We start from the raw sequence: 53,912 nt of genomic DNA, 5'->3' as shown, positions 1-53,912 counted from the left end.
ACATAGCGGCCGCGACGAATCAGTTGCTCCTCGCGATCGCCATCGGTCCAGTTCAGGCCGAAGTTCTTGCGCACCAGATGCTGGTAGACGACGAGGAAGGAGCGGCCGACATCCTGCACGAAGCGGAAATCGGCTTCCCAGCCGCCCTTTTCCTGCGGCGACTGCAAATAGTCGAAGAAGATGCCGCCGACGCCGCGTGCCTCGTTGCGGTGGGGGAGATAAAAATACTCGTCGCACCAGGCCTTGTAGCGATCATAGTCGGCAATCGCCGCGTGCTTGCCGCAGGCAAACTGCATCGTCTTGTGGAAGGCGAGCGTGTCCGGGTCTTCCTGCGTGCGGCGCCGATCGAGCACGGGCGTCAGGTCTGCGCCGCCGCCGAACCACTGGCGCGAGGTCACGACCATGCGCGTGTTCATGTGCACGGCGGGTACGTTGGGGTTCCAGGGGTGCGCAATCAACGAGATGCCGCTTGCCCAGAAGCTGGGATCTTCCTCGGCGCCCGGCATCTGCTTGCGGAATTCGGGGGAGAATTCGCCGTGGACGGTGGAGGTATGGACGCCGACCTTTTCGAAGACGCGGCCATGCATCATCGACATGATGCCGCCACCGCCCTTGCCTTCCTCACGCTGCCATGGGGTCTTCTCGAAACGGCCCGGCGACCATGAGGCCTGCGGGCCGGTGAGGTCGTCCTCGATCTGCTCGAAGCCGGCGCAGATGCGGTCGCGCAGTTCCTCGAACCAGGCGCGCGCCCATTCCTTCTTGCCTTCGATGTCCGCAGGCAATCCCGCCGGTATTTCAGCTCGCTCCATAGGCACTCGTCTCCACTCACTGCCTTGCAGGCCTGCCATCTGGTGATTGGCGCCTGCGAAAATGACTCGTCTTTTCCCGCGCGATCCCTAATCTGTAATTGATCAGGGTCAAGGAGTTAGTCGTGCGTACCCCGACGAGACCGCCGCTCGATGGTCTGAAAAGAAGGCTCGACCAGAGCCGGGCCGAGCGTGAACGCACGCCGCGCGACGGCTTTTTGCGCGAGACTTTCGTGCTGCCCCGTCCGGATGCCCGCGCCAAGGCGCAGGAGTGGTTCGAACGCTGGCCGAAGCAGGCCTATTGGACAACGATCGAAAGCTGGTTCGAGCGACCGGGCGATGTCATCGAATTCACCATCCGGCGTCTGCCGACTTCCGACTAGACTGTGTTGAGATTCGGGCGGGCGGCGGCCAAGTTCAGAGCTTTCCGCATTCGCGGCTGGATTTTCGGTGTGATGCGGTCAGAAGCAGGCGCGGGCCGGGGCCATCTTCACTGAGATGGTCGTCGGCATTGTGCAGGGGGCAGCGGTCGATGGACATGCAGCCGCAGCCGATGCAGTTGGTCAGCCCGTTGCGCAGCTTCTGCAATTGAAGAATGCGCTGGTCGAGATCGGCCGCCCAGCCTTCCGAAAGCACCCGCCAGTCCTCTCGCGTCGGCGTCCTGCCGTCCGGCAGTGCGGCAAGGGCAGCGGCGATATCCGCCAGCGAAATGCCGACCTCTTGGGCGACCTTGATGACGGCCACCCGGCGCAGCACGTCCTGCCCGTAGCGCCGCTGATTGCCGCCTGTGCGATGGCTTTGGATCAAGCCCTTCGTCTCATAGAAATGAAGCGCTGAAACCGCGATGCCGCTGCGATGCGCCACCTCGCCGACCGATAATTCCCTGCCCATGTCCGACTTTCCGCTTGACCTCAACTAATGTTGAGGTTGTAGCAAGAGATCCTTCAGGATGCAAATCGAAGGATGAGATGATGTTCACACGGCTGAGAATCGGCGGGTCGGTCAGGGTCCGAGGACGCAAGATCGCAAGCTGGGCGATCGTGGCCGGGGTGGAAGATGTTTCAGCCGAGCTGCCGGATTGCTTCGCCCGCGGCCATCGAGGCACTGAGCGCGAGATTGAGGCTGCGTCCGCCGCCCTTCATCGGGATGAGGAGCCGCGCGTCGGCGGTCTCATGCACGTCTTCTGGTACGCCGGCCGACTCGCGGCCAAACAATATTACGTCGCCATCGGCGTAGCTAAACTGCGTGTAGGGCAGGGCGGCTTTGGTCGAGAACAGAACGAGCCGGCGAGCCTCGGCCTTTCGCCACGCTTCGAACGCCGCGAAATCGATATGGCGCGTCAGGGAGGCCATTTCGAGATAGTCCATGCCGGCCCGTCTCAGGTTGCGGTCCGAAAGGTCGAAGCCGGCCGGTTCGATGATGTCGACGGCGATGGCGAGGCAGGCGGCCATGCGCAGGATGGTGCCGGTGTTGCCGGCGATGTCGGGCTGGTAGAGGGCGATGCGGATGCCGTCGGCCAATATCTTCACTCGCTAATGTGTTGCGTGATCGCCACAGGCGCTGCAAGGTTGCGACAATTTGGCAGTTATGCGTGGTCTTGCGCGCCGAATGCGGTTATAGAGCCGTCATTGTCAACTCGAACCGACGGAGGCAGTCATGACTATTCATATGTTCTTGCTCCCGGCCCATGCCGCACGACGCTGACGGCGGTTTTCGGTTCGAAGCTTTCCTTTGACATTCTAAAGCACCAGTAACTCCATCTCCGCGTATTCGTGCGCGTGTCTTTGTTCCCGATCCACGGCCTTTGGGCGTGATGTCGGCCTGGGTTTGGCGCTTTAACTCTGACACTTCAAAGCTTCAGGACTCGATTCCCGCCGGAATTCTTTTCCGTTTTCAAAGGAATCCGACGATGTCTTTTTCATTCAAGGGGCGAAAATCCCCACCAGAACCAGCCCCTTTGTCGCGGCAGCCGAACGGTCGCGTGAGCCTGTCCGAGCGCAAGCTGTCGGCATGGGCGATGGTCATGGGCGTGCGCCTGCCGTCCGATTATCCGGAAAGCCGGATACGGCGTCGTGGCGGTCTGCCTGATGTCGACTTTTCGGGTGCAAGCCCCGATCCGGGCTACCGCTCGCCGTTGCAAAGGCTGAGCGATCGCATTGCTTCGGCATTGCGGTCTCTCAGGGACTGGCGGGCTCCTGCCACGACCGTGGCAGGAGCGGTCGCCGAAGATATCGGCGAATCGGCACGGACACCCTACATTGAGGAGGTCGGGCCTGCCCTTGGTGGCAAGCCCGATCAAGCCGGTGAGGAGGCGTCCGAATATGATAGCGGTGAATCGGTTCGCCGCGCTGCATGACGCAACGCTGTAACATGATCGCGGATTGATTCCGGGTCATGTTACAACTTGTTGTTTTTACGAATGATTTGCCCGAACGGCGCGCCGCTTTTCGGGAAAGGCACCAAACAGAGAATGAACGATGTTTCGCTGGTTTGAAAAAAGACTAGATCCGTTTCCCGCCGCGGAGCCGGTCGAGCCGCCAAAGACGCTGGTGGCCTTCTGCCTCCATTACACCAAGGGGTCGTGGCCCTTCATTGCCGTTTCGGCTATTCTGACGGCGCTGGTCGCACTGGCCGAAGTGTGGATGTTCGGCTTCCTCGGCTCGATCGTCGACTGGTTGTCGGCGCAGAATCGCGAGACCTTCCTCCAGACGGAGGGCTGGAAGCTGGCGGCCATGGCGTTCGTCGTGCTGTTTCTGCTGCCGGGCACAGTTTTCATCAATTCGATGGTCAACCAGCAGACGCTGATGGGCAACTACCCCATGCGCATCCGTTGGCAGGTGCACCGTTACCTGCTCAAGCAGTCGATGACCTTCTATCAGGACGAATTCGCCGGCCGCATCGCCACCAAGTTGATGCAGACCGCGCTCGCCGTGCGCGAATGCGTCATCAAACTGGTCGACGTGCTGAACTACGTCATCGTCTATTTTCTCGGCATGCTGTTTATTGTCGGTTCGGCCGACTGGCGGCTGGCCGCGCCGCTTGCCATCTGGCTCGTCTGCTATGTCATCCTGCTGCGCTACTTCATCCCGCGGCTCGGCAAGGTGGCGGAAGAGCAGGCGGATGCGCGCTCGATGATGACCGGGCGCGTCGTCGACAGCTACACCAACATCCAGACGGTAAAACTGTTTTCGCACAGCCGGCGTGAGGCATCGTTCGCGCGCGAAGGCATGTCGAGCTTCCTCGAGACGGTCTACCGCTCGATGCGGCTGGTCACCGGGCTTTATGGCGTTCTCTATGTCCTCAATTCGGTCCTGCTCACTGCCGTCACAGCGCTCTCCATCTGGCTGTGGCTCGGCGAGGCCGTGTCGATCGGCGCGGTGGCCGTCGTCATCGGACTGGTGCTGCGGCTGTGGGGCATGTCGCAGTGGATCATGTGGGAAGTGTCGGGCCTGTTCGAGAATATCGGCACGGTGCAAGACGGCATCGGCTCGATCTCGATGCCGCGCCTTGTCGAGGATAAGCCCGGTGCGAAGGAGATCGTCGTCAGCAAGGGCGAGATCGCGTTCGAGAACATCGGCTTCCACTATGGCAAGGGCAAAGGCATCATCGAGCATCTTTCGCTGACGATCAGGCCGGGCGAGAAGGTCGGACTGGTCGGGCGCTCGGGTGCCGGCAAGTCGACGCTGGTGAACCTTTTGCTGCGCTTCTACGATCTGGAAAGCGGACGCATCCTTGTCGATGGCCAGGATATCTCGGCAGTGGCGCAGGACTCGCTGCGCGCCGAGATCGGCATGGTCACGCAGGATACGTCGCTGCTGCATCGCTCGGTGCGCGACAATATCCTCTATGGCCGTCCCGACGCCGACGACGACATGATGGTGGAAGCGGCGCGGCGCGCCTCGGCTGCCGAATTCATCGCCGGGCTTTCCGATCCGAAGGGACGCAAGGGCTACGATGCCCATGTCGGCGAGCGTGGCGTGAAATTGTCGGGCGGCCAGAGGCAACGCATCGCCATTGCCCGCGTTATGCTGAAGGACGCGCCGATCCTCATACTCGACGAGGCGACGTCTGCGCTCGATTCCGAGGTCGAGGCGGCAATCCAGGAAAACCTTTACCGGTTGATGGAGGGCAAGACAGTGATCGCGATCGCACACCGGCTTTCCACCATCGCCGCGATGGACCGGCTCGTCGTCATGGATCAGGGCCGGGTCATCGAGGAAGGCTCGCATGACGAACTCGTCGCACGCGGCGGGCTTTATGCGCAGCTCTGGAATAGGCAATCCGGTGGCTTCCTGCCCAGTGACGAATCGGTTGAGAATGGACCCATAGGAAAGGGTCTCGCCGCCGAATGAGCATGCGCGCCGTCTACGAGGTGTTCGAAGGCTGGGTGAACCCGTTTCGGGAGCCCGGTAACCTTCGGCCACCCGAGACGGTGTGGGGCTTTATCTGGCACTATGTCGGCCAGGCAAAGCTCGCCTTCTTCGCCATGCTGGTCATCGGCGGCATCGCCCCGCTTGTCGAAGCGGGGCTTTTTTATTTCGTCGGGCATCTGGTCGATATTCTCGACCAGGCTTCCGGCAACAGGAGCTGGCAGGGGCTTTGGGATGCTGCCGGCATGCAGCTGCTGTTCATGCTTGTCACCGTCCTGGTGCTGCGGACGATCGTCGAGGCGCTGTCCGACCTGATCGATGAGCAGACCATCACGCCGGGCTTCTACAATCTCGTCCGCTGGCAGGCGCATCGCCACGTCTCGCGCCAGTCCTATGCCTTCTTCCAGAACGATTTCGCCGGCCGCATCGCCACCAAGGTCTGGCAGGCGGGGCAGGCGACGGGCGACCTGATGGAAAGCTTCATCGAGGTCGTGTGGTTCATGATCATCTACACGATCACAACGCTGGCGCTGGTGGCCAGCCTCGATCTCAGGATGGCCGGGCTGGTGCTGGTGTGGATTATCGCCTTCGGCTTCGTCGCGCGCCACTACCTGCCGTCGATCCGCAAGCATGCCGAGGCGACTGCCGAGGCCGGCTCGATGATCAATGGCCGGATCGTCGATTCCTATTCCAATGTGCTGACGCTGAAGCTGTTCGCCGCCGACGGCGACGACCGCTATATCCGCAACGGCTTCGACATTTATGTCGAGACCCAGCGGCCGTTTATGCGCAAGCTGACCGGCCTGCGCATCACCATGACCGCGCTGTCAGGCGTGATGATCACGGCGATTGCATGCTTTGCCGTGTTTCTCTGGGTCGAGGGCACGATCACAGTCGGCGCCGTCGCCTTCACGCTCAGCCTCGTGCTGCGGCTGAACATGCTGCTGCTGCGGCTGATGATGCAGCTCAATGGCATCCTGAGAAATCTCGGTGTTCTCGAAAACTCCAAGGCGCTGATCTCGCAGCCGCTCGGACTGATCGACAAGCCCGGTGCGAAGGAACTGGTGGTCAAGGGCGGCGAGATCCGCGCCGAGAATGTCGTCTTTCACTACGGCAAGGGCGGCGGCGTGCTCGACGGCATCGATCTTGTCGTCAAGCCGGGCGAGAAGGTCGGGCTGGTCGGGCCGTCCGGTGCAGGCAAGACCACGCTCGTCAACCTGATGCTGCGGCTCTACGACCTTGAAGGCGGCAGGATCCTGATCGACGGCCAGGATGTATCGACCGTGACGCAGGATTCGCTGCGGGCCAATATCGGCGTGGTCAGCCAGGATACCGCCCTGTTCCATCGCTCGCTGCGCGACAACATCAAGCTCGGCAAGCCGGACGCGACCGATGCCGAGATTATTTCAGCGGCGCGCAAGGCCGAGGCCCATAATTTCATCGGCAGGCTGCGCGACAACAAGGAGCGCGCCGGCTACGACGCCTATGTCGGCGAGCGCGGCGTAAAGCTGTCGGGCGGCCAGCGCCAGCGCATCGCCATTGCCCGTGTCTTCCTGAAAGACGCGCCTATATTGGTGCTGGATGAAGCGACGTCGGCGCTCGATTCGGATGTCGAGGCGGCGATCCAGGAAAATCTCCATGCGCTGATGCAGAACAAGACCGTCATCGCCATTGCGCACCGCCTTTCGACCATCGCAGCCCTCGACCGGCTGGTGGTGCTGGATGACGGGCGCATCGTCGAGCAGGGTACGCATGACGAACTCGTGGAGCAGGACGGCCTTTATGCGCGGCTGTGGAAGCGCCAGTCCGGCGGCTTCCTGTTCCACGAAGACCAGATCGAAGCGACGAGGCCGGCCGAATGAAAGAGGGCAGCTTCTCAGATCGGCAGTGGCGCAGGCTGGAAGGCTGGATCGATCCGTTCCAGGACACCGACCGCGAAGTGCTGCCGGCCAATGCGTGGCGCTTCATCCTTTACTTCGCCAGTCAGGCCAAGGGGCCGTTCATCCTGTTGCTGATTGTCGGCGGCCTCTCCGGCGCGGTCGACGCCGCGCTCTACTGGTCGGTGGGCTGGCTGATCGATCTTCTCGACAAGACCAGCCCGCAGGCATTGCTGGCCGATCACTGGCCGGAACTGGTGGCGCTCATGGCGCTGCTTCTGGTGGTGCGCAGCGTGGTGATGATCGGCGGCGCGATCGTCGAGCAGCAGATGGTCGTGCCAGGGTTTTTCTCGATGGTGCGCTGGCAGGCGTTCCGCCGCGTCATCGAGCAGCCCTATGATTTCTACCAGAACGACTTCGCCGGGCGCATCGCCACCAAGATCATGCAGGGCGGCGAGGCCGTTGGCGATTTCATCGTCAACGTGCTCCAGACCATGTGGGCATTCCTGACCTTCATGATCCTGACGACGACGATCCTGATCACGGTTGATCCGCTAATGGGCGTGGTTGTGACGGTCTGGTTCATCCTCTATGGCGCGATCGTCTACTTCCTGCTGCCCGAAATGCGCCGCGCCGGCCGCGCCGTGGCAGACGAACGCTCGATCTTCAACGGGCGGCTGGTCGATGCCTTCACCAACATCATGGCGGTAAAGCTGTTCGACAGCGGGCGTCGCGAACATGCCTATGTTCGCGACGGGCTGGAGCGGTTTCTGGTTGCGGTGGTGCGGCTGACGCGCTCGGTCACGCTGGTTCGCAGCGCGATCGCCATCCTCAACGGGTTCATGATGGGATCGGTGGCGGCGATCTGCATCTACAAATGGACCGGCGGAGGCATTTCCACCGGCGCCATCGCCGCCTCGCTCGGCCTTGTCTTCCGGCTGAACCAGATGTCGGGCTGGATCATGTTCAACATCAGCGGCCTTATCCGCAACTATGCCACCGTGCAGGATGCCACCCGCACGATCTCGGTACGGCCTGCGATACGTGATGCGGCCGACGCGGTCGTCATGCCGCGCGCCAAGGGCGATATCCGCTTCGAGAACGTCTCGTTCCATTACGGCAAGGGCGGCGGCGTCATAGAAAATCTGAACCTGCATGTCAGGCCGGGCGAGCGGGTGGCGCTAATCGGCCCGTCGGGGGCGGGCAAGACGACCATCGTCAACCTGGCGCTGCGGCTGTTCGATGTCGAGCAAGGCCGCATCCTTATCGACGGGCATGATTTACGCTCGGTGACGCAAGGGTCGCTGCGCGCGCAATTCGGCGTGGTCAGCCAGGAGGCGATGCTGATGCATCGCTCGATCCGCGACAATATCGGCTATGGCCGCGAAGGGGCGACGCAAGCCGAGATTGAGGAGGCAGCCGAGCGGGCGGCGGCGCATGAGTTCATCGTCGATGTGTCCGATCCCAAGGACAGGCGCGGCTACGATGCCCATGTCGGCGAGCGCGGCGTGAAGCTTTCGGGCGGCCAGCGCCAGCGCGTGGCGATCGCGCGCATGATGCTGAAGGATGCACCGATCCTCATTCTCGACGAGGCAACCTCGGCGCTCGATTCGGAAGTCGAGGCGGCGATCCAGGACAATCTCTACCGGATGATGGAGGGCAAGACCGTCATAGCCATCGCTCACCGCCTTTCCACCATCGCGGCATTGGACCGGCTGATCGTGCTGGATGATGGCAAGATCGTCGAGGAAGGCACGCATGAAGCGCTGATCGCCAGGGACGGGCTTTATGCGCAGCTCTGGAAGCGCCAGTCGGGCGGCTTCCTGGCCGATCGGCTCGCCGCGGAGTAGGCGTCATGTCGCTTCGCCAGCCCGGTAAGTATTCGCATCCATCGCAGGAAACCGGCTTCAACGTGCTGGAGCACGAGATGCTGGCGGAAATGGCCGTTTCGCTCGGCCGTGCCGGACAGCGTGCCGAGGAGGCGCTGGCGCAGCTGCGCGGCCATCAAGGCGATGCCGACGAGAGAACACGGTTGCTGAAAGCGACGGCTCGCGCCGTGCACGCCTATTTCATCCAGCGCGAACTTTGCGGCCTGCGCCGCCACGATGACGTGATCCGCGATCTCGCCATCCCGAAGGAAATTCTGGTCAGGCTCGGAGCGATGTGAGCGGGACTCATTCGAGTCGTTGCAGGAGAGGGGCTCAGACCTTGGCCCCAGTCTCATGCCACGGGTTGAAAAGCGGCGCGCTGGTCAGCTGGAAGTCGCTTGTGTTGCGCGTGACGATGATCAGGCCGTGCACCAGCGCCGTTGCCGCAATCAGCGAATCGCGCTCGGGTCGAGGATCGGGTACGTGCAAGGCTGCACAGCGCAAAGCAACCGTGGTGTCGACCGGAAGGATGCGGCCTTCAAATTGCGGCAAAATGGTTCCTGAAATCCAGTTGCGTAGCGATGCGCCTTGCAGCGCGTCTCGCCTCTCGACAAGAAGGGCGCCATATTCCAGTTCGAGCACGGTTATGGCCGAAAGGAAGAACTGCACCGGCGACATGGTGTCCGCCCACGCCAGAACCTGACGGTTTGCCCGTTCCCTGCGCCTGAGTTCGGAGATGACGTTGGTGTCGAGCAGGTACATCAGTCGAGATCGGCCGGCCTGAACAGGCCTTTGCCGATGGGTTGCGGATTGAAGTCGAAATCGCCGCCATCGGTCTGTGCAAGGGCTTCGGCCAGGCTCATCGTCTTGCCTGCAAGGCGCTCATAATCCTCGATCGTCAGCAGGACATGGGCCGGCCGGCCACGGTCGGTAATAAAGACCGGGCCATTATTCGCGGCTTTCTTAGCGCCGCTTGTGTCCTGATTGAACGTGCGGCTGGACAGAGTCGTAATGGTCACGGTGATCCTCGTTCGTCTACAGATAGATTTCCACAAAAATGGCCACGTATCAACGATAATGTAGATATGTATCTACATTTTTACATGGCGCATGGTTTTCCACCCTGTTGATAAACTCTCCACAGCCACCCGCGACAATCTGCCCTGACCCCTTGTCCCGTCTGGACAAGCGCCGGCTTCGCGCATAAACCGAGTGCCAAATGCCGGAGGAATTCGTCAGCCTGGTCCGCTATGCGGTTGCGGGCCGTCGACAGTGAGCGGGGACATGGCTCCACCGCCGGCGTGGGTAAGGCGAAAGGATCATATCTCGTGAGCGCAAACGACACGATCGACCCAACCCGTCGTGATTTTCTTTATGTGGCGACCGGCATGGCCGGCGTCGTTGGCGCTGGTGCGGTCGCCTGGCCGTTCATCGACCAGATGCGCCCCGACGCTTCGACGCTTGCAGCCTCCTCGGTCGAGGTTGACGTCTCCTCGCTGACGCCGGGCATGTCGCTGACGGTCAAGTGGCGCGGCAAGCCGGTTGCTATCCGCAACCGCACCGAAAAAGAGATGAAGGAAGCCGAGGCCGTCAGCCTCAGCGATCTCAAGGATCCGCTTGCACGCAATGCCAATCTGGCGAGCGACGCGCCCGCGACCGACGCAAACCGCACCGTGCCGGGCAAGGAAGCCTGGATGGTGATGGTTCAGGTCTGTACCCATCTTGGCTGCATCCCGCTCGGCGAGCAGGGTGAATATGGCGGCTGGTTCTGCCCGTGCCACGGCTCGGCGTATGATACGGCCGGACGCATTCGCAAAGGACCGGCGCCTGAGAACATGGCGATCCCGGTATTCTCGTTCATTTCCGACACTTCGATCCGGATCGGCTAAGGCAGAGGGAACTTAATCCATGAGCGGTGGACACTCGACCTATTCGCCAAAAACAGGCATCGAACGCTGGTTCGACGCGCGCATGCCATTGCCGCGCCTCATCCACGATTCGTTCGTCTCTTTTCCGGTTCCGCGTAACCTGAACTATGCCTACACCTTCGGCGGCATTCTTTCGCTGATGCTGGGTGCGCAGATCCTGACCGGCATCGTGCTGGCCATGCACTATGCGGCAGACACGACCCTGGCCTTCCAGTCGGTCGAAAAGATCATGCGCGACGTGAATTCGGGCTGGCTGCTGCGCTACCTGCATTCCAACGGCGCTTCGATGTTCTTCATTGCCGTCTATATCCACATCATGCGCGGCCTTTACTACGGCTCGTACAAGGCGCCGCGTGAACTGCTCTGGATTCTCGGCTGCATCATCTACCTCCTGATGATGGCGACCGGTTTCATGGGCTACGTGCTGCCCTGGGGCCAGATGTCCTTCTGGGGCGCCACCGTCATCACCGGCTTCTTCACCGCCATTCCGCTGGTGGGCGAGTGGGTCCAGCAGCTTCTGCTTGGTGGCTTCGCCGTCGACAACCCGACGCTGAACCGCTTCTTTGCGCTGCACTATCTGCTGCCCTTCATGATCGCCGGCGTCGTCATTCTTCATATCTGGGCGCTGCATGTCGTCGGCCAGACCAACCCGACCGGCATCGAGATCAAGTCGAAGACCGACACCGTGGCCTTCACGCCCTATGCGACCATCAAGGATGCCTTCGGCATGGTCGTGTTCCTTGCCGTGTTCGCCTACTTCGTCTTCTACATCCCGAACTATCTCGGCCATCCGGACAACTACATCGTTGCCGACTCGCTGAAGACGCCGGCTCATATCGTGCCTGAATGGTACTATCTGCCGTTCTACGCGATCCTGCGCGCCATCACCTTCAACATCGGTCCGATCGACTCGAAGCTCGGCGGCGTGCTGGCCATGTTCGGCGCCATCGCGGTCCTGTTCTTCGTGCCGTGGCTGGATACGTCGAAGGTTCGCTCGGCCGTCTATCGCCCGTGGTACAAGCTGTTCTTCTGGCTCTTCGTTGCCAATGCCATCTTCCTCGGCTGGCTCGGTTCGCGCCCGGCGGAAGGCACCTATGTGGCGCTGGCGCAGGCCTCGACGCTTTACTACTTCGCGTTCTTCCTCGTCATCATGCCGGTTCTCGGCCTGATCGAGACGCCGCGGCGGTTGCCGAACTCGATCACCGAAGCGGTGCTCGAGAAGAACAAGTCCGGCTCGGGTCACCCTGCGGGTGCTGCGGCATCGCCGGAAACCAAGGGCTGAGCGAGAATCTTGAGAGGAATGTTCGCATGAAAAAGATTCTCACTGGATTGGCTGTGTTCGGACTGGTCGTGGTCGGCGCGTTTGGCGCTGCCATCGCCGCCGAGGAAGGCCATAACGAGGCTGAGCCGACCCATTTCCCGATCCACAAGCCGAAGCAGGAAAACTGGTCCTTCGCAGGTCCGTTCGGTACCTACGACAAGGCCCAGCTCCAGCGCGGCCTGAAGGTCTACAAGGAAGTCTGCTCGGCCTGTCATTCGATGGAGCTGGTAGCTTTCCGCACGCTGGCAGACCTCGGCTATTCCGAGGCCCAGGTGAAGGCTTTTGCTGCCGAATACGAAGTGCAGGATGGCCCCAACGCCGATGGCGAGATGTTCACGCGCAAGGCGATCCCCAGCGATCACTTCCCGTCGCCGTTCCCGAACCACAATGCGGCTGCCGCTGCAAACGGTGGTGCTGCTCCCCCGGACTTCTCGCTGATCGCCAAGGCGCGCGGCGTGGAGCGTGGGTTCCCGACCTTCATCTTCGACATCTTCACGCAGTATGCCGAAGCCGGTCCGGACTATATTCACGCGCTGCTGACGGGTTTCGACGAGCAGCCGCCGGCGGGAATGCAGATCGCCGAGGGTACGCACTACAATCCGTATTTCATCGCCGGCAAGTCGCTGGCCATGGCCAAGCCGATCTCGGATGACCAGGTCACCTATGACGATGGCGCGCCGCAGACGGTCGACCAGTATTCCCGCGACGTTTCCGCCTTCCTGATGTGGGCCGCCGAGCCGCATCTGGAAGCACGCAAGCAGACCGGCTTCCGTGTCATGGCCTTCCTGCTGCTGTTCGGAGCGCTCGTCTACCTGACCAAGCGCAAGGTCTGGTCGGGCGTCGCCCACTAAAAGCGGCAACCGCCGGCAAGTCGAATGTTGGGAAGGGCGCGCAAGCGCCCTTTTCTTTTTGTCCGCGCGGTCGCACAAGTAAGCCTCAACGGAACGGTCTCATGAAATCCTCCCTCGAAGACACCTTGATCTCTGCGATCCGCAACATTCCCGACTATCCCAAGCCGGGCATCATGTTCCGCGACATCACCACGCTGCTCGGCAATGCGCGGGCATACCGGCGCGCTATCGACGAACTGGTGCATCCCTATGCCGGCTCGAAGATAGACAAGATCGCCGGCATCGAGGCGCGCGGCTTTATCCTTGGCGGGGCAATGGCGCACCAACTCTCATCTGGCTTCATTCCGATCCGAAAGAAGGGAAAGCTGCCGCACGAAACCGTGCGCGTCGCCTACAGCCTGGAATACGGGCTGGACGAGATGGAGATGCACAAGGACGCGGTCGTGCCCGGTGAGAAGGTTATCCTGGTCGACGACCTGATTGCCACCGGCGGCACGGCTGAGGGCGCCGTGAAGCTGCTGCGCCAGATGGGGGCGGATATCGTGGCCGCCTGTTTCGTTATCGACCTGCCGGAGCTGGGCGGAAGGGCGAAGCTGGAGGCGCTGGATGTGCCGGTGAGGACGCTGGTGGCGTTTGAGGGGCATTGAGTTTCTGAGAGGTCGGCGCTGCCCCTCACCCTTACCCTCTCCCCGTGAAGAACGGGGAGAGGGGGCGTCAACGTTGCGGCCAGTCTTCCTCTCCCCGTCACTATACGGGGAGAGGATGCCGGCAGGCAGGTGAGGGGCAGCACCGAGCTGCCCGATTGTCAGTCCGCCTTCACCAGAACCGCGCTCTCGAACTCCAGCACCTTGTCGCCGGTCGAATCGAAGGCGTCGGCACGGATGGTCACGAGACGCCATCCGGGGCGGCTGGCGACGGGCCTGTGGCTCACGCCGGTGCGGGTGAACGTGACTGTTTCGCCAGCATAGACCGGTTTCAGCCATTTCAGGTTCTTGAAGCCGGGCGAGGGGCCGAATTCCGGCTTCGGGCCGGGACCTTCCCATTTGCCGTCGGCCAGCGCCTGCTGCTCAAGATTGTAGCGCATCCAGGTCGCGGTCGTGTGCCAGCCCGAGGCGCAGAGCCGGCCGAACACGCTGTTCTCGGCCTTTTTCTCATCCATATGGAAAGGCTGCGGGTCGTATTTGGCGGCAAAGGCCTTGATGGCCTCCGGCTCGAATCTGTGCGAGCCGAGCGTGACCGTGGTGCCGATGCCGAGGAATTCGTCGAGCATCATGCCGTGCCCTCACGCGTCAGGAACATTCCGGTGTTTTCCAGTTCGATCACGCTTTCGCCCTTCTGGTTGAAGAGTTCGTGGCGGCAGGTGACGAAGCCGAGCGTCGGCCGCGATTTCGATAGGCGCTTGGCGAGGACGGCGCTGCGGCCGGTCAGAGTGTCCCCGGCCAGTACAGGTTTCTTCCAGCGGGCATATTCGATGCCGGGCGCGCCTTGCGAGGTGGAGTCGAGCAGGAAGGCGTCGCACATCATGCGCATGAACATCGCGCAGGTGTGCCAGCCGGAGGCGGAAAGCCCGCCCAGAATGCTCGCCTTGCCGGCTTCCTCGTCGAGATGCATCGGCTGAGGATCGAACTCGCTGGCGAAATCGATGATCTCGGCGGCGGTGACAAGTTTCGTGCCGAGGTCGATCGACCCGCCTTCGGGGAAATCCTCATAGGCCCATTTCTTGGTGGTCATGCCGCAATCCTGTTCAGGCTTGAACTTTCATAGTGCCAATTGTCGCCTTCAACGGCAAGGCCGGGCGTGGCGCCACAGGTGCCTTACGGTTGTTACAGCCAGCCGCGCCGCTTGAAATAGAGGTAGGGCAGGATGGCCGACAGGACCATCAGGCAGAGCGCGAAGGGATAGCCGAGAAGCCATTTCAGCTCGGGCATGATGTCGAAATTCATGCCGTAGATGGAGGCGACCAGCGTCGGTGGCAGGAAGACCACGGCGGCGACCGAGAAAATCTTGATGATGCCGTTCTGCTCGATGTTGATCATGCCCAGCGTGGCGTCGAGCAGGAAGGTGATCTTGTTGGACAGGAACGAGGCGTGATCGGTGAGTGACGAGACGTCCCGCGACAGCGTCTTGACGCGGGCGCGCGCATCCTTGCTCTTGGCCTGCATGGTGACGTTGCCGAGAAACCCAGACAAGCGTTGAAGCGTCATCAGGCTCTCGCGGATGTTGGAGGTCAGCTCCTCCTTGCGGCCAATGGCCTGTAGCACCTTCTTGAAGTCGTGGTCGCGCTTGGAGGCGTTCTTTTCGGAGGACTGGAAGATGCCGTGGGAAATGGTGTCGATGTCATGACCGATACGCTCCAGCACATCGGCAAGGCGGTCGACGATCGCTTCGAGCAGGCTGACAAGAATGGTCTCGCCATTGGTGCAGCCCATGGTGACTTTTTCGGCCCGCAGCGGAAAGGTCTGGAAGGCGCGGGGCTCGTGATAGCGAATGGTGATGAGCCTGCTGCCCGACAGCACGAAGGTCACCGGCGACATGATGGGATGATCTTCATCCGTTTTCGCCGGCAGCGTGGCGGTCATGAAGTAGGCGCCGTTCTCGATGTAGAGGCGCGAGGAAATCTCGATCTCCTCCATCTCCTCGCGCGTCGGAACGCCGACGCCGAGCCACTTCTCGACTTCTGCTTCTTCTTCCTTGGTGGGGATAACGAGATCGGCCCAGATCACCGCATCCTTGTTCGCCTCGAGATCGTCCACCGGGCGCAGACGGTCATTGTCGAGGACAAAGGCCTTGATCATCGCTGGTGCTCCGTATTCCCGAGAGGAAGCGCGTCAGAGACCGACGCCGGTTCATTGAACGCCGTAGACCTCGGCGTTCAATGCGTCAAGAATTGGGTATTGGCGGGTATAGGTTGCAGCTTTATGTATTGAACTTGAACATCAGCACGTCGCCGTCCTGCACGACATATTCCTTGCCTTCGTCGCGGGCCTTGCCGGCTTCCTTGGCCGGCACTTCGCCGCCGAGGGTGACGAAATCATTGTAGGCGATGGTCTGGGCGCGGATGAAGCCGCGTTCGAAATCCGTGTGGATCACGCCTGCCGCCTGTGGCGCCTTGGTGCCCTTCTGGATGGTCCAGGCGCGGGTTTCCTTGGGGCCGGCGGTGAAATAGGTGATCAGGTGCAGGAGGTCGTAGCCGGCGCGGATGAGCTTATCCAGGCCGGGTTCCTCAAGGCCGAGATCGGCGAGGAATTCCTGCGCTTCCTCGTCGGGAAGCTGGGCGACTTCGGCTTCGATCGCCGCCGAGATGACGACGGTGCCGGCACCTTGCGCGGCTGCCATCTTCTCCACGGCCTGCGTGTGCTCGTTGCCGGTCGCGGCTTCGGCCTCGGAGACGTTGCAGACATAGAGAACGGGGTGTGAGGTCAGGAGGTTGAGGCCCTGCAGGATGGCGAGATCTTCCGCCGCTATGCCCTTGAGCAGCATGCGTGCGGGCTTGCCTTCCTGCAGCAGTGTAAGCGCCTGTTCCATCATCGGCAGGACGGTCAATGCTTCCTTGTCCTTGCTGCCGGCGCGCTTGCGGAACTGGACGATGCGGCGCTCGAGGCTTTCGAGGTCGGCGAGCATCAGCTCGGTTTCGACGGTCTCGGCGTCGGCGACCGGGTCGATGCGGCCTTCGACATGGGTGATGTCGTCATCCTCGAAGCAGCGCAGCACATGGACGATGGCGTCGACCTCGCGGATGTTGGCGAGGAACTGGTTGCCAAGGCCTTCGCCCTTGGAGGCGCCGCGCACCAGGCCGGCGATGTCGACGAAGGAGATCCGGGTCGGGATGATCTCCTTCGACTTCGCGGCGTCAGCGATCTTCTTCAGGCGCGGATCGGGCACGGCCACTTCGCCGGTGTTGGGCTCGATGGTGCAGAAGGGGTAGTTGGCGGCCTGTGCTGCAGCCGTGCGCGTGAGCGCGTTGAAAAGCGTCGATTTGCCTACATTTGGCAGGCCGACGATGCCGCATTTGAAACCCATGATGATAAAGCCTTATCGAGAAGCGAAGATTTGCTCAGGGCTATGGGCGAAAGGGTCGATGATCGTCAAGCCTTCGATGACCTGACCGTCCTGCAAATCCTCGGAAAGGAAGTATTTGCAGCCCAGTTCGAGCGCTGAAGCGAGGAGAAGGCAATCCCACCAGGAGTAGCGAGACGTAAGATGGATCGCGCGTGCAGCGATTGTCGTTTCGAGCCGAAGAGGATGTGAGCCGAAATCAGCGAAGGCGTCGATCCTGAAAAAGACGTTGGTGTCTCCGAATTTGGCCGACTTGCGTATCGCAACATTGGCAATTTCGTTCAGCACTTGAAGGTTGGTGACACCGCAATTGCGATTAGACAGATACTCCAACCAATGCTGCGCTACGGGTCTCTTTTCTCCTTCATAGACGTCAAATGTATAGAGAAAGGTGTTGCTGTCTATGAAGACCTTAGCGCCTGGCATTCCGCTCTTCCGCGGTAGGCATGCGCCCATTTTCGGAAATAGGAAGCTTAGGTCCGTCGAAGACACGCTGCAAAGCTTCCAGCCGGCGCTTTATTTCGTCGTCTGCACTGGTGGTTTCATGGGAAGCTTCCCGCTCCAGCAAGTCGGCGACATATTGCGACATGCTTTTGCCGGCCTTTGCAGCGTTCACCCTGGTGTCCTGCAGCAGCTCTTCCTTCAGCGATATGGTCAGGTTTTTCATGGCTCAATCTCACGAAAACACGAGGTTCGTGAGAAATATAGCGATAATAGGAGATTCCTTCAAGAAATCTGGCCATCGCGCCCTTTGAACGCTATGCGGAAGTGACTGCCGGTCGTAGCCGGGGCAAAGTCACTCCTTGTTGCCGAACAGCTTCTTCAGCATTGCGGCCATGGGACCGCTCTCGGGGATCTTGATTGCCGGAGCTTGAGGACGTGCTTGACGGACATGGCTCTGCGCCTTGGCGACCTTCTGCTTGGGTGGCGGGGTGTCGTCGGCGCCGGTCGGCTGCAGCTTGTCGCGCAGCGCCAGCGTGATGCGGTTCATGAAGCCGCTTTCGTCGCCCTTGGCCAGCAGGGCGGCATTGTCTGCTATTGCGTCCAGAAGGACTTCCAGCCATTCGCTGTCAGACTTGGAGAAGTCGCCGAGCACATGGTTGTGCACCATTTCCTTGACGCCCGGATGGCCGATGCCGATGCGCACGCGGCGATAATCCCTGGCGATGTGCTGGTCGATCGAGCGGATGCCGTTGTGGCCGCCAGCGCCACCGCCGGTCTTGACACGCACCTTGCCGGAGACAAGATCGAGCTCGTCGTAGAAGACGGTGAGATCAGAAGGCTGGAGCTTGTAGAAGCGCAGGGCCTCGCCGACCGACTGGCCGGAAAGGTTCATGAAGGTCTGGGGCTTCAGGAGGATGACTTTTTCGCCGTCGAGCTTGCCTTCGGCGATCTGGCCCTGGAACTTCTTTGACCAGGGCGAAAAATCATGGCGGCGGGCGATTGCCTCCGCCGCCATGAAGCCGACATTGTGCCGGTTGTTGGCATATTTGGCACCCGGATTGCCGAGACCTGCAAAAAGCAGCATCGTTGCGGCCCTCCGGAGCCTCGAAGATTACTCTTCGGTTTCGGCCGGCGCTTCGGTTGCAGCCTCGGCCGCGGCTTCAGCTGCGTTGTCTTCGCTCTTGAGGCCGGCAGGTGCGGCAACTGTCGCGATGGTGAAGTCGCGATCGGAGATGACCGGCTTCACGTCCTTGGGCAGCTTGATGGCCGAGATGTGAACCGAATCGCCGATGTCGAGACCGGTGAGGTCGACTTCGATGAATTCCGGGATCGCATTGGCCGGGCAGTGGAATTCCACGTCATGGCGAACGATGTTGAGAACGCCGCCGCGCTTGATGCCGGGCGACTTCTCTTCATTGGTGAAGTGAACCGGAACGTTGACGTTGACTTCGGTGTTCTTGCCGACGCGCAGGAAATCCACATGCATGGGGAAATCGCGGACCGGGTCGAGCTGGTAATCCTTCGGCAGGACCTGGATCTTCTTGCCGTCAAGATCGATCGTCGCGATGGTGGTTTTGAAACCGCCGCCGTGGATCTTGTAGTAGATGTCCTTGTAGGACAGGGCGATCGCCAGGGGAGGCTGCTTGTCGCCGTAAATAACTGCAGGCACTTTACCGTTGCGGCGAACTGCACGGGCGGACCCCTTACCGACCTGTTCGCGAGCTTCGGCCTTGAGCTCATAAGTATCGTGGCTCATGGCATTTCCTTTCGTGTTATGGAGCGCCCGGGGACGGGTTTATGCCCAGTCCTCAAACGTCGAAAGCCGCCGGTTGAGGCGGCTCTCCGCCGCGTTGCCTCCAAGGGTGTCTACGCGGGTGGCGGCTCTATAGCCGAAGGTACATCTAAGCGCAAGGTTTGGCGCGAAATCGCCGTTCTCAGGCAGGTTTTGCCTTGTTGAACTTCTTCTTCGGCTTCTTGTGCGGCGGCTCGCCCGTGAAACCCTCGGTCCTGGGCTTAGACTTGTTTGGCTTGAACTTGCCCTTCTTCTCGTTGTTCCAGGAAGGGGCCGCAGCTTCGGGGGTAGGGGCCTTGCCGTCGATCTTCTGGATCGTCACGCCCTTTTCGCCGGTGCCGGTCTCCTTGACCGCCGCCCAGAAGCTATTTGCCTTGTCGCCGGAAATCTCGAAATGGCTGTCGGTGTCGTTGATCTTGATCGAGCCGACCGCGCGCTTGGTGATGTGGCCGGCCTTGCAGATCATCGGCAGCAGCCAGCGCGGTTCGGCGCGATGCTTGCGGCCGACCGTTACGCGGAACCAGACGCCATTGTCGAAATCGCTGCGGTCGCGCGGGGCGGCATCGCCGCGGCCTTCGCCACGCGGCGCGCGCTCGGCAAAGTGCGTCGGCGCGTCCATCAGCTCTTCCGGGGCAGGGCGCGCCGCAAGCTGCAGCCTCAGATAGGCGGCGGCGATGTTTTCGGCGCCATGAGCCTTCATGAGCTCTGCGACGAAAGCGACCTCGTCCTCGGTTGGCGTAACCGACAGTGCCGGATCTTCAAGGATTTGCTCGCGGTTATGACGCTCGATGTCGCTGGCCGTCGGTGCGGGCACGGTGCGCGCCGTCAACTTCGCCAGTTTCAGCACGCGGCTGGCGGTGCCGCGGCGGTGCAGCGGCACGATCAGTGTACAGATGCCCTTGCGGCCGGCGCGCCCGGTGCGGCCGCTGCGGTGGAGGAGCGTGTCTGGGTTGGTCGGCAGGTCGGCGTGAATGACTAGGCCGAGATTGGGCAGGTCGATGCCGCGCGCCGCGACATCGGTCGCCACGCAGACGCGTGCCCTGCCGTCGCGCATCGACTGCAATGCGTTGGTGCGCTCGGCCTGGCTGAGTTCGCCCGACAGCGAAACCACGGCAAAGCCGCGATTGGAAAGGCGGCTCGTCAGATGCTTCACGGCTTCGCGGGTGTGGCAGAAGACGATGGTGTTCTGGGAATCGAAGAACAGCAGCGTGTTGATGATGGCGTTTTCGCGGTCGGACGGCGCGACGAGTATCTGCTGATATTCGATGTCGGCGTGCTGGTCGCTCTCGCCTTGCGCCGTGATGCGATGGGCATCGCGCTGGAAGCGCTTGGCAAGCTGCGCGATCTGGTTCGGGACGGTTGCCGAAAACAGAAGCGTGCGGCGTTCGGCAGGGGCTGCGGCAAGAATGAATTCGAGATCGTCGCGGAAGCCGAGATCGAGCATTTCGTCGGCCTCGTCGAGCACGACGGCGCGAAGCTCGGAGATATCCAGCGAGCCGCGCGTGATGTGGTCGCGCAGGCGGCCGGGCGTTCCGACGACGATATGCGCGCCGTCTGCTAAAGCGCGGCGTTCGGTGCGCATGTCCATGCCGCCGACGCAGGAGCCGATGCGGGCACCCGTTTCGCGATAGAGCCACTCGAGCTCGCGGCGAACCTGCAAGGCGAGTTCGCGCGTCGGCGCGACGATCAGGGCAAGCGGCAGGCCGGCGGCGCCAAAGCGCTCGCGCCCATCGAGCATGGTCGGGGCAATGGCGATGCCGAAGGCCACCGTCTTGCCCGAGCCGGTCTGCGCCGAGACCAGAAGGTCGGCGTCGCGGGCCTCCGGGGTCAGCATGGCGCGCTGGACTGGGGTGAGGGTCTCGTATCCACGCGATGCGAGTGCGGCAGCCAGCGCGGGCGCCATCAGTTCAAAGTCGGTCATAAAATCAGGCTTTCATCGTAAGCGCGGCGGTGACAATGCTTCTGGTCAACGACTGGCCGCGCGGTTCGCAAATCTTTTTCGAACCCTCCCCTAAAGCCTCTTGGCGAAAGCAGCAAGTCGCGGATGCAATCGATCGAAAGACGATTATCCGGTTGAAGCGATGCCAAAGCGGGAATAATGTCGATTTACCGGGGGCATGGTGGACTCCCCGTTTGAGGCGCAATGCCCAAGCTCCGCCTTCGCTGCTGCATGCGGAGGATACCATGCCACGAAGAATTTCAGCCCAGGACCTTATTGCTTTGACCGGAACCGACCGGTTTCCACACGTGGTCGATGTTCGTCGCGAGGCCATTTTCAGGCAAGCGCCGACGCGCATTGCCGCGGCGGTATGGCGCGATCATATGAAGACCGCGGAATGGTGGCCTGAGTTTCGCGACGGAAAGCTGATCGTCGTCTACTGCGCCCACGGCCACAATGTCAGCGAGGTCGCGGCTGCAGGGCTTGCCCATGCCGGGGCTGATGTCGCGATGCTCGAGGGTGGCATTGATGCTTATGAAGAGGCTGGGGGCGTTCTGGTTGCGCGCGCCGGTACCGGCGTCGACGTGACCGGCGCGCCTAGCGTCTGGGTGACCAGGGAGCGGCCAAAGATCGACCGCATCGCCTGTCCGTGGCTGATCCGGCGATTTATCGATCCATTCGCGGTTTTTCATTTTGTTGCAGCCGAATGGGTGAAGGATGTTGCCGAAGAGATCGGAGCGATTCCCTATGACATCAAGGATGTCCATTATTCACATCGCGAGGAGGGCTGCACATTCGACACGCTCATTGCGGAATTCGGCCTTTCCGATCCGGCGCTTCTGCAACTGGCGCGGATAGTGCGCGGTGCGGACACCGCCCGGCTGGATATCGAACCACAGGCGGCGGGGCTTCTGGCTGTATCGCTTGGACTCTCGGCAACCGAGCAGGATGACCTGCGGCAATTGGAAAAAGGCATGATCATTTACGACGCATTGTATGGCTGGTGCAGGCATGCAACCGCCGAGCGTCACAACTGGCCGGTGGCGGCATGACGATGGCTGACGATGCAATCCTGTCGGAACCGGGTTTCGAGTTGCCCGCGCCGACCTTCGCCGAAGCGACGAAGGTGTTCGCCAAGATCGGGCTGCTATCATTCGGCGGACCGGCCGGGCAGATCGCGTTGATGCACCGAATACTGGTCGACGAAAAGCGCTGGCTCGACGAGCCGCGATTCCTGCATGCGCTGAACTACTGCATGCTCCTACCGGGGCCGGAGGCAATGCAGCTTGCGACCTATTCCGGCTGGCTGCTGCATGGGGTTCGCGGCGGGTTGGTCGCCGGGCTGCTGTTCGTGCTGCCGGGAGCCGTCGTCATCACGCTGCTGTCGGCAATCTATTTGCTGTTGGGCGATGCGTCCCTGGTTCAGGGGCTGTTGTTCGGGTTGAAGGCTGCGGTGCTCGCGGTGGTGCTGGAGGCGCTGATCAAGGTCTCGAAGCGGGCGCTGAAGAACGGTTTTATGGTCGCGCTGGCCGTAGCGGCATTTGTCACCATCGCTTTCCTGAAGGTGCCGTTTCCAATGATTATCGCGGTCGCCGCGCTATGCGGGGCGGCGGGGCATTTTTGGATGTCGAGGCCGGCGATTGGCGCGGAGCCAGAAGAAGCGCCTCAACCCATCACCGTCATGCCGGAGTGGACTCAGCCAAGCTGGCGACGTTTCCTGACGACACTCACCGTCTGGCTGGCGATCTGGTTCGTGCCGCTGGCGGTTCTGCACATGACGCTCGGCGGCGCGAATGTCTTCGCAGCCGAGTCATTGTTCTTCTCGAAGATGGCCGCTGTTACCTTCGGCGGCGCCTATGCCGTGCTGGCCTATGTCGCGCAGCAGGCGGTGGAGGTCTATGGCTGGCTGAAGCCGGACGAGATGCTGACGGGTCTTGGCCTTGCCGAGACGACGCCGGGGCCGCTCATCCTCGTGCTGGTGTTCGTCGGCTTTCTCGGCGGCGCGCGCCTGTCGGGCCTGGAGCCGCTCACCGGCGGGCTGGCCGGGGCGTTGGTCACGCTGTGGTTCACCTTCGTGCCGTGCTTCCTGTGGATTTTCGTCGGAGCGCCATTTGTCGAAACCGTGCGCAACATCCGCTGGCTTGCCGGCGCGCTCAGTGCGGTCACCGTAGCGGTGGTCGGCATCATCGCCAATCTGGCGGTGTGGTTTTCGCTGCATGTGCTGTTCGGCCATGTCGGCGAGTGGAAGGTTGGGCCGTTCACGCTGCCAGTGCCGGATTTTTCGTCGCTGGATATAGCGGCGGGCGTCATTGCGATTGCCGCAGGCGTTGCGCTGATCAGATGGCACGCCAACATGATAACCGTGCTGGTTGCGGCGGCACTGGCGGGAATGGTCTGGACGCTCGTAAAGTAGGGGGTTGAACAGACTATTGTTCGGTCGGCTCCGCCCAGTTAACCATCACCAGCGGTGCGGTGATGCGGGCGAAATGTCTGGTGTTGTTGGTGACGAGCACTGCCCCGACGGCCAGCGCATGGGCAGCGATCATCATGTCGAGCTCGCCGATAGGCTGGCCTGTCGTGGCCAGTTGATGGCGGATATCAGCGTAGTGGTCGGCTGCGTCGGCATCCCAGGGAAGCACTGAAACGAGGCGAAGGAACTGGCGCACGCCGAGATGGAGCTTGTGATGGGCCGGCAGTCTCTTTAGCCCGTAGAGAAGCTCGGCCCGGGTCATCACGGAAATGCACACCGAAGACGGAGGCAATTCTGCCAGTCTGGTCACCACCGCTGGTGGATGCGCTTTGATGATGTAGCTGGACGTGTCCGTGTCCAGCATATGAAGGAGGCTCACGTCTCCGACTCTCCGAAGATATCGCGATCCTGCGGCAAGGTGTTCATCGGGCGATCGGACATGAAATCGGACGGAACGTCGATGGTCTTCATGAGCTTGAAGAATTCGTCCCACGCCCCCATTCCGGGCCGGCTGGACAGCAGCACATCACCGGTCACGTCGTCACGCGTGACGAAAATCTCGTCGCCTTCAAAGCGAAATTCGGCGGGCAGGCGCACAGCCTGGCTGGCGCCGTTCTTGAACAGCTTGGCTTTTCGTGTTTCGGACATCACATGGACCCAGTTCGTATATACCGTAGTATATATTGCTCGAAGCTGGGAGTTCAATCCTGCGAGCGTCAGAAACTCAATCGAACAGGCTGGAAACCGATTCTTCCGTTGCCGTACGCGAGATTGCTTCGCCGATGAGATCGCCGATCGAGATGACGCGGATGTTGTGTGCGGCTTCGATGGTGGAGGTCGGCTGGATGGAATCGGTGATGACCAGTTCCTGAAGCTTCGATCCGGCGATGCGGGCAGCAGCCCCACCCGACAGCACGCCGTGGGTGATGTAGGCGGTGACACTGGTCGCGCCATTGGCGAGCAGTGCGTCGGCCGCGTTGCACAGCGTGCCGCCCGAATCGACGATGTCGTCGATCAGCAGGCAGTCCTTGCCGCGCACGTCGCCGATGACGTTCATGACTTCCGATTCGCCCGGGCGCTCGCGGCGCTTGTCGACGATGGCGAGCTGGGCGTCGATGCGCTTGGCCAGCGCGCGGGCGCGAACCACGCCGCCGACGTCAGGCGAAACGACCATGACGTTGTTGAGCTGCTTGTATTTGGCCTTCACGTCGCGCGCCATGACCGGCACGGCGAAGAGGTTGTCGGTCGGGATGTCGAAGAAGCCCTGGATCTGGCCGGCATGAAGATCGAGTGTCAGCACGCGGTTTGCCCCGGCGCGAGCGATCATGTTGGCGACGAGCTTGGCCGAGATCGGCGTGCGGCCCGATGCGCGGCGATCCTGCCGTGCGTAGCCGAAATAGGGAATAACCGCCGTGATGCGCCGCGCCGAGGAGCGCATGAACGCGTCGATCATGATGAGAAGTTCCATCAGATGATCGTTGGTCGGGAAGGAGGTCGACTGCAGGATGAAGACATCCTCGCCGCGCACATTCTCCTGAATCTCGACGAAGATTTCCTGATCGGCAAAGCGCCGCACTGTGGCCTTGCCGATCGGCACGTTCAAATAGCGAGCGACCGCCTCAGCCAGGACCCGATTGGAATTGCCTGCGAAGAGTTTCATGCACCGTTCCTGGTGAAGGATTTCATCGGGCTTTTAGCGGGCTGCGCCGCTATTGCAAGCGGCGTCGGATTATTTCGTGGGATATTCCAAAGAAACGGTGCTTCATCGCAACAGGGTCATCCTGCGCTGCCGGCCAGCCACGTGGCCAGTTGATCGACCGTTGTGTCGGCGATGGCCTGCATGGCGGTGGCCGGAACCGACGACCACCCGTCGCCGCCCGTCACCTGAACCTTCTGCTGGCCGTTGATGCGATGCAGCCTCGTGCCCGCGGGGTCGTATACGTCCCAGACATAGACCACGGTCGTTTCCTTGCCCTCAGTGAGGGCCGAGAAATAACCCTTGAGGATGTGGGTCGCCGAGCCGTCCGTGCCTCCGGCAAGGCGGATGCCACGCTGGCGGGCGCGGCTTGCCAGCCGTTCGGTCAGCGGGGTCGCGGCCTCGACGCTTGCGCCGACGATCGGCGCGATCTGGATGCGGGCGTTGGTGGTGATGGCCGCGGTTGTGCCTGATGGCGCAGGGGACGGCGCCGTCGGCGATGACGGCTGAGGCGTGGTCGTTCCGGTCTGCGCAGGCTGGCCAGCGGTTGCTGCAGTCGTCTGCTGTTGTTGCTGGGCTATTGCCGACGGCTCGAGAACATCCTGCGTGCTGGTGCAGGCGGTCAGCGCGGCGGCTGCGAGCAGGGACAGAGCGCTTGCCGCTGATCGCCTCATTGATATCGAACTCCCCGGCGACTTTCGCGCAACCATCTTCACCAGCGGATTCACTTCACGATCAAGTCGAGATCATGGCGCGAAAGCGGCTTCGGTTGGGAATCCGTCGTCAGGTAGGTACGACCCAGCGTCATCGCGGTTTCGGTTTCGGAATCCATGATGATCATATGCGCAAACAGCGTCATATTCGGCGCGATGGGTTCGGGATTGCCCTGATAGAACATCGGCATATCCATCCAGGACGGCGTGAAGCGCGCGCCGAGTGAATAGCCGCAGGCGTTGAGCCGGTGCTTGGTCAGGCCATGCGCCTCCATGATGCGGGCATGGGCGTCGAATACATCGCCGAAGGTATTGCCCGGCGTCATCGCTTTCTCGACTGCGATGAGCGCGTCGCGGGAAGCGTCGAACAGTTCCTGATGGCGTTTGGAAACCTTGCCGGTCAGCACCGTGCGCATCATGGCGGCATGGTAGTGGTGGAAGACGCCGGCCCATTCCAGCGTCAGCTGGTCGTTCTTGTTGAGCTTGCGGCGCCCGGCTTTGTAGCGGCACAGCAGCGCGTCGGCGCCTGAGCCGATGATGAATTCGTTGGCAGGGTAATCGCCGCCGCCTTCGAAGATCGCGCCCTGCATGGCGGCAAGGATCGCACCTTCATCCGCCCCCTGCTTGATCAGCTTCAGGCCGGCATCGAGCGCGTCGTCGGCGAGATTAGCGGCTTTTTCCGCTTTCTTGATTTCGGCCGGACTCTTGAACAGGCGCAGCCGCGAAATGATGCCCGAGGCATCGACGATCTGGCCGAAGGTCTGGAGTTGTTCGTCCAGCCGGCGGCCGTTATAGGCGGTGAGGCCATGCGTGTCGTATTCGATGCCGATACGGGCGCCGAGAAGGTCGAGATCGTTCAGCAGGTTGCGCAGGTCGAGCGTCGGGTTCGCGCCGTCGCGGTCGGTCCACAGGACGATGTTCTCGATGGTCGAGGTGTGTCTGGCCTGGCGTAGATCCGCCGAGCGCGTCAGCAGAACCATCGAGCCGTCGGCCTTCATGACGAGGCATTGGAAGAAGCAGAAGCCGAAGGTGTCGTAGCCGGTCAGCCAGTACATGCTTTCCTGCGCGAACATCAGGATTGCGTCGAGTTTCTTCTCGGCCATCTCGATGACCAGCCGGTCGCGGCGGGCGTCAAACTCGGAGCGTTCGAAATGCAGCGCCATCAGATGTCCTCCAGAATGATTGCCGATATCTGCCGGCCGTAGTCCGCTTCCTTGCGGTGGGTGGAGCGGCGATAGGAATAGAACAGGCCTTCCTCGGCATAGGTGCAGCGGTCGAGCCTTTCGGCGTTGACCCCCGCCTTTAGCAAGCGATCGACCGTGTAGAGATTGAGGTCGAACATAGCGTGGGCAGGCGTTTTCGACGGTGCGAAGTAACGCGCATTCTCGCCGTCGACTTCCACGAAGCGCGCGACGAATTCGGGGCCAACCTCGTAGTTGTCCGGGCCGATCGAGGGGCCGAGCACGGCGACGATGCGCTCGCGCTTCGCGCCCAGTCCTTCCATGGCGGTGATGGTGTTTTCGAGCACGCCGGTGAAAGCGCCTTTCCAGCCGGCGTGGGCAGCACCTATCACCTTCGCGTCGGCATCGGCAAATAGCACCGGGCCGCAATCGGCGGTGGTCGCGCCGATGGCGATGCCCGCACGGTCGGTAACGATTGCGTCAGCTTTCGGCCGCGCGCCGGAAAACGGCTCGCGCGCCACGATCACGTCGGGCGAATGGATCTGATGGGCGCTCAAGAGCGAATCGACATCGACGCCCATCCACGCGGCCACGCGGCGGCGGTTCTCGCGCACCAGCGACTGATCATCATTGGAGCCCGAGCCGATGTTGAGGCCTTCATAGATGCCGTTGGAGACGCCGCCGACGCGGGTGAAGTAACCGTGCCTTATGCCTTTGGTTTCGGCTTCGCCGAGCAGGGCGGAACGGATCGGGTTCAGCGTGATTTGATCTGACATATGCCGCCTTGTTCTTCGCGAAAACCATTCCGTCAAGGCGAAACTTCGCCGGACAAGCCTTGCTTGCAATGGTGCGGACGGGACAGTGAGGCAGGGGATTGGCCGAGTCAATCCGCATCGAAAAAGGGCGAAACGGCTGTTCCGGAAGGCAAAATCGCCAGCACTTTGAACAGGTCGCCCATGGCGGAAGGGGCTGCGAGGCGCTCGACTTGCCCCCGGATTTTTTCCTGGCCGGCGGCATCCTGAGCTGCCCCCAACTGGCCGGCACGTTCCAGCAAGCCCATCTCTAGGAGGAAGTGCCCTTGGGTCATGAGATGGGCGTCGAGCCGCTTCCCCCGCGCGGTTGCGGCAAGTGCTGAAAAATCGACATGGGACGTGATGTCGGCATGGCCGGGGCTTTCGAGAACGTCCTCATATTTATGTTTTCGCAGCGCCTGCAGCGTGTCGCCGATACCGGGTTCGAGATGGCCGTAGTCGATGAACAGACCGGCGCCGCCACAGGCGGCTATCCTGTTGGAGATTTCGTCCATCAGTGCCGTTCGCGCCGGCGCAAGCTCGGCGATGGCGCCGTCCGAAGCGGTGGCGGCATTGGCGGGTAGCAAGGTAGGATCAAGTGAGGCCACGCCGGCGAGAAAATGAAGCTCATCGGCGTCGTTGAGGCCGACCATGCGCTCTTGCCACTTCCCATTCGCGCGGACGAACTGGCGGATCGGAACTGCGTCGAAAAGCTCGTTGCCGACGATGATCAGCGGGTTTTCCGGCAAGGTCTCGATCGATTGATGCCAGTCGATGCGGGCCTGTGTTCCGGCCAAAGTTTCTTTCTGGATACCGGCCAGCCGTGGGCTGGTTTCGATCATGGCGAAGGAGGCTTGCGCAACGAGCGAAGGGTCGAGCTTCGACAGCGTGCGCATCATGTCCTTCATCAGCGTGCCGCGGCCCGGCCCGATCTCGGCGATCGTCACGGGCAAAGGGCGTCCGATCGCCTGCCACGCGCTCTGCAGCCAGACGGCGACGAGTTCGCCGAACATCTGGCTGATTTCCGGCGCTGTCGTGAAATCGCCGGCCGTGCCAAAGGGTTCGCGGTTGGTGTAGTAGCCGTCTTCGGGATCGAACAGGCACTGCGCCATATAGTCGGCGACCGAGATCGGCCCGTTGGCCGCGATCAGCCGCTTGATGCGCTCCTTGAGCTTTGTCATGCGGCTTTCGGTTCAGGCGCAGGCTTGGCCGTGACCATCGCCCAGACACCGAGCAGGACCATCGGCACGGAAAGAACCATGCCCATGGTCAGCCAATCGCCGAAGAGATAGCCGAGCTGCGCGTCCGGTTGACGGAAGAATTCGACGATGATGCGCGACAGCCCATAGCCGGCGACGAAGGCGCCGGCGACGAAGCCCGGCCGTTTCAGTTTGAAAAGCGTATGGGTGAGGACGCGCAGCACGCAGAACAGCACAAGACCTTCGAGCCCCGCCTCATAGAGCTGGCTCGGATGGCGCGTGAAGGGGCCGCCTGTGGGAAACTCGAACGCCCAGGGCACGTTGGTGAGCCTGCCCCAGAGCTCCGAATTGATGAAGTTGGTGACGCGCACCAGGCCGAGTGCGACCGGCACGCCTGCCGCGACCACGTCGAACATGGTCCAGACCGGAATGCCGCGCTTGCGCGCAAACAGGATCATCGCCAGCGTCGTGCCGGTGAAGCCGCCATGGAACGACATGCCGCCCTGCCAGACCTTGAAGATGTCGAGCGGGTTCTGGATGTAGCGGGCCAGATCGTAGAACAGGATGTAGCCGACACGGCCGCCCAGCACGACGCCGACCGCCGCCCAGACGAGGAAATCGTCGAGGTCTTCCGGCTTCATCGGCAGGTTGCCATTGTTCCAGAGGTTCGGGGTGGTCACCAGCCGCTTGCCATACCACCACGCAAACAGGATGCCGACGATATAGGCAACGCCATACCAATGGATCGCCAGCGGCCCGATCTGGACGATGACCGGATCGATATTGGGGAAGGGCAGGGCAGCCAGAGGCAAGGCAAGGTAGTCGCTCAAGAAAAACTCCCGGGTCGGGCGGCGGTTCGGCGCGGACCATGATGCAGGCTTTTGGCCGGGTCAAGGCGGGGGTAGAGGCAAGTTACAGAAGTGACGGCATCAAGTCGCAGCCGCGCAACGATCTTGCATTCGGGGCGTTGCGGCACTACGTCAAATCGTCAACCAAGAGGTTTTGCCATGTCGACCGGACCGAACCGCATTCTCGACGAATTCGCCAAGCTGGTGACGGACGCCGCAGGGGCTGCGCAGGGCGTGCGCCGCGAGGTCGAGACCGCCTTCAAGGGTCAGGCCGAGCGCATGCTCAATTCCATGGATGTGGTGCAGCGCGAGGAGTTCGAGGCGCTGCGCGAGATGACGTTGAAGCTTCGCGCCGAGAATGAAAAGCTCACCGGGCGAGTCGCCGAGCTCGAAGCGAGATTCGCCAAGACGCCGGGTCAAAGCCAGGCAGCAGCCGAAGAAGTGCCGGCAAAGCGGTCCACGAAGGCCGCTCCCAAAAAATAATTGAAAATATTTCGTTAACCTTTTCCACAAAGCCCGATCCGAAAAAGCGCTTTCGGCTGAATCGCTTATCGGTCTTCGATGAATCTTTGTGCGAGCGGCTTTCCACACCCTTGTGCCCCTTGTCGCAAAAAAGGGGCTGTTCACGCGACTCTGCATCAATACACTGAATTTGTTGCATGATTCGTAACGGGGTCATGCGCCGGGTGGTGGGGACCCGGTCCCAGTGTGCGTAGCAGACCAAATCCTGCCGACCGTGTTCGAGATTAAGATTGTTCGCGTGTGCCTTTCCGCGGAGTGCGGGAATAGCGCTCCCAGAACGTCAGGAAGCATTTTATGGAACTTGTCGAGCTGGAATACGCACGTGAAATCCACCCGGTGGATGTCATCGAGCAGGTCGCGCACAACAATGAATGGTCGTTCGAACGCACCGGCGACGACGAGATCGCCATCTCCGTCGTCGGCACCTGGACCGACTACCACATCTCATTTTCCTGGATGGAGGATTTCGAGGCGCTGCATCTGGCCTGCGCCTTCGACATCAAGGTGCCGGAAACACGCACCCTCGAAATCATGCGGCTGCTGTCGCTGATCAACGAGCAGATGCTGTTCGGCCACTTCGACCTTTGGGAGCAGGAAGGCGCGATCATGTTCCGCCAGTCCTTGCTGCTTGCCGGTGGTGTGGAACCGACCAGCCAGCAGGTCGAGATTCTGTTGTCGTCGGCGCTCGAAGCCTGCGAATGCTATTTCCAGGCGTTCCAGTTCGTCGTCTGGTCGGGCACGTCCGCCAAGGATGCGCTGGCAGGCGTTCTCTTCGAGACATTCGGCAACGCGTAATTTTTCCATGACCGCAGACACGACAAGAAAGCCGGAGATCACCTTCGCCGATTTCGATCGCGTCGACATCCGTGCCGGCACGATCGTCGAGGTGGAACCATATCCGGAAGCGCGCAAGCCGGCATTCAAGCTGAAGATCGATTTTGGGCCGGAGATCGGCATCAAGAAATCGTCGGCGCAGATCACCAAATACTATTCCATCGACACGCTCATCGGGCGGCAGGTCTTTGCCGTGGTCAACTTCCCGCCGCGCCAGATCGGAAAATTCATGTCCGAAGTGCTGACGCTTGGTTTTCCTGATGAAGAAGGCGACGTGGTGCTCGGCGCCATCGAGCGGCGCGTGCCGGATGGCGGTCGCCTCTTCTAGCGGCGACTTGCCAGCACATTTTCGCACCTAAAATCCTGTGCCGCCGAATTGCTTCCCAACCCAAAATGACGGATACGGCTCTGGGGACAAAATGAGCCGGCGCTGCCGGCTTTCTTGCTGTTTGGGGGCGTCGGCAATGAGCGATTCTTTTCGTGAAACGACTTCGGTGTCGTGGTTTGGACGTATCGGGCGATCCTTCCTGGGGATGCTTGTCGGCTTCGTGCTGATCGTTGGCATGGTGGCGCTGCTCTTCTGGAACGAGGGCCGCGCGGTGACCACGGCTCGTTCTCTGGCTGAGGGCGCCAGCGCGGTCGTGGCGATATCAAGCGATGCCGTCGATGCAGCCAATGACGGCAAGCTGGTGCATGTCGGCGGCCAATTGACGACTAGTTCGACGCCTGAAGATGTCGACTTCGGCATAAGCATCCAGGGTGTTCGCCTGGTGCGCAATGTCGAGATGTATCAATGGATCGAAGAATCGCAGTCGGAAACGACGAAGAAACTCGGCGGCGGCGAAGAGACGGTCACGACCTATAGCTATTCGAGAACCTGGAAAGACAAGGCGATTGACTCGTCATCGTTCAAGCGCCCGGACGGTCACGGCAATCCATCCATGGAAGTGAGCGGCCAATCGTTTCAGATACCAAAGGGCACGCTTGGCGCTTTCTCGCTCGACAGGCCGGTGCTGAACCAGATCGGCGGCGAACAGACTCTGACGATTACGCCCGCCATGGCGTCCGATATCCAGGCGGCTTATCCCGGTTCGGAAAAGGTTAGCGTCTTCAATGGCGGCATCTATCTCGGGTCCAGCCCGGCATCGCCGGCCGTCGGCGATTACCGCATCAGCTACGAGTTCGTGCCGCTGGGCGACATCAGCGTCATCGCGCGGCAATCCGGTGCCTCGTTTGCGCCTTATCAGACGGCGGCCGGGGATGCCTTGCTGATGGTTCAAAGCGGCATGGTGCCTGCCGACAGGATGTTTGCCGATGCGGTCAGCGAAAACAATGTGCTCACCTGGATCGTCCGCGTCGTAGGCCTCCTGTTTCTCGCTATCGGCTTTGGGCTGGTCATGGGGCCGATCGGCGTTCTGGCCGACATCATCCCCTTCCTTGGCAGCATCGTGCGGCTGGGAACGGGTACACTGGCCGTCGTCCTGGCAACACTCGTCGGGACCACGACGATAGCGCTGGCGTGGTTCTATTACCGGCCGCTTCTGGCAATCGGCACCATCGTTGCGGGTGCGCTCATTGCTTACGCGATGACCTATCTCGGACGCTCGCGAAAGCCTGTGACGGCTGTCACCGCATAGGCAACTGCGCGACGGTCAGTGTTGCACGGACCGTCGCGCCTTTTCGTATCCATCAAGACAGATGATGGACCTTTTGCAGCCCGTAGACTGGCGTTGCGATGCCTTCCTGCCGTGCCTTGAGCTGCAGCGACAGATACTGCGAATAATGACGCGACTGGTGGAGGTTGCCGCCATGGAACCATAGCGCTTCCTGCTGCGTCGGTTTCCACATGTTGCGCTGTTCGCCCTCCCACGGGCCGGGGTCCTTGGTGGTGTTGGAACCCAGACCCCAGCATTTCCCGACTTTGTCGGCGACTTCCCTGGAGATCAGGTCGGCTGCCCAGCCATTCATCGAGCCGTAGCCGGTGGCATAGACGATCAGATCGGCCGGGAGTTCGGTGCCGTCGGTCAGGATCACCGAGTTTTCCGTCAGTTCCTTCACGTCGACGCCGCTCTTCAGCTTGATCGAGCCGTTGGCGACGAGTTCGGAGGCGCCGACATCGATGTAGTAGCCGGAGCCGCGCCGCAGGTATTTCATGAACAGGCCGGATTCGTCGTCGCCGAAGTCGAGCATGAAACCGGCTTTCTCAAGCCGCTTGTAGAAATCGGCGTCGCGTTCGCGGATCGCGTTGTAAACCGGTATCTGGAACTCATGCATGATCTTGTAGGGCAGGGAGGCGAAGATCAGATCGGCCTTCCTTGTCGTCATGCCGGCTTCGACCGCCTGTTCCGAGTAGAGCGAGCCAAGCCCGATCTCCATCAGCGAGTCCGACTTGACGATATGGGTCGAGGATCGCTGCAGCATGGTGACGTCCGCACCTGCTTCCCAAAGAGCCGCACAGATGTCATGCGCCGAATTGTTGGAACCGACGACGACGACTTTCTTGCCGGCGTATTTTTCGGGGCCGGGGTGTTTCGAGGAGTGCTGCTGGTCGCCCTTGAAGATGTCCATGCCCTTGATCTTCGGCATATTGGCCTTGCCGGACATGCCGGTGGCCAGAACGAGCTGCTTGGGCTTCAGAGCGATCTCCTTGCCGTCGCGCTCGACGACCACCGTCCATTCCTTGGTCTTCTCGTCATAGGAAGCGCTCTTGCACTCGGTCGAGCTCCAGTAATTAAGCTCCATGACCTTGGTGTACATTTCCAGCCAGTCGCCGATCTTGTCCTTGGGCGCGAAGACCGGCCAGTTCTTGGGGAAGTCGATATAGGGTAGATGGTCGTACCAGACCGGGTCGTGCAGGCAGAGAGACTTGTAGCGCTTGCGCCAGCTGTCGCCGGCGCGCTCGTTGCGCTCGATGATGATGGTCGATACGCCGAGCTGACGCAGCCGCGCGCCAAGCGCGATGCCGCCCTGGCCGCCGCCGACGATGACGCAATAGGGCTGGCGCGAGAAGCCGAGTTCGCTGGCTTCCTCCTCGCGTTCCTCCTTCCACGTCTTGCGGTTCTTGCCGGAGCCGTGCTTGGCGCCCATCGGGCGGGCAAAGCCCAGCGGCTCCTCATGGCCTTTCAACTCGCTCATCGTCGTCAGCAAGGTCCAAATACGGCCGTCCTTGAGGCGGATATGGCCGTAGCCACGCGCTACATTCGTCTCGAAAGTGATCCAGCCATCGATGATGCCGTCGGCTTCGCTAACGTCTTCGCCTTCGGCCAGCGCCCACTTCTCGGGCTTGGTACTTGCCAGCTGTTCTTCCAGCATCTGGCGGACCTGATCGGGGGCCTCCATCGTCTTGATGTTCCAGGTGAATGTAACGAGGTCGCGCCAGTAGCAGTCTTCCTGAAACAGGCCGACTGCCGTGTCTATGTCGCCGGCGGCCAGGGCCTTGCCGAAGCGGTCGAGCAGGTCGGTAAGTGTCTTTTGCGGTGCCTTTTCGAGCATGGATGATCCTCCCATCGGTGCTGAAATATCGCTGCGACGTACCTGTCTCCTCCGGGCCGTCTCACAGCGAATGCCGGGAGTATCGGCAAAGATCACGACGGTCGTCACGCCCGACGATAGTTTGCAGGCGATTCAAATGCTTATGGGAAGCGACGGCCTATCGCGGTTTTGCCGAATCTCAGGCCGGCACCTTGATGATCGCCCTCAGGCCGCCCAGCGGGCTGTCGTCCAGCGTGATGTCGCCGCCGTGGCTGCGGGCGATGTCGCGGGCAATAGCAAGGCCGAGGCCCGTGCCGCTGGCGTCCAGATTGCGGGCTTCGTCGAGCCGCACGAACGGCTTGAACACCTCTTCACGCTTTTCCGGGGGAATGCCCGGCCCGTTGTCGTCGACGACGACCGTCAGCGAACCGCGCGTATGCGTGGCGTTGACGCGAACTTCCTTGGCATAGCGGAAAGCGTTGCCGGTGATGTTGGCGAGAAGCCGGCTGAACGCGTTGGGGCGCACATGGATATCGCGGTCGCCGACGAGCGACGTGGCCAGCTTGCGCTCGCGCAGCTTGGCCTCTTCGCCAAGCTGATGGAAATAGGCATCGAGATCGAAGCGGCCGGGGTCTTCGGAGGCCTCGCCGCGGGCGAATTCGAGATAGCCTTCCAGCATCGACTGCATGTCGTCGATGTCCTGGTTGAGTGCTGCGAGGTCCGGCTTCTTGCCGGACAGCGCCAGTTGCAGCCTGAAGCGCGTGAGGATCGTTCTCAGATCGTGACTGACGCCGGTCAGCATCGCCGTGCGCTGCTCGATCTGGCGCTCGATGCGCTCGCGCATTTGGATGAAGGCGAAGCCGGCACGGCGCACTTCCTCGGCACCGCGCGGGCGGAAATCGCGCGGCATCGGGCGGCCTTTGCCGAAGCTCTCGGCGGCTTCCGCGAGCGCCAGGATCGGCCTGATCTGGTTGCGCAGGAAAGGAATGGCGATCACCAGCAGCACCAGCGAGGTGCCGACCATCCAGATCAGGAAGATGTGGGTGTTCGACGCATAGGCCTGGCTGCGGCGCACGAAAACGCGCAGCACCTTGTTTTCGAGTTGGATGCGCACTTCGACGATGTTGGAGTTGCCGACGGTGTCGATCCAGAACGGCCGGTTGATCTGCCGCGTGATCTCCGACGACAGGATCTGGTCGAGGATTGAAAAGAATGGCTTCGGCCCCGGCGGCGGCAGGGGGTCGGGCGGCAGCAGATCGATTTTCAACGAGAGCCTGTCCTGCGCGATGCGGATGACGTTGGCGTAATCGTCATCATGCGGATAGGTCTCGATCATGTCGATGATCGCGGCGATATCGCGGGTTACGGCCTGCGACAGGCGCAGCGTTACCGTCTGCCAGTGGCGTTCCATGAAGTTGAAGGCGACCACCGACTGCAACAGGATCATCGGCGTGATGATGATGATCAGCGAGCGCGGATAAAGCCGCTTCGGCATGTAGAGGGAAACGAGCCGCCAGAAGCGTTTCCAGTTTTTCGGCACGGCGGCAACCGCGCGCCTGGCGCGCGCGACAAGGTTCTCGTTTCCCGGTCCGTTCAGTTCCGAAGTCGCCATCTGCCGTTTCCATCCGCAATGGCCCGCTGCGGGCAAAGCCATTGGAAAGATCAGTCTATTCCACATGCGGACGGGCGAGAAGAGCCTAGAGAAATCAAACGGTTAGGCGCGCAGGTAAACGCGCCCCGCCGTTTGAATTCATTGCGTTATTTCGAAAGACGAAAGCGCAACATCGAACCCGGTCCGATCCGATCAATATAGGGAGTTCGGGCCGATTCCCAATCGGAAACGCGGGCGTGCGATAAAGACGCCCAACCGTTTCGGGCACCTATTCGACGCTCAGCCGGTAGCCGATGCCACGAACCGTCTGCAGCCAGACCGGATTGGACGGATCGCGCTCGATCTTGCGGCGAAGCCGGTTGATCTGGACGTCGATCGTGCGCTCGCCGACATCGGATTCCCCTGCCACGAGCTCATGGCGCGGAATGGTCTCGCCGGCACGCTCGGCAAAGATCGCCAGTATCTCCTGCTCACGGTCGGTGAGTTTCAGCGGTTCGCCGCCCTTCTTCAGTTCGCGCTTGGCGATCTGGAACGTGTAAGGGCCGAATACCAGCTGCTCGACCTTAGGCGTGGCCGCCGGCCCGCCGCGGCGCAGAATATTGTTGATGCGCAGGATGAGTTCGCGCGGATCGAACGGCTTGGGCAGATAATCGTCTGCACCGGCTTCCAGCCCGGTGATGCGGCTGTCGGTCTCAGACAGCGCCGTCAGCATCAGGATCGGTACGGATTTTTCGGCGCGCAGCGATTTCGTCAGGTCGACGCCGTTTTCGCCCGGCATCATGACATCGAGGATCAGCAGATCGAAATCGAGTCCGGCGAGCTTGCGTCGGGCCTCGTCGGCATTGCCGGCGACGGTGATGCGAAAGCCGTTCTCGCTGAGATACTGCTTCAGCAGGTTGCGGATGCGGGTGTCATCATCGACGACGAGGAGATGCGGTGCATCGTCTTCCGGCGCTGTCGGATTGTCGGTTATCTCATTCATCTCCATGGCTCTCCCTCAGCGCATTTCCCGGCAGGTTGTCAATCTGCGCTCTTAATTCGGGGTTGACCATCGCTTTAAGGAATTGTTCGATCCCCGCGCGTTCGGTCGTTCGTGCACTTTTCAATGCCGCACTGATGCGGCGTGACTGTGGCCGGGCCAGGTCCAGGGCCAGCGCGCGGCCCTTTTCGGTTGGATAGAGTTCACGCTGACGCCGATCGCGAGGCCCCTGTATCTGTATGACATGGCCGGTGTCGATCAATTGCTTCAGGACGCGCGCGAGGCTCTGCTTGGTGATTTTCAAGACGTCGAGCAGTTCGGCAACCGTCAATCCGGGCATCCGGTTCACGAAATGCAGGATGCGATGATGCGCGCGGCCGAAGCCGTATTCTGCCAAAATCTGGTCCGGGTCGGAAGTGAAATCTCGATAGGCGAAGAAGAGCAGTTCGATGATGGCCAGATCGATGCCATCCTCGCTGGAGAGTGCGGTTCTGATTGGTTTGGCATCCTTGCCGTTACGATCTGCCATGGGTCTCCTGATGAGGTCGCTCAAATTTATGTCAGCCTTGTTGACATATTTTAGCGGCGCTGGTAATTTTTGCCAAGCTTTTCGGCCAATTGCGAACGAAAAGGCAAGCCTCAGCTGTTTTTTCCGGAACTTCGTGAGTTTGCCTTGTCGGTCATATCGGGCCGGGCTTCAAGCCATCAATCGACATTGTGGCTGGTGTATTTCGACCCCGAAACGTGCGCGGGCGAGGACCCGCTGGAGGATATCATGGCATCCGTTCCCTTCGATCAGCTGGATGGTTTCATCTGGATGAATGGTGAGTTCGTAAAGTGGGCCGATGCCAAGATTCACGTACTCACGCACGGTTTGCACTATGCAAGTGCTGTATTCGAGGGGGAACGCGCCTATGGCGGCGAAATTTTCAAGCTGACGGAGCACACGGAGCGGCTGCATGAATCGGCTCGTATTCTCGGCTTCAAAATTCCCTATTCGGTCGCCGAGATCGACGATGCCTGCCGTGTGCTCCTGAAGAAGCAAGGTCTTCTGGACGCCTATGTGCGGCCGATCGCCTGGCGCGGCAGCGAGATGATGGGCGTTGCGGCGCAGAGCAACCGCATCAACTGTGCCATCGCCATCTGGCAGTGGCCGAGCTATTTCGACCCGGCGCAGAAGCTGAAGGGCATCCGCCTGGACCTCGCCGAATATCGCCGGCCCGATCCGCTCACGGCGCCGTCGAAGTCGAAGGCTGCCGGCCTCTACATGATCTGCACCCTGTCCAAGCATGCGGCGGAAGCCAAGGGCTATGCCGATGCGATGATGCTCGACTGGCGCGGCCAGGTGGCGGAAGCGACCGGCGCAAACATCTTCTTCGTGAGGGATGGCAAGCTCCACACGCCGAAGGCCGATTGCTTCCTCGACGGCATCACCCGTCGCACGGTGATGGGGTTGGCCAAAGATCGCGGGATCGAAGTAATCGAACGTGCGATCCTGCCGGAAGAGCTTGAGGGTTTCGAGCAATGCTTCCTGACCGGCACGGCGGCCGAAGTTACGCCGGTGTCCGAAGTCGGCCCATATAGCTTCCAGGTCGGTGAAATCGCCAAGACGCTGATGGAGGATTACTACGCTGCCGTTCAGCCCAGGCAGGCGATTGCTGCCGAATAAGGCTGCGTCTATCGCAACCAAAGAAGAGTTTTCTTACGGGCGGCGTTTGAGCGGCCCGTGTCATTTCAGCGGCTTAGCATTTGACTTTCGTCTAAATCGGCGTCTCATGTTGGTCATCGACTCGCGCGAGTCGGTTTTACTGTTGGAGGGATAGTAATATGGAAGCGCTTCTTCCGATCATCATACAGCTGGTAACCGGTGCCGTAGGCGGCCTCGGAATTGGTGCGGCACTCAAGCAGGCAGCGATGAGTGCAGCGGTAAAAGTGATCTCGGGTGCCGTTGGCGGTGTGGCCGGCGGGCAGATTCTGACGAATGTTCTGAGTGATCCCAATGTTGCGGGCGCGCTGTCGGGTTCGCTCGGCAACGCAGTTGGTGGTGTGGTCGGCGGCGGTGTGCTGACGGCGATCGTCGGTGCCGTCATGGGCGCCATGAACAAGCGCTGAGCGCTACGAATTTCAGATCACGGGCGGTCTTCGGGCCGCCCGTTTTGTTTTGGCGATGCGGTGGACGCTGGGAACGATCCTGCATAAATATCGCTTGAAAAAGCGAAAGGAAAATCATGGGTCAGCTCAATGCGGGCATCATTCCGGTCACCGCCTTCCAGCAGAACTGCACGATCCTGTTCGATACCGAGACCAAGTCGGGCGTCGTGGTCGATCCCGGCGGCGATATCGACCGGATATTGGCGGCGCTGAAGGACAACGGCATTACCATCACGGCGATCTGGCTGACCCATGGCCATATCGATCATGCGGGTGGCGCGATGGAGCTCAAGGAAAAGCTAGGCGTCGACATCATAGGACCGCATGAGGCCGACCAGTTCCTGCTCGACAATATCGAGACCCAGGCCGAGCGCTTTGGTCTGGCGAAGGACGAAGCGCGCAATTGCGTGCCGGATCGCTATCTCACCGAGGGCGAGACCGTTTCCTTCGGCGATCATGTTTTTGAAGTGCTGCATTGCCCGGGCCACGCGCCAGGCCACGTCGTTTATTACAATCGCGATGCGAAGTTCGCCCATGTCGGCGACGTGCTGTTTAGCGGCTCTGTCGGTCGCACAGACCTGCCGGGTGGCGATCACGAGGCGCTGATTTCCTCGATCAAGGACAAGCTTCTGCCGCTGGGTGACGATATCGGCTTCATCTGCGGCCACGGCCCGGGCGGGAAGTTCGGCGAGGAACGGCGCAGCAACCCGTTTCTCACTTGAATATCAACACTCCCTAGCTAGTCGCTAAACCGGCTCCTGCACGGCGGCGATGCGGCGATAGACGAAGGTGGTCGCATCGTTGCTGCCATCGGCGCGGGCGGTGGCCAGCGCATCCTCGATCAGCATGCTCATACGCGCATGGATCGGCGATTTCGCGCAGGCCGGGTCGGTGGCGGCCGGGTCGCCGGCGATTGCCATCGCCTGGCAGCGGCAGCCGCCCCAGTCGATCTCGCGGCGGTCGCAGCTTCGGCAGGGTTCCTGCATCCAGCCGGTGCCACGGAAGGCATTGAATGCCGGCGAGTCGGTCCAGATTTCGGCGAGCGAGCGGTCGCCGAAGCGTTCGAAGGTCAGCGATCGGATCGTATGCGCGGCGTGGCAAGGCAGCACCGTGCCGTCGGGCGCGACCATGAAGGCGTCCCGCGCCCAGCCGCCCATGCAGGGCTTGGGGTAGGTTGCGAAGTAATCCGGCGTGACGAAATCGATGTTCATGATGCCGCGCAGGCGTTCGCGCGCCGCCTCGACGATCTCGACCTGCCGTTCTACCGAGGCCCGGTCAGGCATCAGCGCATCGCGATTGACCAGAGCCCAGCCCGAATATTGCACATTGGCGATTTCCAGCCGTTCGGCGCCGAGCGACAGCGCAAGCTCGATGAAATCCGGCACTTCCTCGATGTTGTGCCGGTGGATCGGCGCGTTGACGGTGAGCGGCAGGCCGGCCGCTTTTACGCGTCGCGCCGTTTCCAGCTTCTTCTCGTGGCTGCCGCGATTGTTGCCGATGCGCTCGGTGGTCGCGGCGCGCGCGCCCTGGAAACTCAATTGCACATGGTCGAGGCCGGCCTCGGCAAGCGCGCGGATGCGGCCTTCGGCAATGCCGACGCCGGCGGTGATGAGATTGGTGTAGACGCCGCGCGAGGAGAGCCCGGCCACCAGTTGTTCCAGATCGCGGCGCAGGGTCGGCTCGCCGCCGGAAAGGTGGACCTGCAGAACGCCGAGATCGGCAGCCTGGCGGAACAGGTATAGCCAGGTCTGCGTGTCGAGTTCACGGTTGGCCTTCATCAGTTCCGTCGGATTGGAACAATAGGGGCATTGCAGCGGGCAGCGGTGGGTAAGTTCCGCCAGCATGCCGATCGGGGGCAGGAGAAGTTCGCTCATAGCTTCACCAGCAGGTTGTCGGACCATTCCTGGAGGAAGGCGGTGACGTCGCCGGCGACGTCTTCTTCCGGGGCGTCATATTCTGCGGCCAGATCCGAGATGAGGGTGCCTATGGTGGTGCTGCCGTTGCAGCGGCGCAGAATGTCGAGGCTGATGTCGTTGGGCCAGAACACTTTCTCCGGCGATAGAACCGACCAGGCCTGCCGCACCGGATCGAACTGGATGCGGACATGGCGCGGCAGGGAAGGCGTTGCCTGGCTAGAGACTATCCTTCGTTCGCGGGTCAGTGTCATCCGCGCTCCTCCGGCCGGAAGGCCCCTGGCGGGATATGGCCCGCCTCGCCATAGGCATGCTTCAGCGCATCGAGCATTGCCCACAGTATATCGCATTTGAAGACCAGCGCATCGATTACCGATTGCTGGCGCTCGGGGTTGTCGGCGTGGGCCAGCACATAGGCGAGCGCGAAATCGGAATCGCGCGAGGCCTGTTCCGGGCGCGGCTTGAAATAGGCGAGGATGTCTTCGGTGACGTAGTCATATTTTGCCAGCATCGCCGGCACGCGCTCGGCAATGATGACCGGCGAAAACAATTCCGTCAGCGAGGAGCCGACGGCTTCCAGCAGCGTGCGGTTGGTACAGAAGGAGAGATAGGCGCCGACCGCGAAGCGCGTCGCCGGAAGCGCCAGCCGCTCGCCGATTACGTCCTGCGCCGGCAGGCCGAGGCCGGTTGCTAGCTTGAGCCAGCGGGCGATGCCGCCGTTCCAGCCGTCTGCGCCGTCGTGATCCTCGATGCGCTTGCGCCATTCGGCGCGGAAGGCGGGGTCTTCGGCGCGTGCGAGGATCATCGCGTCCTTGCGCGGAATAACCGACTGATAGCAGTAGCGGTTAAGCGCCCAGGCCTGCATCTGGCCCTTGGTCAGTGCGCCCTGCGTCATCTGATGGTGAAACGGGTGAAGGTTGTGGTAGCGCTCGGCGCCGACCTGCCGCAGCACGGCTTCGAATTGCAGTTGGTTCAGCCCGTTCTTGGCGGCGTCGTGGAAATCGCTCACAATTCTATCTCCATGCCGTCATGGGCGACTTCCCAGCCAGCGGACCGGACGGCCGCATGCTCGTGCGAATTCTCATCGAGGACCGGATTGGTGTTGTTGATATGGACGAAGATGCGCCGGGAAATAGGCACATCAGCCAGCCGGGCGATCGAACCGCTTTCGCCTGACATAGCAAGGTGCCCCATGCGCGTGCCCGTCTTGGTGCCGACGCCTGCGGTCACCATCTCGTCGTCGGTATAGACCGTGCCGTCGAAGAGCAGGCAGGAGGCACCGGAAAGCCGCTGGCGGAGATCCGGGTCGATCCGCGCGCAGCCGGGAATGTAGAAAGCCGAGCTTTCCGGCCTGGAACCGGCGAGGCGAACAGCGATGGTATCGCCGCTCTCCGAGCCGAAATTGTCATTGGGGCGGCTGGCATCCTCGAGATAGAGCGCGATCTTGCCCGGCACGGCGAAAGTCTCGATGCGCATACCGGTCTCGTTTCCTTCGGCGTCGTGAATGCTGGTCTCCTGATTTTCCATGAGCCTGTGGCGCGGGACAATGGACGGATCGAGCACATTGAAGATCGAGTTCGCCCGCAGAGCCGACAGCACCTGCTCGGTGGCATAGATCGCGAATGGCTGGCGTTCACGCAGGCTGAGCAGCCCCGCGACATGGTCGACATCTGCATTCGTCAGCACCACGGCGCGGATAGGGGTGGAGCGCAACGCCTCGCCGGGCTGAGGCTGCAGTTCCGGCGTTTCCGCAATCTGCTGTCGGATATCGGGGGACGCATTGAAAAGCACCCAGCCCCGCCCGTCGGCGGATGCGGCGAGACTGGATTGCGTCCTTGGTCTCACGCCTGCGTTGCCCGCACGTGCCGCACGGCTGAGCCGGTAGTTGCAGTTCCATTGCGGGAATCCGCCGCCCGCCGCCGATCCGATGATCTTCACGCGCATGGCGAAGTCCGTCTTGCAAATTTCCAGTCAACCACCATTCTTCCCTGCCAAGCGCAATGCTTGCAAGGTCAAATTTCAAACCAATACGGCCCAAGCGGTCATGAACGGCGCGTGCCCCTGCAAGCAGTGGGCACGCGCCTTTGTGGCCTACTTCTTGGGAGTGATTTCAGCAGGCAGATACCGCGAAATTTCCATTCCCGCCGATACCTGGCACATTGTAGGCTTCGTCCAGCTCTTCTTCATGTCTTCCTCCTTTGTACCGGCCCCAAAGGCCGATTCCTTCGATCGTCAACCATTGCCTTGGCACCTATGTGCAATGGTCCGTCCATAAATGGACTAATGAAACAGCAGGTGCTTAAATAGCTAAACAAACTTATGTGAACATTCGTTCCGAAACTATCCGCCAGCCAGCGGCTTCTTGTCCTCCAGTGGAAATCCCGCTTTTTCCCAGCCATCAGCACCGGCCGGATACCAGATAACCGAGCTGTGGCCCCATTCGATCGCGCGCCGGGCAGCGTTCCAGGACATCCAGCAATCGGTCATGCAATAAAACAGGATCGCGCGAGCCTTGTCGTTGCCGGTATGCGCCGAAAGGCCGTCGCGGAAATAGGCTTCCTGCTCCTTCGTCAAGGCGCCGTAGCCGACATTGGCAAGCCACACGCTGCCGGGAATGTCGTTGCGGGGCTTGTCGCGCCAGATCGTTCCGGCCGGCAAATTTGCAGGCTTGGGCGTGTTGGGCATGACGTCGAAGAAGACTGTCTTCTTCTCGCGCCACAAGGCTTCGGCTTCGGCCGTCGTCACCACCTGAGCGCCGTGCAGGGTCTCAGGCGTAGGGGCACGATATTCGTCCATGCGGTAGCCGTCCGGCTCGGTGACATCGCCGGCGAGGGCCGCCGGCAGATGCATCGAACTCAAAAGGCCCGCAACGAGCAGCAAGATCGTTCCCTTTCTTTTCGTCACTTTCGGCATTTCCGCCTTAAAAGCCGGCGCCACATGCGACCGGCAGATTTCAGCCTCTATTCCGTAATCGGTTGGTCGCGCTCATCGAGCAGCGGCACATTGTATTCGAGCAGGAGCTTGTTGATCTCGCCCTGGTTGTCCTTGATGAAGTTGTTCAGCGTGCGTTTCCATTCCTGATCCGAAGGGCGCACGCCCATGGTGATGCGATAGACCATGCGCGAGCCGGTCTTTTCCTTGACCAGCGGCACGACGGCGAGATCGGCATTCGCCTGCTTGGCATAATAGCCGGCCATCGGTCCCCACAGCACTGCCACATCGATGACGCCTGCAAGCATGTCCTTGATCATGACCTCGGCCATGGAGGGGGCAAGCCGCGTATCGACCATCAGCGGATAGTTCTTGGCTTTTTTCATCAGCTTGGCGGCGGCCATGTTCGCCGATGGCGGCGTGCCGCCGACGATGCCGAGCCGCTTGTCGGCAAGCTTCGGGTCTTCGATCGTCTCGACGCCGTCGAGCTCGCCGCCCTTCTTGTAAACCATCACATAGGTCGAGCGGTAATAGGCGTTGGTGTTCTGCACCAGCTCGTCACCCTGCGCATAGCCCATGATGATGTCGCAGCGATTGGCCCTGAGCGTGTTGCGCACGAAGCCGGTGGCCATCGGAAACCATGTGTAGGAAACCGACTTGCGCCCGAGCTTGGAAGCGACCAGTTCGGCAAGCTTGTTTTCAAAACCCTGGCCGCTCTCGTCGGTGAAAGGCATGTTGGAAGGGTCGGCGCAAACGCGCAGCACATCCGGGTCGACCAGTTCGCCCGCAGCACCCAGGCCCGCACCCTGGGCGAATGCGGAGCCGGGCAGGGCGATCGTCAGCGCCAGGGCAGCTATGGCCCACCGAAAACGGGAAAATTTGTGCCCGAATGCCATTATCCACCCATGCATGAAGCTTCGTGATCTTTTGCCGCCTGCGGCTTGTCGGCTTTCTTGGCCGGACGTCCGCGCGGCAGATCACCGACGGCGCGGGCGCGCAGGTAGACGTAGAGGTCGTCCATGTAGCAATAGACGTTCTTGTTGTCGCCGAAGGCCGGCATCACGTTTTCCTTGCCGCCGCCGACATTCTTGCGGCCCTCTGCAACGATGGAAAGGAAGGTTCCGTAGTCCATCGTCTTGAGCGAATCGGCCAGTGCAGGCGCGTAGCTCGAACCGACGCCATCCGGGCCGTGGCAGACGTGGCAGTCGGAATTGAAACGGCGATAACCACTGAATGTGTACCAGTCGACAGTGCCGTCGTCCTGAATCTTGTATGTCGGAGTTCCGTCCGCATCGGCATATTTCCCATCATCGTCGGAGACTGCCGCCGCCTTTTCCTTGCTATCTTGTGCCTGTGCCGGACCAGTGCCGGCGACCGCAAGAAGGGAGAGGGCGAGTGCGGAGAATACGATGCGAACAGACATTCAAAACCTCATGTTTCAACTCGTCGCGGCACAAACCGTTTCGGCAGTCTGGACGCAACGGCAGGTGCTTATGCTGGGGAAGTTGAGAGCCCGGGACGGATTGTCGGTTCGTTCCGGGCTCTCTCTACTTAATGCCTTGCATGCACAAAGCGGCTCAGTCGTTCAGCGCCGGACGATCAGTCCGGAAGGCCGAAGACGGTCAGCTGACCACCAAGCGTGGTGTATTCAGCCAATCCGGCGTAGCCACCGACCGCGCCGAGACCGGCCGTGCCGACCACCGCAGCCTCATCGCCCTGGGCGCGGCCCTGGTCGACGGCACCGTGCCAAGCAGCGGCATTTTCAGGCGCCATCAGTCCGCCAGCCAGACCGATACCGGCCCAGCCGCCAACGCCCGACAGAACGGCAATGTACTGTTTGCCCTTGTGTTCGAAGGTGTTGATGTTGCCGATGATGCCGGAAGGGGTCTTGAACTTGTAGAGCTCCTTGCCGTCCTTATCGACTGCCTTGATGTAGCCTTCGAGCGTGCCGTAGAAGACGACGTCGCCTTCCGTTGCAAGCGCGCCTGACCAGACCGAGAACAGCTCGGGCTTCGACCAGACGATCTCGCCCTTGGCTGCATCCCAGGCAATGAAGTTGCCCATGCCGCCATGGCTGTCAGGTGCCGGATACATAGACACCGTGGCGCCGACATAAGGCTGACCGGCGGTGTAGCTTACCCGGTAGGGCTCATAGTCCATGCAGACGTGGTTGGTCGGCACATAGAACAGACCGGTCTTCGGCGAATAGGCTGCCGGCTGCTGGTCCTTCGTGCCAAGTGCCGCCGGGCAGATGCCCGTCGAGTTGGTGTCTTCGCCATTCTGCTGGGTCGAGTATTTGGCGACGACCTGCGGGCGGCCATACTGGTCGCTCTTGGGGTCCATAATGACTTCCGTCGCCCAGTTCACCTTCGGGTCGTATTTCTTGGCGACCAGAAGTTCGCCGGATCCACGATCCATCGTGTAGGCGAAGCCGTTACGGTCGAAATGCACGAGCACGTCGTGTTTTGCGCCGTTCACGTCCATGCCGTCGACGAGGATCATCTCGTTGACGCCGTCATAGTCCCACTCGTCATGCGGGGTCATCTGATAGAGCCACTTGGCAACACCAGTATCCGCATCGCGGGCCATGATGGTCATCGACCAGCGATTGTCGCCGGGGCGCTGCACAGGGTTCCAGGTCGAAGGGTTGCCGGTGCCGTAGTAGACGAGGTTCAGCTTCGGATCATAGGCATACCAGCCCCAGGTCGCGCCGCCGCCCGTCTTCCACTGCTCGCCTTCCCAGGTGTTGGTGCCGGAATCCGGGCCAACTGGCTTGCCGAGCTGCGTGGTCTTTTCAGGATCGATCAGCGTGTCCTTGTCCGGGCCCATCGAGTAGGCCTTCCAGGCAACCGAGCCGTCCTTCAGGTTGTAGGCGGCAGTCCAGCCGCGAACGCCGAATTCACCGCCGGAGATACCGATGATGACCTTGTCCTTGACGACCATTGGTGCGGCCGTGCCGGATTCGCCCTTGCTGCCGTCGGCAGCTTCGCCGTTCTTGACCGACCATGCGACCTTGCCGGTCTTGGCGTCCAGCGCCGTAACCGTCGTGTCCGCCTGGTTGATGATGATCTTGCCGTCACCGTAGGCTACGCCGCGATTGACCGTGTCGCAGCACATGATCGGGATGACGTTCGGATCCTGCTTGGGTTCATACTTCCAGAGAATCTTGCCATCGTTGTTCAGGTCGAGTGCGTAAACGATGTTCGGGAAAGGCGTGTGCACATACATCACGTCGCCTATCACAAGCGGCCCGCCTTCATGGCCGCGCAGCACGCCGGTGGAGAACGTCCACTTGACCTGCAGGTTCTTCACATTCTCGGCAGTGATCTCTTTAAGCTTGGAGAAGCGGGTATTGGCGTAGTCGCCCGTAGGCATCGCCCAGTTCTTGGCGTCGTCCGCCAGTTTTATCAAGTCGTCGTTGGCCAGTGCTCCATAAGCCGTGGTGCAGGTCAGAAACGCCGCGGCTAATGAAACGTACTTAGCTTTCTTGAGTACACGCATTCGAAATCCTCCCGGGGTTCACAATCAGGAATCGACCGTCTCGCCCACGAGGGCTTGCCCAAGCGATTCATGTGGGGGAAGTATTTCCGGCAGCGTGTCACGACCTAAGCCAGATAAGCAGAGGGCACCGTTACCGCCCACCTCACTTGGCCTACGAAAGACTGTCGCCGCTCCCTAATGACGGTGACGCCCTTGAAGCCGGAAACAAGGAAAGGCTATGTCATAAAAATTTCCAAGGCAAGCGGAAACACCCGGTTTTATATTGCAGTGCAATATATAATATGCCGCGTTGCAATATAAATTATTCTGAACTTTTGCGAAGTGAATATTAGATAACCATTGTCTCTATGATTGCGTTGGTAGGCTTAAATTCTATCATTTAATGATCTTGTAAACAGAATTAATCCTGTATTTCTTCTTGTATATTTTGAGTTTTCACGCGTGCAAGCATGAAGTGTATCGAGCGGGCCAAACTAGTGCTGGTGGGTGAAACAATGGCTTGGTTTTGATTTTTTATGGTTGCGATACATGCCGCCGAAACAGGGCCTTTGGACGGATTTAACGTCCGACAGGCCACCGGTGGCCACATCCTCCTTTGGTCCTATATGGCAAGTTGACCGATCGGATCACATATTGCCAACTGGCAAAACACGGGAGGATTTGACCATGTTTTCGAGATTGCCGATCTTTCTGGCTACGGCCATCACCTTTGCAGGAGTCGTTCCGTCTTATGCGGAGAGCGACTACCCGACCTCGGCCCTGGCCGATTACGTCTATGGCTGCATGAAATCCAACGGCGAGACCCGCGATATGCTCGATCGCTGCTCATGCTCGATCGATGTGATCGCCTCGGTCATTCCCTATGACCATTACGTCACGGCCGAGACTTTCAAGCGCATGGGCCTGACAACGGGCGAGGCGTCCGGGCTGTTCAAGGAAAGCGCGGTGGCAAAGGCGTCCCTCACCGAACTGAAGAGGGCGCAGGCGGAAGCCGATATCCGCTGCTTCTGATAGGCCGCCTGCTAGCTCTACTCTGCCGGTCATCTGACGCGGCAGAGTGAGTTCTCAACGGCTTATAGTCCGGTCGCCTCCAGCGGCCACTGGTTGCGGAACACGTTGCCGTCGGTGTCGGTTGCCTCGACGCGGATTTCGTCACTTCCGGCCGGCTTGTAGTCGAAGCGGAAGTTCGGATCCTCGGAAATAGAAATCCCGCCCTCCATGCTCAGAATCTGGCGATTTCCTTGAGAAATCAGCAGCTTCTGGACGAAATGCGGCGGGATGAAATACTGGGTCACCGGGTCCTTCTGCAGTCCGGAATTGTTCGGATGACGAATCATCAGCTGCAGTTCCGGGACCTTGGCGCCGCTCGAGGCATCCTCTGCGAACTGACGCAGTTTCATCTGGCCCATGGTCTTCTTCGCCTCGTCCGCGTTCTTGACCGCAGGCGCCGAGCAGCCGCCGGATGCCTTGACGTAGGTCTGGACCATATGGAGTTCGCCGTCCTGCGTCTCGGCAATCGCGCGGATGTAGGAATAGTCGTTGACCCGCATACGCGTTGCCAGATGGGTGATGCCGGAATCCTTGCCGAACTGGAACGTCGCCGCGACCGGGGCGGGATTGACGTCGACGATGACGGTTATGGCTTTCACCCCGTCCGGCGCCTTTGCCGGGTCGATATAGATATCGATCGGGACAAGGGCTGCATCCTGCGCACGCTTGGGTGCTTCAAGCCTGATGACGCCGGTGTCGAGCTTGATGGCGCGATCACCGAAAACGTCGGGCTTCAACCCGTCCCATATCTTGCTGGCAGGCGGGCTAGCGGTTTCTGCATACGCTGCCCCCGGCAAGCTGCCGGCCATGCCAGCAAGGCAAGCCGTTACCGCCGCTATTCGCGCGTGACGTAGAATGTGCATTTCAATGCCTCCACCAGATCGAGAGGTGGTGCCCAGGCTAATTGGAATCATATTCCCCGATCGACCGCTTGGCAAATCGATCTGTTTCACGTTGCAGTGTCATTCCCATTCCAGCTCGGCATAGGCGGTCGTCGCGTTGCGCTCATGGTAGTCGTCGAATAGCGACCAGTTGTCCTTCTCGCTCAGACCGGCGGTCTTGACCGCTTCGCTGAGCGGCGTGCCTTTGGCAATCGCATCCCTCAGGTCCATGGCCAGTGCCTGGAAATAGCGAAGCTCGGGAACAAGCGCGTCCGGCCAGTCCGATGGAACCGGGCCATGGCCCGGAATTGCGCGCGCTGCTTTGACATCCGACAGCGTGCCCATCTGGTCTATCCAGCCGAGAAAGGAGCCGTCGAGCGTCGGCAGGTGCCCCCTGAAGACGAGATCGCCGGTGAAGAATGTCCTGGTGGCGGTGTCGAAAACGGTGAGATCGTTGTCGGTATGGGCGGGCTTCCAGGCGCGCAGCTCGATGCTGCGTCCGCCGAGGTCGAGCGTCATCGGATCGGTGACGACGACTGTCGGCGGCACGATCTCGATGCCTTTCATGATGTCTTCGCCGATCTGGTTTCGATAGCTCTGCAGGTAGAACGCGCCTCGTGCTTCCAGCGCGCGTGGCAGGTTGTGATGACCGACGATCGTCGCGCCGATGTCGCGGAAAGCGGCGTTGCCGAAGATATGGTCGGGGTGCATATGCGTGCTGATCAGGTATTTGATCGGCCTGTCGGTGACCTTGCGGATCGCGGCGATGAAGGCTTCAGCCTCGATGAGGCTGCCGCCGCTGTCGATGACAGCAACGGCTTCCTTGCCGACGATGACGCCGAGATTGCAGATCGCGCCCTGGTTGGCCTCCGTCATCAGCTCGTTCAGACCGGAGAAGGCGTAGATACCGTCGCCGATGTCCTTGAGCACGAAATCGCGGCCGGCGGCGATCGCCGGCAGGCAACAGGGCGGCAGGAAGGCGCCGGCGCTGACACAGGCAAATCCCTTGACCACTTGCCGCCTGAAAAGATCGGTTCTCATGGCTCAGCCTTTCCTGTTCGTCCCTGCGGGTATCACAACACATCCGCGAACTTTTCGCGAAAGGAACGTCCGAGATCGCTCATGACCTGCGGGTTGCGATATTGTCGGGGCAAGCGGACATCGAAGACGCCGCGCACATGGCCGGGACGCGGCGACAGGACGATGATGCGGTCCGACAGCATCAGCGCCTCGCGCACATTGTGCGTCACCATCAGCGCCGTCGTCGGCCGGGCGGACCAGACGGAAAGGAGGAGATACCGCAGCCGCTCCGCCGTCTGCTCGTCGAGCGAAACGAAGGGTTCATCGAGGAAAAGCACAGCGGGTTCGGTGGCAAATGCGCGCGCCAGCGCCACGCGGCGCGCAAGCCCGAGCGAAAGCTCGGATGGATAGAGCGAGCGCATCGTCGACAGGCCGAGGGTCTGGAACAGGGAGTCGAGGTCTGTCTGCCTCAAGCTCTTCGGTAGCGCCAAACGGATGTTTTCTTCAACGGTGCGCCAGGGCAGGAGGGTCGGCTCTTGGAAGACTGCGGCGACGCGGTTATGTTCGCCTCCAGGCAATCGGAACGAGCCGGTGAAATCTTTCTCGAGCCCCAACAGGATGCGCAGCGTCGTCGTCTTGCCACAGCCCGACGGCCCGAGCAGGCAGGCGAACTCGCCGTGCCGGACTTCGAAGGACAGGTCTTTCAGCGCCGTGACCGATACGCCTTGCGCCGAGCGGAAGGTCTTTTCGGCAATGTCCACCCTAAGCGGGGCGACGGCGCCAACGGGTTGCATGTCGTTCAAAGGGCTGCACCAGAAGAAGTTCGATGAGAAGCATGATGGCGACGAAAGTCAGCGTGTAGGCAAGGATCGCGGCGACGTCGAAAAGCTGGAAATAGAGATAGATCTGGAAGCCGACGCCGTTCGAGCGGCCGAGCAGTTCGACCACCAGCACGATCTTCCAGATCAGGGCGATGCCGGAGCGGGATGCGGCAGCGAAATAGGGTTGCAGCTGCGGCAGGAGGATGTGGCGGACACGGTCGAGCGCGCTGAAGCGATAGACCTGTGCCATCTCGCGATAGCGCGGATCAAGCGCGCGGGCGCCTTCGCGCATGGTGACGACGACATTGGGTATCTTGTTGACCGCAACGGCGCCGATGGCCGCGACCTCATTGAGGCCGAACCAGATATAGGCGAGCACGATGATGACCAGCGCCGGCACGTTCAGGAACAGGATGACCCAGGCGTTGAAGAACTGGTCGGCGCGGCGATAGGTGCCGAGCGCGATGCCGATGACCGAGCCGATCGTCATGGCAAGAACGAAGGAGGCGGCGACGCGGGCAAGCGTTACGCCGAGGTGATAAGGTAACTCGCCGCTTACGGTATCTTTGACCAGTACCTGCCAGACCTGACCGGGGTTCGGGAAGGCCCGGCTCGGCCACATCGTCGCGGCGAGGCTCCAGAGCAGGAAGAGGCCGACCAGCGAGATCAGGACCGTCAGTGCGGGCGTCAGGGCTTGTGCTAGGGCGCTTCGGTCATGTGATGGCTGGCCCGACTGGCTCTGCTGGTTCTCGGAATTCACTTCGCGCAGCGTCATCTGGTCAGTCCTGACCAGTAAGTGCCGGGCGCCATTTCGCGCGCTTCCCCGACTAGCTTCTCGCCGCCGACCGCGGCCAGCACGGCATACAGTTTTGCCGCGTCGGCCTCTTCTTCGGCTATCGGTCGCGTCGGAATGCCTTCGCGATAGCGGTCGCGAAGTTTTTCGAGTTCCTTGCCTTCCGCGCGCATCAGCGGCGCGAGGCGAAGCCATTCCTCGTCGGATTGGGAAAGCAATTGCTTGGCAGCGGTGGATGCTTTTACAAAGCCCATGGCGGCCGCCTGGTTCTCCTGCGCCCACTTTTCATGAAAGATGTAGCCCAATGCCGAGACCGGGCCGGTTGCGCCCAGCGCCTTTGCTGCTTCATTCGCGCCGACCAACCGGCGAAAGCCATTGGCTTCGAGGCGTGCGCAGAAATGCCAGAAGTTCAGCACTGCATCGAGTTCGCCGTCCATCGCCTTTTCGGCAAGCAGAGGCGGCGCGCCGAATACGACATCGTTTTCGGTAGGCAGATCGACCTCGAAGTCGCGCTTCGCCATGGCCTGGATGAGAAGCCAGCTCTTGTCGATCGGCCCGCCGGCGACGCCGATCTTCTTTTCCTTGAGGTCGGAGACGATTTTAATCGGCGAATCCTGCTTCACCATGATCGCGCCGACCGCGGTCGAATAGGGGACCAGCGTGAGGTCTTCGCCGGACGAGCGCTGGCGCGACACCCACAGCCAGTCAGACACGATCATGTCGACTTCGCCTGCGAGCAGGGCGACGTTGGTGGCGTCCTCGCCGGCGAAATTGACGACGTCCAGTTCGATGCCGTTGGCGGTGTCGAGTTGATGCTGCTTTATCGTGTCCAGTTCCCAGCTGACGGTGCCGAATTTCAGCACGCCGATGCGAACCTTGCCGGCGGCGTAACCGGAGCCGCAGCGCGACGCAAAGACGCCCGTCAGCCCGAGAGCTGCCAGCCGTAAGATGGTGCGTCGTGAAATCAGCAAATCGTCTCCTCCCAAAGACAGGCCGATGGATCAGGTGTCTATAGTCAGATCGCGCGTCCCTTGTCGGGGAAGGCGCATTTCCAGCGAACGATCTTGAACGTCGGGTGTTCGCCTGACCATTTTGCCATTTCGGCCGGGGCCAGGACCATGCATTGCATGAGAGAGCCATGGCTCTCGAAATAGAGATGTTCGTCGCGGCAATGGCTTGGGTTGGCGGCCAGGCAAACCGTCAGGACGAGATCGACCATATCCATTTCAGCACCTTTCGCCACTGTTGGCGCTCGCCCATGATCGACCCGGCGGATATCTCAT

The 53,912-nt window shown here is 61.1% G+C and carries 61 protein-coding genes (1 of these 61 running past the window's edge); 21 read left to right on the top strand and 40 right to left on the bottom strand.

Features of this window, described 5'->3' with window-relative positions; genetic code table 11:
* Window positions 1-809, bottom strand: the 5' portion of a protein-coding gene (gene hemF, locus G6N74_RS09860) for an oxygen-dependent coproporphyrinogen oxidase (protein WP_165116732.1). Its footprint begins 106 nt before the window's first position; the window shows 809 of its 915 coding nt (coding positions 1-809); its start codon is at window positions 807-809; its stop codon lies off the left edge, out of view.
* Window positions 810-931: 122 nt separating this feature from the next.
* On the opposite strand from hemF, the gene G6N74_RS09855 reads away from it, so the two are divergent.
* Window positions 932-1,189, top strand: a complete 258-nt coding sequence (locus tag G6N74_RS09855) for a hypothetical protein (RefSeq protein WP_091917690.1) — start codon at window positions 932-934, stop codon at window positions 1,187-1,189.
* Window positions 1,190-1,223: 34 nt separating this feature from the next.
* Here G6N74_RS09855 and soxR read toward each other — a convergent pair whose 3' ends face one another.
* Both soxR and G6N74_RS09845 read right to left on the bottom strand, forming a co-directional pair.
* Entirely contained in the window at window positions 1,224-1,697 is a 474-nt protein-coding gene (gene soxR, locus G6N74_RS09850) for a redox-sensitive transcriptional activator SoxR (protein ID WP_165116730.1), read from the bottom strand.
* A gap of 170 nt (window positions 1,698-1,867) precedes the next feature.
* A complete protein-coding gene (locus tag G6N74_RS09845) occupies window positions 1,868-2,326 on the bottom strand; it encodes a tRNA (cytidine(34)-2'-O)-methyltransferase (protein ID WP_165116728.1) in 459 nt (152 codons plus the stop codon).
* A gap of 389 nt (window positions 2,327-2,715) precedes the next feature.
* On the opposite strand from G6N74_RS09845, the gene G6N74_RS09840 reads away from it, so the two are divergent.
* The 5 genes from G6N74_RS09840 (at window position 2,716) to G6N74_RS09820 (ending at window position 9,220) form a co-directional block, all read left to right on the top strand.
* Window positions 2,716-3,162 (top strand): hypothetical protein, encoded by a 447-nt coding sequence (locus G6N74_RS09840; RefSeq protein WP_165116726.1) that lies wholly within the window; start codon window positions 2,716-2,718, stop codon window positions 3,160-3,162.
* Window positions 3,163-3,283: 121 nt separating this feature from the next.
* Entirely contained in the window at window positions 3,284-5,158 is a 1,875-nt protein-coding gene (locus tag G6N74_RS09835) for an ABC transporter ATP-binding protein (protein WP_165116724.1), read from the top strand.
* Window positions 5,159-5,160: 2 nt separating this feature from the next.
* Window positions 5,161-7,038: an ABC transporter ATP-binding protein gene (locus tag G6N74_RS09830; RefSeq protein WP_165116853.1), complete on the top strand. Its 1,878-nt coding sequence runs from the start codon at window positions 5,161-5,163 to the stop codon at window positions 7,036-7,038.
* Window positions 7,035-8,903 carry an ABC transporter ATP-binding protein gene (locus G6N74_RS09825; RefSeq protein WP_165116722.1) on the top strand — a complete coding sequence of 623 codons (1,869 nt, stop codon included), beginning with the start codon at window positions 7,035-7,037 and terminating at the stop codon, window positions 8,901-8,903. Before G6N74_RS09830 ends, G6N74_RS09825 begins: the two co-directional genes overlap by 4 nt.
* A gap of 5 nt (window positions 8,904-8,908) precedes the next feature.
* A complete protein-coding gene (locus G6N74_RS09820; protein WP_165116720.1) occupies window positions 8,909-9,220 on the top strand; it encodes a DUF6665 family protein in 312 nt (103 codons plus the stop codon).
* A gap of 34 nt (window positions 9,221-9,254) precedes the next feature.
* Here G6N74_RS09820 and G6N74_RS09815 read toward each other — a convergent pair whose 3' ends face one another.
* Both G6N74_RS09815 and G6N74_RS09810 read right to left on the bottom strand, forming a co-directional pair.
* Window positions 9,255-9,683 (bottom strand): type II toxin-antitoxin system VapC family toxin, encoded by a 429-nt coding sequence (locus tag G6N74_RS09815; protein WP_165116718.1) that lies wholly within the window; start codon window positions 9,681-9,683, stop codon window positions 9,255-9,257.
* Window positions 9,683-9,940 carry a type II toxin-antitoxin system Phd/YefM family antitoxin gene (locus tag G6N74_RS09810; RefSeq protein ID WP_165116716.1) on the bottom strand — a complete coding sequence of 86 codons (258 nt, stop codon included), beginning with the start codon at window positions 9,938-9,940 and terminating at the stop codon, window positions 9,683-9,685. Before G6N74_RS09810 ends, G6N74_RS09815 begins: the two co-directional genes overlap by 1 nt.
* A gap of 309 nt (window positions 9,941-10,249) precedes the next feature.
* On the opposite strand from G6N74_RS09810, the gene petA reads away from it, so the two are divergent.
* From petA to G6N74_RS09790, 4 genes are all read left to right on the top strand, one after another.
* Window positions 10,250-10,810, top strand: coding sequence for a ubiquinol-cytochrome c reductase iron-sulfur subunit (gene petA / locus G6N74_RS09805; protein ID WP_165116714.1), 561 nt, complete (start codon window positions 10,250-10,252; stop codon window positions 10,808-10,810).
* Between the two features lie 19 nt (window positions 10,811-10,829).
* Complete coding sequence (locus G6N74_RS09800) at window positions 10,830-12,131, top strand: cytochrome b (protein ID WP_165116712.1); 1,302 nt, start codon at window positions 10,830-10,832, stop codon at window positions 12,129-12,131.
* Window positions 12,132-12,157: 26 nt separating this feature from the next.
* Window positions 12,158-13,021 carry a cytochrome c1 gene (locus tag G6N74_RS09795; protein WP_165116710.1) on the top strand — a complete coding sequence of 288 codons (864 nt, stop codon included), beginning with the start codon at window positions 12,158-12,160 and terminating at the stop codon, window positions 13,019-13,021.
* Window positions 13,022-13,122: 101 nt separating this feature from the next.
* Complete coding sequence (locus G6N74_RS09790) at window positions 13,123-13,668, top strand: adenine phosphoribosyltransferase (RefSeq protein WP_165116708.1); 546 nt, start codon at window positions 13,123-13,125, stop codon at window positions 13,666-13,668.
* A gap of 158 nt (window positions 13,669-13,826) precedes the next feature.
* On the opposite strand, the gene G6N74_RS09785 is transcribed toward G6N74_RS09790, so the two are convergent.
* The 9 genes from G6N74_RS09785 to G6N74_RS09745 all read right to left on the bottom strand — a co-directional run bounded on the left by G6N74_RS09785 (window position 13,827) and on the right by G6N74_RS09745 (window position 21,234).
* Window positions 13,827-14,294 (bottom strand): MaoC family dehydratase, encoded by a 468-nt coding sequence (locus G6N74_RS09785; protein ID WP_165116706.1) that lies wholly within the window; start codon window positions 14,292-14,294, stop codon window positions 13,827-13,829.
* Complete coding sequence (locus G6N74_RS09780) at window positions 14,291-14,752, bottom strand: MaoC family dehydratase (protein WP_165116704.1); 462 nt, start codon at window positions 14,750-14,752, stop codon at window positions 14,291-14,293. Before G6N74_RS09780 ends, G6N74_RS09785 begins: the two co-directional genes overlap by 4 nt.
* 92 nt (window positions 14,753-14,844) lie before the next feature.
* Window positions 14,845-15,816 carry a magnesium/cobalt transporter CorA gene (corA, locus tag G6N74_RS09775; RefSeq protein WP_165116702.1) on the bottom strand — a complete coding sequence of 324 codons (972 nt, stop codon included), beginning with the start codon at window positions 15,814-15,816 and terminating at the stop codon, window positions 14,845-14,847.
* Between the two features lie 121 nt (window positions 15,817-15,937).
* Window positions 15,938-17,041: a redox-regulated ATPase YchF gene (gene ychF / locus G6N74_RS09770; protein WP_165116700.1), complete on the bottom strand. Its 1,104-nt coding sequence runs from the start codon at window positions 17,039-17,041 to the stop codon at window positions 15,938-15,940.
* 12 nt (window positions 17,042-17,053) lie between these two features.
* Window positions 17,054-17,503 (bottom strand): PIN domain-containing protein, encoded by a 450-nt coding sequence (locus G6N74_RS09765; protein ID WP_165116698.1) that lies wholly within the window; start codon window positions 17,501-17,503, stop codon window positions 17,054-17,056.
* A complete protein-coding gene (locus tag G6N74_RS09760) occupies window positions 17,490-17,744 on the bottom strand; it encodes a DUF6364 family protein (protein WP_165116696.1) in 255 nt (84 codons plus the stop codon). The genes G6N74_RS09765 and G6N74_RS09760 overlap by 14 nt, the downstream gene beginning before the upstream one ends.
* A 129-nt stretch (window positions 17,745-17,873) precedes the next feature.
* On the bottom strand, window positions 17,874-18,605 hold the full coding sequence (pth, locus tag G6N74_RS09755; protein WP_165116694.1) for an aminoacyl-tRNA hydrolase: 732 nt from the start codon (window positions 18,603-18,605) through the stop codon (window positions 17,874-17,876).
* Between the two features lie 27 nt (window positions 18,606-18,632).
* Window positions 18,633-19,277: a 50S ribosomal protein L25/general stress protein Ctc gene (locus G6N74_RS09750; protein WP_165116692.1), complete on the bottom strand. Its 645-nt coding sequence runs from the start codon at window positions 19,275-19,277 to the stop codon at window positions 18,633-18,635.
* A 178-nt stretch (window positions 19,278-19,455) separates the two neighbouring features.
* Window positions 19,456-21,234 carry a DEAD/DEAH box helicase gene (locus G6N74_RS09745; protein ID WP_165116690.1) on the bottom strand — a complete coding sequence of 593 codons (1,779 nt, stop codon included), beginning with the start codon at window positions 21,232-21,234 and terminating at the stop codon, window positions 19,456-19,458.
* A 263-nt stretch (window positions 21,235-21,497) separates the two neighbouring features.
* Between G6N74_RS09745 and G6N74_RS09740 the strand changes: the two genes are divergently transcribed.
* Together G6N74_RS09740 and chrA are read left to right on the top strand one after the other, a co-directional pair.
* Window positions 21,498-22,304 carry a chromate resistance protein ChrB domain-containing protein gene (locus G6N74_RS09740; protein WP_165116851.1) on the top strand — a complete coding sequence of 269 codons (807 nt, stop codon included), beginning with the start codon at window positions 21,498-21,500 and terminating at the stop codon, window positions 22,302-22,304.
* The gene (chrA, locus tag G6N74_RS09735; protein ID WP_165116688.1) at window positions 22,301-23,665 is read left to right on the top strand and encodes a chromate efflux transporter; all 1,365 of its coding nucleotides are present in this window, start codon (window positions 22,301-22,303) and stop codon (window positions 23,663-23,665) included. The genes G6N74_RS09740 and chrA overlap by 4 nt, the downstream gene beginning before the upstream one ends.
* A 13-nt stretch (window positions 23,666-23,678) precedes the next feature.
* On the opposite strand, the gene G6N74_RS09730 is transcribed toward chrA, so the two are convergent.
* From G6N74_RS09730 to lgt, 8 genes are all read right to left on the bottom strand, one after another.
* Window positions 23,679-24,101, bottom strand: a complete 423-nt coding sequence (locus G6N74_RS09730; protein ID WP_205826586.1) for a PIN domain-containing protein — start codon at window positions 24,099-24,101, stop codon at window positions 23,679-23,681.
* Entirely contained in the window at window positions 24,098-24,370 is a 273-nt protein-coding gene (locus G6N74_RS09725; RefSeq protein WP_165116686.1) for an antitoxin, read from the bottom strand. The genes G6N74_RS09730 and G6N74_RS09725 overlap by 4 nt, the downstream gene beginning before the upstream one ends.
* Window positions 24,371-24,446: 76 nt before the next feature.
* Window positions 24,447-25,382, bottom strand: coding sequence for a ribose-phosphate pyrophosphokinase (locus tag G6N74_RS09720; RefSeq protein ID WP_165116684.1), 936 nt, complete (start codon window positions 25,380-25,382; stop codon window positions 24,447-24,449).
* A gap of 116 nt (window positions 25,383-25,498) precedes the next feature.
* The gene (locus G6N74_RS09715; RefSeq protein ID WP_165116682.1) at window positions 25,499-26,092 is read right to left on the bottom strand and encodes a hypothetical protein; all 594 of its coding nucleotides are present in this window, start codon (window positions 26,090-26,092) and stop codon (window positions 25,499-25,501) included.
* Window positions 26,093-26,142: 50 nt separating this feature from the next.
* On the bottom strand, window positions 26,143-27,294 hold the full coding sequence (locus G6N74_RS09710; RefSeq protein ID WP_165116681.1) for a M24 family metallopeptidase: 1,152 nt from the start codon (window positions 27,292-27,294) through the stop codon (window positions 26,143-26,145).
* On the bottom strand, window positions 27,294-28,088 hold the full coding sequence (pgeF, locus tag G6N74_RS09705; protein WP_165116679.1) for a peptidoglycan editing factor PgeF: 795 nt from the start codon (window positions 28,086-28,088) through the stop codon (window positions 27,294-27,296). The genes G6N74_RS09710 and pgeF overlap by 1 nt, the downstream gene beginning before the upstream one ends.
* 107 nt (window positions 28,089-28,195) lie before the next feature.
* A complete protein-coding gene (locus G6N74_RS09700) occupies window positions 28,196-29,284 on the bottom strand; it encodes a class I SAM-dependent methyltransferase (protein ID WP_165116677.1) in 1,089 nt (362 codons plus the stop codon).
* Window positions 29,281-30,132, bottom strand: a complete 852-nt coding sequence (lgt, locus tag G6N74_RS09695) for a prolipoprotein diacylglyceryl transferase (RefSeq protein WP_165116675.1) — start codon at window positions 30,130-30,132, stop codon at window positions 29,281-29,283. Before lgt ends, G6N74_RS09700 begins: the two co-directional genes overlap by 4 nt.
* 177 nt (window positions 30,133-30,309) lie before the next feature.
* Between lgt and G6N74_RS09690 the strand changes: the two genes are divergently transcribed.
* The 4 genes from G6N74_RS09690 (at window position 30,310) to G6N74_RS09675 (ending at window position 33,143) form a co-directional block, all read left to right on the top strand.
* The gene (locus G6N74_RS09690; RefSeq protein WP_165116672.1) at window positions 30,310-30,633 is read left to right on the top strand and encodes an accessory factor UbiK family protein; all 324 of its coding nucleotides are present in this window, start codon (window positions 30,310-30,312) and stop codon (window positions 30,631-30,633) included.
* A gap of 333 nt (window positions 30,634-30,966) precedes the next feature.
* The gene (locus G6N74_RS09685; protein WP_091917660.1) at window positions 30,967-31,467 is read left to right on the top strand and encodes a type III secretion system chaperone family protein; all 501 of its coding nucleotides are present in this window, start codon (window positions 30,967-30,969) and stop codon (window positions 31,465-31,467) included.
* A 7-nt stretch (window positions 31,468-31,474) separates the two neighbouring features.
* Window positions 31,475-31,834 carry a tRNA-binding protein gene (locus tag G6N74_RS09680; protein WP_165116670.1) on the top strand — a complete coding sequence of 120 codons (360 nt, stop codon included), beginning with the start codon at window positions 31,475-31,477 and terminating at the stop codon, window positions 31,832-31,834.
* Window positions 31,835-31,970: 136 nt separating this feature from the next.
* Window positions 31,971-33,143 carry a TMEM43 family protein gene (locus tag G6N74_RS09675; RefSeq protein ID WP_165116668.1) on the top strand — a complete coding sequence of 391 codons (1,173 nt, stop codon included), beginning with the start codon at window positions 31,971-31,973 and terminating at the stop codon, window positions 33,141-33,143.
* Between the two features lie 52 nt (window positions 33,144-33,195).
* On the opposite strand, the gene G6N74_RS09670 is transcribed toward G6N74_RS09675, so the two are convergent.
* The 4 genes from G6N74_RS09670 to G6N74_RS09655 all read right to left on the bottom strand — a co-directional run bounded on the left by G6N74_RS09670 (window position 33,196) and on the right by G6N74_RS09655 (window position 38,097).
* Window positions 33,196-34,998: an NAD(P)/FAD-dependent oxidoreductase gene (locus G6N74_RS09670; protein ID WP_165116666.1), complete on the bottom strand. Its 1,803-nt coding sequence runs from the start codon at window positions 34,996-34,998 to the stop codon at window positions 33,196-33,198.
* Between the two features lie 178 nt (window positions 34,999-35,176).
* Complete coding sequence (locus G6N74_RS09665) at window positions 35,177-36,589, bottom strand: ATP-binding protein (protein ID WP_205826585.1); 1,413 nt, start codon at window positions 36,587-36,589, stop codon at window positions 35,177-35,179.
* A gap of 268 nt (window positions 36,590-36,857) precedes the next feature.
* Window positions 36,858-37,571 (bottom strand): response regulator, encoded by a 714-nt coding sequence (locus G6N74_RS09660; protein WP_205826584.1) that lies wholly within the window; start codon window positions 37,569-37,571, stop codon window positions 36,858-36,860.
* Window positions 37,564-38,097, bottom strand: a complete 534-nt coding sequence (locus tag G6N74_RS09655) for a MarR family winged helix-turn-helix transcriptional regulator (RefSeq protein WP_165116662.1) — start codon at window positions 38,095-38,097, stop codon at window positions 37,564-37,566. The genes G6N74_RS09660 and G6N74_RS09655 overlap by 8 nt, the downstream gene beginning before the upstream one ends.
* Window positions 38,098-38,343: 246 nt before the next feature.
* Here G6N74_RS09655 and G6N74_RS09650 point away from each other — a divergent pair, with 246 nt between their 5' ends.
* From G6N74_RS09650 to G6N74_RS09640, 3 genes are all read left to right on the top strand, one after another.
* The gene (locus tag G6N74_RS09650; RefSeq protein ID WP_165116660.1) at window positions 38,344-39,237 is read left to right on the top strand and encodes a branched-chain amino acid aminotransferase; all 894 of its coding nucleotides are present in this window, start codon (window positions 38,344-38,346) and stop codon (window positions 39,235-39,237) included.
* Window positions 39,238-39,395: 158 nt separating this feature from the next.
* Window positions 39,396-39,680 (top strand): hypothetical protein, encoded by a 285-nt coding sequence (locus G6N74_RS09645; RefSeq protein ID WP_165116659.1) that lies wholly within the window; start codon window positions 39,396-39,398, stop codon window positions 39,678-39,680.
* 116 nt (window positions 39,681-39,796) lie between these two features.
* A complete protein-coding gene (locus G6N74_RS09640; protein ID WP_165116658.1) occupies window positions 39,797-40,441 on the top strand; it encodes an MBL fold metallo-hydrolase in 645 nt (214 codons plus the stop codon).
* A 24-nt stretch (window positions 40,442-40,465) separates the two neighbouring features.
* Here G6N74_RS09640 and pqqE read toward each other — a convergent pair whose 3' ends face one another.
* The 4 genes from pqqE to pqqB are packed head-to-tail and all read right to left on the bottom strand — an operon-like array spanning window position 40,466 to window position 43,576.
* A complete protein-coding gene (gene pqqE, locus G6N74_RS09635) occupies window positions 40,466-41,593 on the bottom strand; it encodes a pyrroloquinoline quinone biosynthesis protein PqqE (protein WP_165116657.1) in 1,128 nt (375 codons plus the stop codon).
* Window positions 41,590-41,886: a pyrroloquinoline quinone biosynthesis peptide chaperone PqqD gene (gene pqqD, locus G6N74_RS09630; RefSeq protein WP_165116656.1), complete on the bottom strand. Its 297-nt coding sequence runs from the start codon at window positions 41,884-41,886 to the stop codon at window positions 41,590-41,592. Before pqqD ends, pqqE begins: the two co-directional genes overlap by 4 nt.
* Complete coding sequence (gene pqqC, locus G6N74_RS09625) at window positions 41,883-42,641, bottom strand: pyrroloquinoline-quinone synthase PqqC (protein WP_165116655.1); 759 nt, start codon at window positions 42,639-42,641, stop codon at window positions 41,883-41,885. The genes pqqD and pqqC overlap by 4 nt, the downstream gene beginning before the upstream one ends.
* On the bottom strand, window positions 42,638-43,576 hold the full coding sequence (gene pqqB / locus G6N74_RS09620; RefSeq protein WP_165116653.1) for a pyrroloquinoline quinone biosynthesis protein PqqB: 939 nt from the start codon (window positions 43,574-43,576) through the stop codon (window positions 42,638-42,640). The genes pqqC and pqqB overlap by 4 nt, the downstream gene beginning before the upstream one ends.
* Here pqqB and G6N74_RS09615 point away from each other — a divergent pair.
* Window positions 43,575-43,907, top strand: a complete 333-nt coding sequence (locus G6N74_RS09615; protein ID WP_165116651.1) for a hypothetical protein — start codon at window positions 43,575-43,577, stop codon at window positions 43,905-43,907. The two genes, pqqB and G6N74_RS09615, sit on opposite strands and share 2 nt — an antisense overlap.
* Window positions 43,908-43,972: 65 nt before the next feature.
* Here the strand turns inward: G6N74_RS09615 and G6N74_RS09610 are convergent, their stop codons facing one another.
* The 4 genes from G6N74_RS09610 to G6N74_RS09595 form a co-directional block, all read right to left on the bottom strand.
* Entirely contained in the window at window positions 43,973-44,545 is a 573-nt protein-coding gene (locus G6N74_RS09610; protein WP_165116649.1) for a PQQ-dependent catabolism-associated CXXCW motif protein, read from the bottom strand.
* A 47-nt stretch (window positions 44,546-44,592) separates the two neighbouring features.
* Window positions 44,593-45,459 (bottom strand): substrate-binding domain-containing protein, encoded by an 867-nt coding sequence (locus G6N74_RS09605; protein ID WP_165116647.1) that lies wholly within the window; start codon window positions 45,457-45,459, stop codon window positions 44,593-44,595.
* On the bottom strand, window positions 45,459-45,986 hold the full coding sequence (locus tag G6N74_RS09600; RefSeq protein ID WP_165116644.1) for a c-type cytochrome, methanol metabolism-related: 528 nt from the start codon (window positions 45,984-45,986) through the stop codon (window positions 45,459-45,461). The genes G6N74_RS09605 and G6N74_RS09600 overlap by 1 nt, the downstream gene beginning before the upstream one ends.
* A 176-nt stretch (window positions 45,987-46,162) precedes the next feature.
* Complete coding sequence (locus tag G6N74_RS09595; RefSeq protein WP_246245705.1) at window positions 46,163-47,938, bottom strand: methanol/ethanol family PQQ-dependent dehydrogenase; 1,776 nt, start codon at window positions 47,936-47,938, stop codon at window positions 46,163-46,165.
* 792 nt (window positions 47,939-48,730) lie between these two features.
* Between G6N74_RS09595 and G6N74_RS09590 the strand changes: the two genes are divergently transcribed.
* Window positions 48,731-49,075 (top strand): hypothetical protein, encoded by a 345-nt coding sequence (locus tag G6N74_RS09590; protein WP_165116640.1) that lies wholly within the window; start codon window positions 48,731-48,733, stop codon window positions 49,073-49,075.
* A gap of 62 nt (window positions 49,076-49,137) precedes the next feature.
* Here G6N74_RS09590 and G6N74_RS09585 read toward each other — a convergent pair whose 3' ends face one another.
* The 6 genes from G6N74_RS09585 to G6N74_RS09560 all read right to left on the bottom strand — a co-directional run bounded on the left by G6N74_RS09585 (window position 49,138) and on the right by G6N74_RS09560 (window position 53,848).
* The gene (locus tag G6N74_RS09585) at window positions 49,138-49,977 is read right to left on the bottom strand and encodes a quinoprotein dehydrogenase-associated SoxYZ-like carrier (protein WP_246245690.1); all 840 of its coding nucleotides are present in this window, start codon (window positions 49,975-49,977) and stop codon (window positions 49,138-49,140) included.
* A 99-nt stretch (window positions 49,978-50,076) separates the two neighbouring features.
* Complete coding sequence (locus G6N74_RS09580) at window positions 50,077-51,036, bottom strand: quinoprotein relay system zinc metallohydrolase 2 (RefSeq protein WP_165116636.1); 960 nt, start codon at window positions 51,034-51,036, stop codon at window positions 50,077-50,079.
* Window positions 51,037-51,068: 32 nt separating this feature from the next.
* Window positions 51,069-51,809, bottom strand: a complete 741-nt coding sequence (locus G6N74_RS09575; protein WP_165116845.1) for an ABC transporter ATP-binding protein — start codon at window positions 51,807-51,809, stop codon at window positions 51,069-51,071.
* Window positions 51,778-52,611 (bottom strand): ABC transporter permease, encoded by an 834-nt coding sequence (locus G6N74_RS09570; RefSeq protein ID WP_165116634.1) that lies wholly within the window; start codon window positions 52,609-52,611, stop codon window positions 51,778-51,780. Before G6N74_RS09570 ends, G6N74_RS09575 begins: the two co-directional genes overlap by 32 nt.
* Window positions 52,608-53,600 (bottom strand): ABC transporter substrate-binding protein, encoded by a 993-nt coding sequence (locus G6N74_RS09565; RefSeq protein WP_165116632.1) that lies wholly within the window; start codon window positions 53,598-53,600, stop codon window positions 52,608-52,610. Before G6N74_RS09565 ends, G6N74_RS09570 begins: the two co-directional genes overlap by 4 nt.
* 44 nt (window positions 53,601-53,644) lie before the next feature.
* Complete coding sequence (locus G6N74_RS09560; RefSeq protein WP_246245689.1) at window positions 53,645-53,848, bottom strand: hypothetical protein; 204 nt, start codon at window positions 53,846-53,848, stop codon at window positions 53,645-53,647.
* Window positions 53,849-53,912: the final 64 nt, after the last annotated feature.

The sequence above is a fragment of the Mesorhizobium zhangyense genome, from assembly GCF_011045115.1.
Lineage (GTDB): Bacteria > Pseudomonadota > Alphaproteobacteria > Rhizobiales > Rhizobiaceae > Mesorhizobium_M > Mesorhizobium_M zhangyense.
Note: the sequence above shows the minus strand (reverse complement) of the source record. Positions and strands in the feature narration are given on the sequence as shown.

Coding starts and splice junctions, on each gene's coding strand:
- soxR (WP_165116730.1), bottom strand. CDS start 1,697: ATGGGCAGGGAATTATCGGTCGGCGAGGTGGCGCATCGCAGCGGCATC.
- G6N74_RS09840 (WP_165116726.1), top strand. CDS start 2,716: ATGTCTTTTTCATTCAAGGGGCGAAAATCCCCACCAGAACCAGCCCCT.
- G6N74_RS09835 (WP_165116724.1), top strand. CDS start 3,284: ATGTTTCGCTGGTTTGAAAAAAGACTAGATCCGTTTCCCGCCGCGGAG.
- G6N74_RS09830 (WP_165116853.1), top strand. CDS start 5,161: ATGCGCGCCGTCTACGAGGTGTTCGAAGGCTGGGTGAACCCGTTTCGG.
- G6N74_RS09825 (WP_165116722.1), top strand. CDS start 7,035: ATGAAAGAGGGCAGCTTCTCAGATCGGCAGTGGCGCAGGCTGGAAGGC.
- G6N74_RS09820 (WP_165116720.1), top strand. CDS start 8,909: ATGTCGCTTCGCCAGCCCGGTAAGTATTCGCATCCATCGCAGGAAACC.
- G6N74_RS09815 (WP_165116718.1), bottom strand. CDS start 9,683: ATGTACCTGCTCGACACCAACGTCATCTCCGAACTCAGGCGCAGGGAA.
- G6N74_RS09800 (WP_165116712.1), top strand. CDS start 10,830: ATGAGCGGTGGACACTCGACCTATTCGCCAAAAACAGGCATCGAACGC.
- G6N74_RS09795 (WP_165116710.1), top strand. CDS start 12,158: ATGAAAAAGATTCTCACTGGATTGGCTGTGTTCGGACTGGTCGTGGTC.
- G6N74_RS09790 (WP_165116708.1), top strand. CDS start 13,123: ATGAAATCCTCCCTCGAAGACACCTTGATCTCTGCGATCCGCAACATT.
- G6N74_RS09785 (WP_165116706.1), bottom strand. CDS start 14,294: ATGATGCTCGACGAATTCCTCGGCATCGGCACCACGGTCACGCTCGGC.
- G6N74_RS09780 (WP_165116704.1), bottom strand. CDS start 14,752: ATGACCACCAAGAAATGGGCCTATGAGGATTTCCCCGAAGGCGGGTCG.
- corA (WP_165116702.1), bottom strand. CDS start 15,816: ATGATCAAGGCCTTTGTCCTCGACAATGACCGTCTGCGCCCGGTGGAC.
- ychF (WP_165116700.1), bottom strand. CDS start 17,041: ATGGGTTTCAAATGCGGCATCGTCGGCCTGCCAAATGTAGGCAAATCG.
- G6N74_RS09765 (WP_165116698.1), bottom strand. CDS start 17,503: ATGCCAGGCGCTAAGGTCTTCATAGACAGCAACACCTTTCTCTATACA.
- G6N74_RS09760 (WP_165116696.1), bottom strand. CDS start 17,744: ATGAAAAACCTGACCATATCGCTGAAGGAAGAGCTGCTGCAGGACACC.
- pth (WP_165116694.1), bottom strand. CDS start 18,605: ATGCTGCTTTTTGCAGGTCTCGGCAATCCGGGTGCCAAATATGCCAAC.
- G6N74_RS09750 (WP_165116692.1), bottom strand. CDS start 19,277: ATGAGCCACGATACTTATGAGCTCAAGGCCGAAGCTCGCGAACAGGTC.
- G6N74_RS09745 (WP_165116690.1), bottom strand. CDS start 21,234: ATGACCGACTTTGAACTGATGGCGCCCGCGCTGGCTGCCGCACTCGCA.
- G6N74_RS09740 (WP_165116851.1), top strand. CDS start 21,498: ATGCCACGAAGAATTTCAGCCCAGGACCTTATTGCTTTGACCGGAACC.
- chrA (WP_165116688.1), top strand. CDS start 22,301: ATGACGATGGCTGACGATGCAATCCTGTCGGAACCGGGTTTCGAGTTG.
- G6N74_RS09725 (WP_165116686.1), bottom strand. CDS start 24,370: ATGTCCGAAACACGAAAAGCCAAGCTGTTCAAGAACGGCGCCAGCCAG.
- G6N74_RS09720 (WP_165116684.1), bottom strand. CDS start 25,382: ATGAAACTCTTCGCAGGCAATTCCAATCGGGTCCTGGCTGAGGCGGTC.
- G6N74_RS09715 (WP_165116682.1), bottom strand. CDS start 26,092: ATGAGGCGATCAGCGGCAAGCGCTCTGTCCCTGCTCGCAGCCGCCGCG.
- G6N74_RS09710 (WP_165116681.1), bottom strand. CDS start 27,294: ATGGCGCTGCATTTCGAACGCTCCGAGTTTGACGCCCGCCGCGACCGG.
- pgeF (WP_165116679.1), bottom strand. CDS start 28,088: ATGTCAGATCAAATCACGCTGAACCCGATCCGTTCCGCCCTGCTCGGC.
- G6N74_RS09700 (WP_165116677.1), bottom strand. CDS start 29,284: ATGACAAAGCTCAAGGAGCGCATCAAGCGGCTGATCGCGGCCAACGGG.
- G6N74_RS09690 (WP_165116672.1), top strand. CDS start 30,310: ATGTCGACCGGACCGAACCGCATTCTCGACGAATTCGCCAAGCTGGTG.
- G6N74_RS09685 (WP_091917660.1), top strand. CDS start 30,967: ATGGAACTTGTCGAGCTGGAATACGCACGTGAAATCCACCCGGTGGAT.
- G6N74_RS09680 (WP_165116670.1), top strand. CDS start 31,475: ATGACCGCAGACACGACAAGAAAGCCGGAGATCACCTTCGCCGATTTC.
- G6N74_RS09675 (WP_165116668.1), top strand. CDS start 31,971: ATGAGCGATTCTTTTCGTGAAACGACTTCGGTGTCGTGGTTTGGACGT.
- G6N74_RS09670 (WP_165116666.1), bottom strand. CDS start 34,998: ATGCTCGAAAAGGCACCGCAAAAGACACTTACCGACCTGCTCGACCGC.
- G6N74_RS09665 (WP_205826585.1), bottom strand. CDS start 36,589: ATGGCGACTTCGGAACTGAACGGACCGGGAAACGAGAACCTTGTCGCG.
- G6N74_RS09660 (WP_205826584.1), bottom strand. CDS start 37,571: ATGAATGAGATAACCGACAATCCGACAGCGCCGGAAGACGATGCACCG.
- G6N74_RS09655 (WP_165116662.1), bottom strand. CDS start 38,097: ATGGCAGATCGTAACGGCAAGGATGCCAAACCAATCAGAACCGCACTC.
- G6N74_RS09650 (WP_165116660.1), top strand. CDS start 38,344: ATGGCATCCGTTCCCTTCGATCAGCTGGATGGTTTCATCTGGATGAAT.
- G6N74_RS09645 (WP_165116659.1), top strand. CDS start 39,396: ATGGAAGCGCTTCTTCCGATCATCATACAGCTGGTAACCGGTGCCGTA.
- G6N74_RS09640 (WP_165116658.1), top strand. CDS start 39,797: ATGGGTCAGCTCAATGCGGGCATCATTCCGGTCACCGCCTTCCAGCAG.
- pqqE (WP_165116657.1), bottom strand. CDS start 41,593: ATGAGCGAACTTCTCCTGCCCCCGATCGGCATGCTGGCGGAACTTACC.
- pqqD (WP_165116656.1), bottom strand. CDS start 41,886: ATGACACTGACCCGCGAACGAAGGATAGTCTCTAGCCAGGCAACGCCT.
- G6N74_RS09615 (WP_165116651.1), top strand. CDS start 43,575: ATGGCGAAGTCCGTCTTGCAAATTTCCAGTCAACCACCATTCTTCCCT.
- pqqB (WP_165116653.1), bottom strand. CDS start 43,576: ATGCGCGTGAAGATCATCGGATCGGCGGCGGGCGGCGGATTCCCGCAA.
- G6N74_RS09610 (WP_165116649.1), bottom strand. CDS start 44,545: ATGCCGAAAGTGACGAAAAGAAAGGGAACGATCTTGCTGCTCGTTGCG.
- G6N74_RS09605 (WP_165116647.1), bottom strand. CDS start 45,459: ATGGCATTCGGGCACAAATTTTCCCGTTTTCGGTGGGCCATAGCTGCC.
- G6N74_RS09600 (WP_165116644.1), bottom strand. CDS start 45,986: ATGTCTGTTCGCATCGTATTCTCCGCACTCGCCCTCTCCCTTCTTGCG.
- G6N74_RS09595 (WP_246245705.1), bottom strand. CDS start 47,938: ATGCCTACGGGCGACTACGCCAATACCCGCTTCTCCAAGCTTAAAGAG.
- G6N74_RS09590 (WP_165116640.1), top strand. CDS start 48,731: ATGTTTTCGAGATTGCCGATCTTTCTGGCTACGGCCATCACCTTTGCA.
- G6N74_RS09585 (WP_246245690.1), bottom strand. CDS start 49,977: ATGCACATTCTACGTCACGCGCGAATAGCGGCGGTAACGGCTTGCCTT.
- G6N74_RS09580 (WP_165116636.1), bottom strand. CDS start 51,036: ATGAGAACCGATCTTTTCAGGCGGCAAGTGGTCAAGGGATTTGCCTGT.
- G6N74_RS09575 (WP_165116845.1), bottom strand. CDS start 51,809: ATGCAACCCGTTGGCGCCGTCGCCCCGCTTAGGGTGGACATTGCCGAA.
- G6N74_RS09570 (WP_165116634.1), bottom strand. CDS start 52,611: ATGACGCTGCGCGAAGTGAATTCCGAGAACCAGCAGAGCCAGTCGGGC.
- G6N74_RS09560 (WP_246245689.1), bottom strand. CDS start 53,848: ATGGTCGATCTCGTCCTGACGGTTTGCCTGGCCGCCAACCCAAGCCAT.